Source organism: Mesorhizobium sp. Mes31 (assembly GCF_024519675.1).
GTDB lineage: Bacteria > Pseudomonadota > Alphaproteobacteria > Rhizobiales > Rhizobiaceae > Mesorhizobium.
The window spans coordinates 51,726-100,511 of record NZ_JALJRL010000024.1 but is presented as its reverse complement, the minus strand read 5'-3'; the positions used below and the strand labels follow the sequence as shown (position 1 = coordinate 100,511).

Here is a 48,786-nt window from a genome sequence, read left to right as displayed (position 1 = left end):
CAGAAACTTCTTCAAGGCTGCCGGATATGAGGCCAATTAATCGCGACACGCTTTAGGACGCAGGGCCTAAAGCCGACATCAATCATCATTGACTGAGATCGGCTTCAGCCGCACATTTAGTCTCGCCTGTCTCAGTGAGCTGTTTCACACCGGTGTCTTGCTGGTTGCAGTATTCAATGGCAACCAGGGCTGGAGAGTCATCGACTGGCAGCTGGAACAACCGCAGCTGGGATTATGAGATGGCTAGACTTGCTGTTTCCGACCTGAGGCGAGGAGTTTCAATCCTCCAGGCGAATCCGTCCGATCCCCCGGCTGACGTGCCGGCGCCCGCTGGTTTCGGCCTTCCGTATGGCTTGGCCCGCATTCCGGACGGACGGTTGTTGACAGCCGACCGCAGCCAAAGCCGGATCATCGCCTGCGCCGAAGACGGCACGAATTGGGAAAGTTTCGGGTCGCAGGGTGCCGGGGTCGGCCAGTTTCAAAACCCGATGGGAGTTGCCGTCTCCGACGAGGGACGGATTTTCGTCGCCGATACCGGCAATTTCCGAATAGTCGCCATGGATGCCTTTGACGGAACCGGTTGGCAGACTTACGGCCAGAAAATTGCCGCAGGCTCCGTCGGGCCGGGCAGGTTCGCAGGTCCGGCCTGCATCCAGCACGGACCGGGTGGGCTGGTAGTGGCGGATCCAGCGGCGGCGCGTATCGTGCAGCTTGCTCAGCTCGACGATGCTTATTGGGATGTGAGTTCGCAGGGCACGTTCCGAAATCCCGCCGCGGTCGCCGTGCTGCCCGACGGTACGATCATTGTGGGAGACCTGACCCGCGAAGGACTATCCATCATGGCCTCGCCGTCAGGCGGGATCACGGAGACGATCCTCGGGGATGTCCTGCGCTATCCGGCGGCACTTGCCGTGACAAGCGCGGATTCCTTGGCTGCATTCTTCCTTCCTACGCTTGCGCTCTGCTCTGTTGTTCGCGACGCCTCGGGCTGGAATGTGTCCCTCGATGCCAGGCTCGATCAAGTCGGCATCCGCCGGCCAACCGCCCTCTGCCAGCTGCCTTGAGGACAAGATGAGCGCGTCGATCAGAGTTCTGACCTACAATGTCCAGATGCGGTCGTGGGCCATGGAAGCCGGCGCGCAAGGATCCCTGACGCCATACGAGAACGTCGAGGACCGCGCCAAGCTAATTTCGAAGAGGGTTCTCGGCAGCGAATGGGACTACGACGTCTTGTGCTTCCAGGAAGTATTCGACGAGGACGGACGCGATGCGTTGATCTCGCATCTCAAGGGCAAATACCCGTTCCGCGTCGAGAAGGCGCAAGGTGACTCGGTTTCAACCGTGTGCGCGACGCTTTTGGGTGTTGCCGGCTATGCGGCGACCATTCCCGGCGGCGCCGCGCTGTCGATTGTCGCAGGCGTCATCGGACTGATCCTTATCCCTTTCAGCAAGTTCGAAGACTCGGGTCTGATGATTTTCAGCCGCATTCCGTTCGACGGCATACCGGTCCCAGCCGAGTTGCAGGACATCGTTGGACAGGACAAGATCCCCATCGTCGCGTTCGTGGAATACGAAGACTCGGTTTGGGACGATTCCGCCGCCTCCAAGGGAGTGCTGTACGCCAAGCTCGTGCAGGACGGGAAAGCATTCCATCTGCTGAACAGCCACACACAGGCCGACGCGACCGACAATGTCGAGGCACACAAGGACATACGCCGCAAGCAGCTCAACCAGGCCTTCGATCTCATCAAAACAATGACGGGCAACGTCGAGGATGCGGAGATCCTGATGTGCGGCGACCTCAACATCGACGGTATGAGCCATCCGACCACTGGTTTCCGGCAGGAGTGGACCGAGCGCTTCAACACGCCCGGCGCCCCTTTCACGAAGGTGCTGCACGACTCGTGGATGCACGAACAGTCGCCGGGCGACGTGCGCCTCGGCATGCTGACTTTGCCTGATTGGTTCGACCGGGGAATGACGGTGCACAACCAGCGGCTCGACTACGCGTTGCGCGGTCGTGGCCCACTGAACGGACGGCGGGCGATGCAGCATATGTGCATCGCCTATGACATTGCGACAGACGCGACGAATCCGACGTCCTATGTTAGCGACCATCTTCCGGTCCGCATCGATCTCGACCTTGACCGACCCTTCGCGTCGATCGCCACGTCCGAACAGATCAACATGCCGATCGGAAGCGGCGACAAGATATTCAACGGCTTCCTCGTTGAAGGCCAGATGCACTGGATCTGCATCAAGGATCCCGGCGGCTATGCGATCGACCTTACGCTGGGCGGCCCCGACGTGAGGATGGACATCTTTACCGCCGACAATCTTTCGGTTCCGGTGAAACCATTCAGCATCCAGGACGAAGGCGGGCCGCGCCAGGAAAAGATGACGCGCTTCGCGTTGCCACTTGCTCCGTTCCTCATCCGCGTCGCCCATCCAAGTCGGCGCGGCGAACGACGCTACAGGGTGCGGGTCCATCGCTATGCCGGCACGAGCCGCCTGGACGCCATTCCCCTGCAGCGCAACGTGCCGTTTGTTGCCCAAGCCAAGGTCGGTGCACCGCACTCGCTAAATGACCCGTCCACGCCCGATTTCGATGAGATGGACACGGTCTGGTTCTGCGCGGCGCTCGACACCGAGCCGGATGGCAGCCTGAACGCCAACTCGACCATATCTATAAGCAATTCGGACATGGATGCATTCGGCCTGCTCGTGGTTGCTTCCAAGCCCGGATCGACCGACTTGGCTCTATTGGACAAAGTGGATGCCGGCCCTGCTGTCGTCTCGCAGGTAGGCTATGACCGCCCGCTGAACGGCTATTTTCTGGCGCAACGTCAAGATCCAAGCTTTACTGCAGAGCGCTTCACCATCACGCTGAAGTCGAACGTCAGCTACCTCTACGGCAACCCGAACAACGCCGGCTCCCGCGCCCGGACGATGGCGCGCCTTTTCTGCCGCGACGAGACGGACGGCTTCCTGGGAAGCGAGGCTGGTTCCGATGACATCCAGATCAATGTCAGCGTTGGTGGTCAGCTTCGCGTTCATATCCCAAACGGCGACGAATTGGAGTTCGACGACGATTCGTTCCGCGATCTGCCTCAGATCAACATGGTTCGGTACATCGATTCGGCTGAATTCGAGTTGGTCGAACTGGACGACCTCAGCCCGGCTGACCGGACGTCCATCCAGATACCTTCCTTCGACATGCTGGCCAACACGGATAAAGTTCTGGAGGGAATAGGGGCCAGCCTCACAGTTCAGCTTTCCCTCGTCTTCAACCCGGCTGAAGACGACGATGACGACGATGACGGGGTATATGACCTTCAGATCACCGTATCGTGCGAGCCGCCCCCATAATTGGCGGCGAGTTTCCGTCTTTACCCCATAGACCGTCATCCCGCGGTAATCGCGGAGCGTTCACATCTAGGCGCGATCAAAGTTCAACCGAATGTCGGACTTGAGAAGATTTGCCGCCGGCACCATTGGGGCCGGGTGCAGACCGTCAGCTTCAAGATGCGAATGAGTCCGAGGCGGATGTTGAGGCCCCCGCTTGCATAGTCGCGAATGACCCGAAGCGGTCATCGCGGATGCCAGTTTGGGTGCAGCGTGGCGAAAGAAGAATGGTTCAGTCGAAAAAGCCCGCATCCTCTTCCCTGAGATATTTCCTGGCTGCTTCGGCGTCTATATCGAGGCCCAGCCCCGGGGCTTCCAGCAGGTCCACCATGCTGTCCTTCACGATCTGGGGGGGCAGGCCGATGACGAGGTCCTCCCACCAGGGGTCGGAGGCGCTCGGGTATTCGAAGGCGACGTAGTTGGCGGGCAAGGTGGCGCAGACATTGATCAGCGCGCCGAGGCCGAGCAGGCCGTTCGCGGTGCCATGCGGCGCCATCAGGATCGAGTGCATGTAGGCATGCTCGGCGACCCATTTGAGCTCGGCGATGCCGCCGATATCGGCAGGGTCGGGGCCGATGACGCGCACCGCCTGCGTCTCGATCAGCTCCTTGAAATTGTGCCGCAGGTAGATCTGCTCTCCGGTATGGATTGGCGTCGAGGTGGAGGTGGTCAGCTCCCGATAGGCCTGCGGATTGACCCACGGCACATAATCGCCAGTCAGCATGTCCTCCAGCCACATCAAATTGTACTTCTCGACCGCGCGAGCGAACCTGATCGCATCGGGCAGCATCCAGCCCGGACCGCAGTCGAGCGCTAGGCTGACCTTGTCGCCCAGCACTTCCTTCATCGCGATCACGCAGTCGAGCATGTGATTGAAGCCACGCTCGCTGATCACGCCCTGGTCCATGGCACCGTGATAACCGGCCTTCTTCTGCGTCACGCCGTAGTGGAAGCCGTCGATGGTGTCCTTCATGTTGGAGTGGAACGAGATTCCCTGCTTGACCATGAAGAAGTTCTGCGGCTGCTCCATCATCCATTTGACGTCGGCGGCATAGTCCTCCGGCCGGTCGCCGGCGCGCTTCTGGCGGATCGAGCCATTGTAGACGCGCACCTTGTCGCGCACCTTGCCGCCGAGCAGTTTATAGGCCGGCACGCCCGCGGCCTTGCCGGCAATGTCCCACAGCGCATGCTCGATGGCGGAGACGGCAGCGCCATAGGGCTTGAACGAACCGCGCTGGCGGATCTTGAGCATGACGCGTTCGACGTCGGTCGGGTCCTCGCCGATCAGCGCCTCGCGGAAATGCAGCACAAAGGGCTTGAGGTAGGTCTTGGTGTACTCGACCTCGCCAAGGCCATGGAGGCCCTCGTCGGTGACGATGCGGACGATGGGATGCTTGCCGATGACGGCGCAGCGCAGGTCGGTGATCTTCATGGCGCAGTCCTATTTCACAGACGAGAAAGCTGTCGGCGTGAGCAGCTGGCTGCTGATATTGGCAATGATCTGCCCGTCGCGCTCAGACTCGTCCCGGGCCCTGTGCCATGCCGGATCGGTGACGAAAGCCGCCCATTTCGCCTCACGCTCGGCCAGCGATTCCCAGGCGAGGAAATAGGTGAGGCGATTGCTGTTCTCGCCGATCGCCGTGGTGAAAAACCCGGCTTGGCGGATGCCATGCCTCTCCCAGATGGCCAGCGTTTGGTCGGAAAAGCGCTTTAGCAAAGCCGGCAGCCTGCCCGGCAGGCAGTCATAGATACGCAGTTCGTAGATCATGGTTTCGTCCGTTTCTTTCTTCGCCTCTCCCCTGGGAGAGGTCGACACGAATGGTAGGTCGTTGGCCCTGTGAACCAGGGGCAATGAGGGCGTGGGCTAGAGTGGTTCAGCGTTCGGTAGAATCGCCGAACCACTCTAATTCTTTGTTTTTACGCAATTCCGGACGGAAAACCGTTACACACTTTTCCTGGAATTGCTCTGGGCTAACTCCATGTCCGGTCCCAGCTATATTCATTGTCCCAATGCTCGGTGGATTGCCATATCCCCGTGACACCGGGCTGCAGATGCTGGCTGATCACCTCGTCGACCACATCGTCTATGCCCAGCCCCGGCTTGTCGGGCACGGTGATGAAGCCGTCCTTGACGAGCGGCTTGGGCAGGCCGGTGACGATATCGTCCCACCAGTCGACATCGGCGGAGTGGTATTCGAGCGCCATGAAGTTCTCGGTCGCTGTGGCGACATGCGCGGCGGCCATCGCGGCGATCGGGCTTTCTGCCATGTGGATGGCCATGGCGACGCCGTGGTCCTGCGCCATATCGCCGATCTTCTTGGTCTCGAGGATGCCGCCGCTGGTGAGCAGGTCCGGGTGGATGACCGAGAGGCCGCCGCTCCTGAGCAAAGGCTCGAAAGCTTCCTTGAGGTAGATGTCCTCGCCGGTGCAGATCGGCACCGTGGTGGCGCCCTGCAGCTGTCGGTACTGTTCGGTGTACTGCCACGGGATCACGTCCTCCAGCCAGGCCGGAACGTATTTCTCGATGCGGCGCGACAGGCGTATGCCGTCCTGCAGCGAGATGTGGCCGACATGGTCGATGGCGAGCGGGATCTCATATCCGATGACCTCGCGAACCTCGTGGATATACTGCTCGAGCAGGTCGATCCCCTTTTCGGTGAAATGCAGGCCCGTGAACGGGTGCTGCACGTTCTGCGCATCGTAAGCCAGATTGCGAGCCTTACGCTCCTCGAGCGCGCCGCCACGGCCGCGTGGATTGGCGTGAAACCCTTCGAGCACACCGGCGGGCGCGACCACGGCGCCCGGGACATGGGCGATCTGCATCAAGCCCAGGTCCATCTTGAGGAAGGTGAAACCGCGGCTCATGCGCTCCTTGAGGCGCTTTCCGGTTTCGGTGCCGCTCGGTTTCTCAGCGTCGGTATCGCAATAGACGCGCACCTTGTCGCGAAACTTGCCGCCGAGCATCTGGTAGACAGGGACGCCATAAGCCTTGCCGGCGAGATCCCACAAGGCGATTTCGACCGCCGAGACGCCGCCGCCTTGCCGGCCATGCCCGCCGAACTGCTTGATCCTGCGAAACAGGCGATCGATGTCGCAAGGGTTCTCGCCAAGCAGCCGGCTCTTCAGCATCAGCGCGTAGGTGGCGCTGGCGCCGTCGCGCACCTCGCCAAGCCCGACGATGCCTTGGTTGGTGTAAATCTTGAGCAGCGCCGAGGTGAACGGCGCGCCGACGATCTCGGCTACCCGCATGTCCGTGATGCGAAGCTGGGATGGCTTGGAGTTCGTGTTCACCCGATTGAGCGCTGTGTCGGCTCCACCCGTCTTGGGCATGACTTATCCTCCTTCTGGTGGCTTCCGGTGGCGAGGCTTGTCGCCCGCACTGGCCGGCACAGAGCGTTGCTAGCCCAGTTCAATCTCGTGGGCTTGCAGGTACTCGCGGTTCATCTCAACGCCGAGACCAGGCTTCGACGTCAGCTTGAGGCTGCCGTTCGAAACGTCGAGCGGTGTGTCGATCAAGTGATCGTATTTGCCCAGGTTCCACTCCGACGTTTCGAGTTTGTAGAAGTTGGGAACGGTCATCATCACCTGCGCTCCCGCAACCACGTTGATCGGCCCCGCGGCATCATGCGGCGAGACCGGGATGTAGTAGGCTTCGCACAGGGCGGAAATCTTCTTGAGTTCGGTAATGCCGCCGGTCCAGGTGACGTCAGGCATGATGTAGTCTGCGAGCTTGTTTTCGAGCACCGGCACGAAATCCCACTTCGTGTGGCCGCGTTCGCCCCACGAGATTGCGGCACTGACCTTTTCGCGGACCTGCTTGAGCGCGTTCAGGCTCTCGGGCGGGCAGGGCTCCTCGAACCAGTCGATCTGGCCGGCCTCCTCGAGGCTCCGACAAAGGCGAATGGCGGTGGGAACGTCGAAGCGGCCATGCGCATCGATGAGAATGTCGACATCAGGCCCCGCCGTTTCGCGGATCAGCGCCGTGAGTTCGGCGGCTTCGCGCTCGTCCTTGCGGGTCATGCTGCCATCGAGATAGCCGTCCCGCTGTTCGCGGGACAGGCCATCGGCGGTGCGGCCCTGGTGGGGGAAAGGATCGAACTTGAGCGCGCTGTGCCCGGACTCGACGATGTCCAGGATTTCGCGGACCACAGCCTCGTTGCTGGTAAATTTGGCCTGGTTGGGGTGGGTGTAGAGCGCGATTTTATCGCGTACCGGTCCGCCCAGCAGCTCATAAATCGGCTGGCCGAGGACTTTGCCCCGGATGTCCCAGAGGGCTATATCGATGGCGCTCACGCATTCGACGGCGGCGCCGCGGCTGCCCATATAGGTGAAGCTGCGGAAAATCTTGTGCCACAGATGCTCGATGCGCGCTGGGTCCTCGCCGGTGACGGCGGCACCGATCTGCCGCAGGATCGTGCAGAGCGCGCGGTTGGCGAGCCGGGTGGTGGTGGTGATCTCTCCCCAGCCGCTCACCCCCTCATCGGTCGTCACTTCGACGAACAGGTACTCTCCCCAGTAAGAAGCATCGGATTTGATCAGCCACGGCCGAATGCTCGTGATTTTCATCTCTCAACTACCTTTATCTGATGGTCAGGCTAACGATGTTCCAGCTGGGAAATTCTATCCGGCCCGAGCGGCGTTGCGCGCACGCATCTGCTCGAGAACATGCCGGCCGGAACCCTCGACATGACGGGAAATGAGTTCGGCGGCCTTGTCTGCCTCTCCCGCCTTTACGAGGGCGATGAGTTCGCGGTGCTCGCGCATGATCGCGGCACGCCGTGCCAGCGTGAAACTGAAACGACGGCTCACGGCTCGCAGCACTTCGCGATGCTTCCACCAAAGCTCGGCGGCATGGCGGTTATAGTGCCGCTGGTACATCACCGTGTGGAAGGCGGTATCCAGCTCGCTGTGCCTGAACGTGTCGGCGAAGTTGTTCTCTTCGATCAGCCCCTGGAGACGTTCGAGTTCGGCGATGTCCTCGCTGGTGGCCATGTTCACGAACCATCGCGTCAGGGCCGGCTCGATCAGGACGCCGATCTCGTAGATATCCCGGACAAAATCCTGATCTATGGGCCGGACGCGCGCCCCTCGGTTGGCGACAAAGGTGACAAAGCCTTCTCCCCGCAGCAACTGCAGAGCCTCGCGGACGGGGTTGGTCGAGGTGCCGTGACGCCGGGCGAGATCGGTGACCACGAGCCGTTCGTTGGCGGCGAGCCGTCCCTCGATGATGTCTTCCCTGATCCGTTCATAAAGCGAGGCGCCTTCCTTGGAGGCCCCGATAGGGTCGATCCCCGCCGGCGGCTTGGCTTTAAAATCACTTGTTTCGGCCAAGGCCTGCTCCCCAATTAATACATACTCTGCCCGATATCACACACGGTTTCAGCAAACAATGTACGATCTGACGCGTTGACAGGCAATCCATGATCTGAAAACGTACGAAGTGATCGAAGGGATACATCGAAAAGGAAGCACTGAAAGACGCGTCCCCGCGGTTGAACAAGCAAGGACCGCTCGCCTCGACGCAGAGCGGCATGGGAGAGAACCTGGAGGATACCTATGACGAGGATCACACTCGGCGGTGCCGTCCTGCGCGGCACTGTCTCCGCTGCTTTAATGGTATCGCTGATGTCCGCGTCGGCGCTGGGCGCGGCGCCGGTCGATTTGAGCAAGTGGTCGCCGGAATATGTGCGCTCCATTGCCGGCACACAGGATTTCGATACGGCGGCCGATTGCGGCAAGGTCACCCCGCTCGACTACAAGGGGCGGCTGACCTTCTGGTATCAGGGCGTGTTCGAAGGCGACCCCGACCTCCTGCGCCAGTATTACAAGGAGTTCTTCGAGACCTTCCGCAAGACCTATCCGAACATCCAGCTCGAGGAACAGGCGCTCACCTATAACGACCTTCTCGACAAGTTCCGCACGGCGCTGCTGGGCAATGCCGCGCCGATGGCGGTGCGCCTGCAAATCCTGGGTGGTACCGAGTTCGCCTCGAAGGGCTATCTGCAGCCGCTGAAGCCCGAGGATGTGGGGTATTCGACCGAGGACTTCTGGCCCGGCGCCTTGAAGGCCGTGACCTGGGACGGGGTGAGCTACGGCATTCCGACCAACAACGAGACGATGGCGTTCATCTGGAACGCCGACATCTTCAAGCGCGCGGGCCTCGACCCGGACAAGGCTCCGGCAACCTGGGACGACGTCGTCAAGTATTCCAAGCAGATCCACGACAAGCTCGGCATTGCCGGTTACGGCCTCGTGGCCCGCAAGAATGCCGGCAATACGCCGTACCGCTTCATGCCGCAGCTGTGGGCCTATGGCGGCGGCGTCTTCGACGAAGCCACCGCGAGCCCGACCTACAAGCAGGTCGAGCTCGATAGCCCGCAGAGCAAGGCGGCGCTGCAAGCCTCCTACGACATGTATGTTCGCGACAAGTCGGTTCCGGTTTCGGCACTCACCAACCAGCAGGCCGATAACCAGCCCCTGTTCCTCGCCGGCCAGCTCGGCATGATGATCTCGCACCCGTCCGACTACAACGTCATGCTCGACCTGCAGAAGAAGGCGACGGGCACCGACAAGGACAAGGCGCAGACCGTCATCGACAACATGCGCTACGGCCTCATTCCGACCGGGCCCGACGGCAAGCGCGCCGTCGTCTTCGGCGGCTCGAACATTCACATCCTGAAGCCCGAATATGTCGAGGGCGGCAAGGTGGACGAGCCGGCTGCGAAGGCCATCATCTGCATGTGGACGAGCCCTGAATGGTCGCTGAAGATGGCCTATGCCGGCTCGAACCCGGGCAACCTCAACGGCTTCAAGACCAAGTGGATGAAGGAGCGCCTGGACAACATCAAGTTCCTTGATGTCACGACCTCGATGCTGCCATACGGCATCCCGTTCCCGGCGCTGCCGCAGTCTCCCGAGATCATGAACATCATCATCCCGGACATGCTGCAGAATGCCTTGACCGGAGCGATGACCGTCGATCAGGCAGCGGACGACGCGGCCCAGAAGGTAAAGGACCTGATGGGCGGACTCTAGTCCGAGCCGGACCCACGATCTGACCGGCTGCGCCGATAGTGCGGCCGGTTCGTTCCGAAGAACAAGGGCACGCCACAGTGACGATCGTGACCGGCAAGACCGAGGCTCGCCGAAGATTGAAACCCGGTAAGTCCGGCGTGCTGCGGAAGATCTGGGAGCATCGTGCTGACTACGCGTACGTGCTTCCCGCGATCGCCGTGATGCTCATCGTGATCGCCTATCCGATCTACTACACGATCGAGCTGTCGTTCTTCAGCACGCCGCCCGGCCTGCAGCTCCGCGACAAGACCTTCATCGGCTTCGACAACTACACGGCCATCCTCACCAGCGCGGTGTTCTGGAAGGTCACCTGGAACACCCTGATCTGGACGGTGGGATCCACCTTGATCTCCTTCGTCCTGGGGTTTGCCGCCGCGCTGGCGCTCCACCGCGACTTCTTCGGCCGTGGTGTCCTGCGCGCGATCCTGATCATTCCCTGGGTCATCAGCGCGGTCGCCGCCTCCTATATCTGGAAGTGGATCTACCATTCGGACTTTGGCATCATCGGCGCGGTGCTGGTCGGCCTCGGACTGGCCGACCGGCCGCCGAACTTCATCGACAGCGTCTCAACGGTGCTGCCCTCCCTGATCGTCGTCAACATCTGGCGCGAATTTCCGTTTGCCATGATCATGATGATGGCCGGCCTGCAGACCGTCCCCGACCAGTTGCTGCGCGCCGCCAAGGTCGACGGGGCCAATGCGTGGCAGCGCTTCTGGCACGTCACCTTCCCACATCTGAGCAATGTCTCGACGGTGACGATCCTGCTGCTCGCAGTCGCCAACTTCAATTCCTTCATCATCCCCTGGATCATGACCGGCGGCGGGCCGTCGAACGCATCGCATATCTGGATCACCCACATTTATGAGCTCGCCTTCGGCCGCCAGCGCTGGGGGGTGGCATCTGCCTATTCGGTGCTGCTGTTCGTCATCCTGATGACGCTGGGCTACTTCTACGTCCGTGCGCTGAGCGGCAACGAGCGGAAAGAAGGGGGCGCATGAGCACGATTGCCGAGACAGCCCCTCGAGGCCAGACCCGCCGCCGCATGCGCGTCGACGGATGGCGGTGGGCCGGGCGCATCTTCCTCGTGTTCATGCTGCTTTACACCGCGTTGCCGATGATCTGGATGCTGATCACTTCGATCAAGTCCGGGTTCGCGGCGATGCAATTCCCGCCGCAATGGTGGCCCGACGAGCCTACCCTTGCCAGCTACCAGAAGCTGCTCGATCCGCAGAACAGCGTCGGCCAGGACTTCCTCCGCTTCTTCTGGAACAGCCTTTACGTCTCCACCGTCACGACAATCCTGTCGGTGATCGTGGCTGTCCCCGCGGCCTACGCGTTTTCGCGCTTCACTTTCCCGGGCCGGAACTTCCTGTTCTTCGCCGTGCTGCTGCGCAACATGTTCCCTGCGGTGATCTTTCTGGTGCCGCTCTTCATCCTGATGCGCGCGCTCGGGCTGGTGAACACGCATGGCTCGCTGATCTTGACCTATCTCACCTTCGGCCTGCCGCTGGCGATCTGGCTGCTCAAGGGCTTCTACGACAACATCCCGGTGCAGCTCGAGCAGGCGGCGCGCATCGATGGGGCAACGCGGTTCCAGGCCTTCATCCTGATCGTGATGCCGCTCTCGACGCCGGGAATCATCGCCACGGCGATCTATTCCTTCATCGGCGCGTGGAACGAGTACATCTACGCCTACACCTTCCTCTCCAAGAACGAACAGTTGACGCTGCCGGTCGGCATCCAGCGCTTCTTCTCGGAAAATACGACGGACTTTCCGGGCCTGATGGCGGCCAGCTTCATGATGAGCGTGCCCGTCGTTGTGCTGTTCCTCGTCCTGCAACGATACTTCGTACGCGCCCTTACAGAAGGCGCGGTCAAGCACTAGAGCCGGATGTTTCAGGTCAATTCGACCTGAAATCTGAATCCGGCTCTAAATCAAGGAGATAGAGCATGATGTCGTCCGAAAACCGCTTCACACTTTTTGGCATCATGCTCTAGGGAGTTGCCGATGGCCCACGTGGTCCTCAAAGATCTCGTCAAGACCTATGGCAGCTTCAAAGCTGTCAACAACGTCTCGCTGACGGTCAATGACGGCGAGTTCGTTGCGCTCGTCGGCCCTTCAGGCTGCGGCAAGACAACCACGCTCAATCTCGTCGCGGGGCTGATCCCGATCACATCGGGCGACATCGTCATCGGGGACCGGGTGGTCAACGACCTCGACCCCAAGGACCGGGACATCGCGATGGTGTTCCAGAACTACGCGCTCTATCCGCAGAAATCGGTTTACAAGAACCTGGCGTTCCCGCTGCAGATGCGCAAACTGCCCAGGGACGAGATCGACAGGAAGGTCAAGGAAGCGGCGCGAGTGCTCGACATGACGCAGCTGCTCGAGCGCAAGCCACGCGAACTTTCAGGCGGGCAACAGCAGCGCGTGGCCCTGGGCCGCGCCCTCGTTCGAGATCCGGCGGTATTCCTGATGGACGAACCGCTCTCCAATCTCGACGCGAAGCTGCGCGTGCAGATGCGGTCCGAAATCAAGCGGTTCCATCAGGACCTCAAGGCGACCATCATCTATGTGACGCACGACCAGCTCGAGGCCGTGACCATGGCGGACAGGATGGCCGTGATGAACGGCGGCTATCTGCAGCAATACGATTCGCCGGCGCAGGTTTTCGCCCATCCCGTCAACATGTTCGTCGCGAGCTTCATAGGCAGCCCGGCGATGAGCCTTATTCCGCTGGAGGCATCGACGGCAAACGGCGACACCGTTCTGACGAGCGCGGAAGGCTGGAGCCTCGGGCTGTCGCAACGCAACGCGCGCAAGGTCCAGAAAGCGACCACCAGGAAGGTCGTGCTCGGTGCGCGCCACTCGACGATCAAGCTGCACAAGAGCGCGGTCTCCGGTGCCATTCCGGCCAAGGCCTATACGGTGGAACCAACCGGAGACGTCACCTTCGTGCAGGCGTTCCTTTCCGGCGCCATCGTCAACATCAGCGTGTCCCCCAACATCGCCGTCAAACCCGACGAGCAGATCTGGCTCGAGTTCGACCAGGAGCGGATGCACCTGTTCGACGGCGAAACTGAAATGGCTCTAGAGGCCAACTGAGACAGGGTGGATGCGTTTGGGACGTGGGCGTGGATGACGACGAAGCTCAAGATCACCGCGATCAAGCCCTATCCAGTGTGGGTAGGAACGCGCAACCAGATGCTGGTCAAGGTCGAGACCGACCAGGGCATCTTCGGCTGGGGGGAGAGCGGCTTGAGCGGCCGCGAGAGGGCCGTGGCCGGCGCGGTCGAGCACTATCGCGAATTTCTCATCGGCCGCGACCCGATGCAGATTGGCCGGATCTGGCAGGAGCTCTATCGCAGCCAGTACTTCGAAGGCGGGCGGGTTCTGCAGGCGGCGATTTCGGCCATCGACATCGCGCTGCACGACATCAAGGCCAAGGCGCTGGGGGTGCCGGTCTACGAACTGCTGGGCGGCAAGCAGCGCGACCGCGTCCCCACCTTCGCCTCGACCGGTGACGAGGCCGAGGGCGATGTTGCCATCGAACGAGCCCGCGAGCTGCACGAACAGGGGTGGCAGGCGATCCGCTTCTTTCCCTTTGGGCAAAACAGCAGGGACATCTTCGAGCCGCGCGAGTCGATCGGCGCCACCGCGAGGATGCTGAACAAAGCACGCGAGGAGCTGGGCGACGACGTGGTCCTCGGCCTCGACTATCATCATCGGCTGTCGGTGGCGGAGGCGGCGAGCTTCTGCAACAAACTCGGCCGCGGCGTGCTTGATTTCCTCGAGGAGCCGATACGCGACGAGACACCGGAGGCCTACGAATCCCTGCGGACGATGACCGACATTCCCTTTGCCATCGGCGAGGAATTTGCCAGCAAGTGGCAGTTCCTGCCCTACATCGAGCGCGGCATCCATCAGTTCAACCGGCTCGATGTCTGCAATGTCGGCGGGCTCACCGAGGCGATGAAGGTCGCCGGCTGGAGCGAGGCGCACTATGTCGACCTGATGCCGCACAATCCGCTTGGTCCAGTGTGCACGGCCGCGACCGTGCATCTCGCCGCCGCGGTACCCAACTTCGCATGGCTGGAGACCAGGGTGCCCGAAACAAAGCTGGGCTTCGACAATTCCGACTTCTTCCCCGTGCAACCACGGCTCGACGGGACCGATTATCCGGTCGGTGATCTGCCGGGGCTCGGCGTCGAGGTCAACGAGGCTGCGATCCAGGCGCAGAGCTTGCGTTTCTGGGAAGCGCCTCACCTCAAGCGCCGCGACGGTTCTGTCACGAACTGGTAGTTCCCTTTCAACCGGAGTCCGATAATGACGCATACTCCCGACATCACCCGGCCGCCCAAGGACCTGATCGACGCGCTAAGGGAGATCGGCGCCGCGACGGTTGCCGGCACCCTTGGCCACATGGGGTTCCGCAATCCGCATATGGTCGGTCCGGTGGCGCAGAACCACGGGAAGTCTATCGTCGGGCCGGCGCTGACGCTGCAGTTCCTGCCGCAGCGGCCGGACCTCTTTAGCGAGGGAGAATATGCCGATCCGGAGACGCAGCTGCACCGACACGTGCTCTACCACGCGCGGGAGGGCGATGTGGTCGTGGTCGACGCGCGCGGCGACATGAGTTCGGGCGTCTTCGGCGATATGATGTCGACCTATTTCAAGGGCAAGGGCGGCGCGGGCATCGTGATCGACGGGTGCATGCGCGACCGGCCCAATGTCGAAAAGCTCGATCTGCCCCTGTGGCTGCGCGGCTGGACGCCCAACTACCATGTGCAAACCAGCATCTATCCGAACGCCGTCAACGTTCCGATTGCCTGCGGCGGTGTCACGGTGATCCCCGGCGACATCATCGTCGCCGACGATGACGGGGTGGTGGTGCTTCCCGTCGCGATGGCCGCCAAGGTGATCGAAGAATCCCGGAAGCACCACGATTGGGAAGAATTCTCGCGAATGAAGCTCATGCAGGGCGCGCCGTTGCAACGCTATTATCCGCTGCATGACGATGCCCGCGGAGAGTACGAGGAGTGGCGCAAGACAAACCGCTTGGACAACCCAGGCTAGCGCACCCCGCCGCAACTGCAAGCCTGTTGGACAGGATCAGATCAAGTCGTTGAGACTTGGCGCGTGTCGGCGAAGAAAGTCGATCACCGTGCTGACCCGCTCCGGCGTCAATCGCCGGTCCAGGCGCAGGAAGTTCATCGTGACGTCGGCATCGCGCCAATCGCGCAACACTTCAACGGCCCGTCCCGCCCGAAGATCGGCGGCGGCGAGCCAGAGCGGCGCGCAAGAAATTCCCGCACCGTGCACGACGGCGTTCCAAACCGAGGCTCCATCGTCGAAGACGGCCGAGACCTCTGGCGCGAACTGGATTACTTTGCCACCGGGTTGACGAAACCGCCAGGGACGCACCTGGCCATTGCGCTGGTTGCGGAACCCGATCAGCCGGTGGCCCGCGAGGTCGTCCGTTTGCGCCGGCGGCTCGCGCCCCTCAAGATATTCCGGCGAGGCGCAGACGACCCATGGAAACCTGAACCAAGCCGACTGTACATGACCGGGCACGCGGACCAAAGAGCCGCTGCGGATCGCAAGATCGACCCCGTCCCGGGCGAGGTCGGCCAATTCATTGCTCGCCCGAAGATCAAGCCGAATAGAAGGATGCCGGCGGCCGAACTCGGCGAGCAGCGGCGTCAGCACCTCGCGCATCAAGGCGACCGGTGACGTCACCCGTACCCAGCCGATCGCGCTGTCTTGGGTCTGGGCGCCTGCAGAACGGCTGAACGCGTCGGCGGCACGCACCACTTCGCGAGCCTGCGCGATCAGTTCCTGTCCGTCCTGGGTGAGCGATATGGCGTGGGTCGAACGATGCAGGAGTCTCACGCCCGACGTCTGTTCGAGGCGGACGATCGCCTTCGAGATGCTGGCGGCTGACATCCCCAATTGCCGGCCGGCTTCAGCCAGTGAACCGGCATCCACCGCGGCGACGAAGCATCGGAGCTGAGGAAGAGTAATGTCGGTTTCAGTGATTGCCATGACGCAGCATTACCACCCAGCGCGTGATCTTGGATATCCGCCGCAACCCTTGCGACAGGTCGACGATGACGCATTGTCCCACAAGGGCAACATAGTCTTGCGCGTTGGGCTTCTTCGCGGGCTCCGTAGGGCATCCTATTCTCGGGCCATGAAACTTTCGATCCAAATCGCGCGGCGGCCATGACGTCAATGATTGGAAGCGGTCAGCACAATGCCGGTGGGCTCACCCGCCGCGCTTTCGTCGCCGCCTCGAACCTGGCGGCCGGTTGGACTGCCACCGGACGAACCACGCCCTTCCTGTCATCAGCAAAGTTGAAAAATATGTCAGATCCACGCGTCAGCACCTATGATACCTACCTTTCCGCCTGGTCCGCGATTTCCGATGAAGAGCGCACGAAGCGGCTCCGCGAAAGCCTGTCGACCGACATCGTGTTCGCCAATCCGCTGCAGACGAGGCACGGCATCACCGAGGTGATTGAACATCTGGAAGTGTTTCAGAAGCGGACGCCGGGCGGATCCTTCCGCATGAACAACATGGTTGGCTGGGACGATCATGCGCTTGCCGAGTGGCAACTGGTCGACGGCGCCGGAAATCCCGGCTTTTCGGGCTACGACGTTATCGCGTTCGACGGACAAGGCCTTATCACGACGATCCTGTTGTTCGGAAATCTCGAAGCGCAGAAGCTTGCGTGGCGCCGTCGCCATCCGGCGGAGCTGGCCGTAACCGAATAGGTGCATCGCGACACAGCATCTGTCGTGGAGAAAACCATGGCTCAGCTTCCGATGAAATTTGTCGATGTCTTCGGCTCGCAGCTGGCATATGCCGATTCCGGCGAGGGCCCTGTCGAGATGATCCAGCACGGCAATCCCACCTCGTCCTAACTGTGGCGCAACGTCATTCCGCACGTCGCGCCCCACGATCGAAGCGCCCAATTGTCGATCCGGGAATGTCGGCTAAGGGGAGCCGCGAGCGTCGACCTCAATGGCAGGAATGAGGCGCGTTGCCGCCCGGCGGCCTTGGGTCGACTGCAGACCGTCAGCTCTGGACTGCGAATCTTCAGGAGCGGATAGTTGGCGTGGGCATCGTCGCGCCTGACCCCTTCGGCATGGACGGCGGCCAACGGATTACGCGGTCCGCGACATCTATCGCTCCGTGAAAGCGCGAGCGAAGGAATCGAGCATCGGCCGTGCGAGATACTCGAAGAACGTCCGGTCGTCAGTGTTGATGAACGCCTCGACCGGCATGCCAGGGTAAAGCTGCTCCGCCTTCACGCCGGGCGGCAGGTCGGGGGCAATCTTCAGCTTGGCGCGGAAATAGGGCTCATGCGTAGACCCGTCGATAAGCCGGTCCGCGGAAACCTGTGTCACCGTGGCTGAAATCTCAGGGGTGAGCCGCATGTTCAACGCAGACAATCGCAGTTTTGCCGGCTGGCCGACACGAACCTGATCGATGTCCTTCGTCCGCAGCCGTGCATCGACGATCAGGCCGGATGCCGTGGGCAGGATCTCCATGATCTTTTCGCCGGGGGCAATCACGCTTCCCCTGGAATTGTAGCTGGACGACACCACGATGCCCGCTGCCGGTGCCTTGATGGTCTTGCGCCGCAGCACCGCCTCGGATGCCCGCATCTGTTCTTCAATGTCGGCCAGCGAAGAACGCACATCGTCCAGCTTCGTCAGGGCCTCCTCCACGCGTTGCGTGGTCAGGCGCTCGATCTGTTCCTGGGCTTCGGCGATCTGGGTCATGGCCCCCGCAAGATTTGCCTCCAGCGCCCCTGCCTGCCCGACCAGATCGGCCTCGCTGCGCAAAAGCTGCGAATATTCGCTGCGATTGGTGAGGCCCTTGTCCAGCAGGCCGGTCTTGATGCCGAGCTCCTTCTTCACGATTTCGGCCTGTTGCTGGATGGCGAGTTTCTGGGCCTGCAATCCCACGACCGACTGGCGATGCATGGCAACCCGTTGCGTGAGGATGGATTGTTCCGATCGAAAGCGGGCGAGCCTGGCGTTGAATTCCTTCTGCTGTTCTCGAACCAGAATCTCGAAATCGTGCTGGAACGGTGCTGGCGCAGTCTCCGTGATTGGCGCAAGCCGGTCCAATCCGTCGCGTTCCGCCTCCAGCCGCGAGGCGCTCGCCTCGAGCGCGATCGACTGTCGCGTCAGCCGGTTGAGTTCGGCTTGCGCGGCTGTTGGATCCAGCAGGATCAGATCCTGGGCCTGCTGCACGCGATCCCCTTCATGGACCAGCAACTCCTGGATGATGCCGCCCTCGGGGTGCTGGATGAGGATATTGCCACCCGTCGCCGAGATCGTGCCTTGCGTGATCACCGCACCGGACAGGGGCGCGCTGATCGCCCAATAGCCGAAGCAGCCCGCCAATAGTGCTATTGCGGCGTATCCGGCGAATGCCACCCGTCGGATGTCGGTGCGTGGTCGGCCTTCCCAGGCCAGGCTCTGCGCCGCCATCCTCACGATCCAAAGCGGACGTTATTGGAGGTGCCGCGGATCGTCGTGGCGAACGACCCTGTCACCACCGGGTTGCGCTGTGGGGGAAGGCCCTTGCCGGCGGTCGACTGCCGCAACACGTCGGAGCTTGGACCGAAGGCTTCGACCACTCCACCGCGCAGAAGCATCACGCGGTCGCAGGCGGCGGCGATCGAAGGGCGGTGCGTTATCACGATTGTCGTGACGCCCGCCGCCTTGGCGGCGGAAAGCACCGCTTCGAGCGCCGCTTCGCCGCTGCCGTCGAGATGGGTACTGGGCTCGTCCAGAACGAGAATGCGCGGATTGCCGTAGAAGGCGCGCGCCAGCCCGATCCGCTGGCGCTCGCCACCCGACAGCGTCGTGCCGGATGGACCGATGGTGGCCTGGTAGCCGTCGCGCTGCGCCAGGATCAACTCATGCGCCTCGGCGTGCCTGGCGGCTTCGACGATCGCGGGGTCGTCGGCATCGGGGTCGAAGCGGGCGACATTCTGCGCGATCGATCCGGGAAAAAGCTCCACTTCCTGCGCGAGGTAGCCGAGGTGCTTGCCGAGCTGGTTTTCGTCCCAGGTCCTGAGGTCGGCGCCGTCGATCCTGACCGAGCCACCGGTCGGCTGGAGCGCGCCGACAAGCAATTTCGCCAGCGTGGATTTGCCGGCGCCGCTGGGGCCGATGATTGCCACCGCCTCGCCGGCGCCGATCGCAAAATTCAGCCGCTTGAGGATGGGTTCCGTGCCGAAGGAGGCATTCGGCGCGATGAAGAAAAGGTCCTGCGCGGTGATCGCGCCGGAGGGGTGCGGCAATGTCAGCTTCCGCGCTTCCGCCGGACGGGCCGCAAGCGCGGTCTCCAGCCGCTTCCACGAGCGCCTGGCGTCGACGATCTGCCGCCAGGATCCGATCAGCTGGTCGAGCGGCTGCAGCGCGCGCGACGACACCAGCGAGGACGCGAAGATCATGCCGGCCGTCATCTGCCCCTGCAGCACCAGCCATGCGCCGGCGCCCAGTATTGCCAGCTGCAGCATCATGCGCAGCGCCCGCGACACCGCGCTGAAGATGGCGTTGGCGCTCGATGAACGGTCATGCAGGATGAGCGCTTGCGCGACATGCCTGCCCCATGCCTCGGCGGCGGCTTGCACCATGCCCATGGCGCGCAGCGTGTCGGCATTGCGGGCAAAGGCCTGCTCCGCCTGGCTCGCGGCGGCCGAGCGTTCCGCCGACAGGGCATCGTTCCTGCCGATGGCAAGCTGATTGGCCACGACCAGAAGAAACAAGAGCACCGCGCCGGCGAGCGTCAGCCAGAACAGCACCGGATGGATGAGATAGAGCAGGGCGAGAAAGACAGGAGCAAAGGGCAGGTCGAACAGCACCGCCACGCCGCGCGACCTGATGAAGGCGCAGACCGCGGCAAGGTCGCGCAGCGGCGACAGGCCGCCGCCGGCATATTTGGCGCCAAGCGAGGCAGCGAATGTCGTCGCCCCCAGTTTCTGATCGACCGTGGCGGCGACGCGCTGCGTGTAAATGGCGCGGACCGCGTCCAGCAAACCGAGGAAGGCGAGCGCGACAACCGCCATGGCCGACAGATAAAGCAGCGTCTCGACGCTGGAGGATGGCAGCACGCGATCATACACCTGCAGCAGATAGAGCGGGATCACCAACAGCAGGATGTTGATCAGCAGCGAGAAGACGCCGATATCGGCAATGGCGCGCATGAACACCGACCGCAGGCCCTGCTGCCTCGTCGCATCCCTCAACGGCGCATGATCCCTCGACATCGCACTGGTCGCCTAGACCGTGTGCTCGCTTGTTATGCTCAGATGGCTCTGCTGCACATCGTCCAGCGTGTAGGCGCGGATATAGTCGATCTTCATTTGTGCCGGCGTCGCCAGATGATCGGGAGGCGCGCCGGCGAAACCGCCGACCGCGAGATCGACCAGCATGTACATCGGACTATGCATGTCCGACGGCGTCGCGGCTTCGGCGACCTTGACGCCATCATAAGTCCAGATCAGCTGGTCCGGCGTCCACAGTAGGCCGTAGGTGTGGAAGCCATCGGTGTTCGAAACATTCACCGTGGACGAAATCTTGGTGTGCTGTCCCGTCTCGTTGGTGTGCGCCGTCATGACAAGTGTGTTCGGGTCCTGGCCGCGCATTTCGAGCACGTCCAGCTCCGGCGGCCACGAGCCGTCTTCCGGCAGCAGCCAGAAGGCCGGCCATGCTCCGGCCGTTTCGGGCAGGTCGGCGCGCATTTCGAAATAGCCATAGGTCTGCGAGAAGGAGTCGTGGGTCGTCAGGATCCCGGACGTGTATTCGTAATTGTTGATGAGCGGCTTGATGTCGTCCGGGGCCTGCGCCGCAGTGATGGTGAGAACGCCGTTTGCCACGCTGAACGGATGGACCGAACTCGTCGGGCCGTAATTGGCGTCGATGTACCATTGCAGCTCGCCGTTCTGGGGCAGCGTGCTGCCGTTCGGAGCGCCCCACCAGAAGTTGGAATCCCAGGTGCCGCTGTGGCCGTTCCAGAGGCTCAGCGTGCTGAAGTAGTCGGCGAAGGACACCGTCATGCCCGTCTTGTCGATCGGCAGTTCGAACTGGGCGGGCTGAAACTTGTCGATCGTGGTGTTGTTGAACACCAGCACCTCGCTGGAGCCGAGGTTGAGCTGCACATTCGCTCCCACCTGGACCATGTTGGCCTGTACGGCCTCGAACGAGGTGAGGGCATAGCCATTGAGGCGCACCGTGTCCGTCGCGCCGAAATCGAAGATCAGGTCGCTTCCGTTGCCCTTCGAGACGATGAAGACGTCGGCGCCGTCGCCGCCGATCAGGACATCGTTGCCCTTGCCGCCATCCAGCGTCTGGCTGCCGGCGCCGCCCGTGATGATGTTGTCCAGAACATTGCCGAACGCGTAGCGGCCATCGCCGGTGACGACGAGGTTTTCGAAATTGGCGGGCAGCTTGTAGCTCATCCAGGTGTCGATCGTGTCGACACCTGCCCCAGGATCCTCGACCGCCTTGTTGATCGTGGAATAGAGATGATAGTAGTCGTCGCCCGCGCCACCATACATTGTGACATTGACACTGCTGTCTCCCCAGAAGGAGTCGTTGCCGGGCGTGCCGTGCAGTTCCGGTCCGGACCCGGTTGCCGAGAACCAATGGGTGGAAGCACCGGTGTAGGGAAGAGGGATGCCTTTGGCGTTCGTGACGGTGCTCATCAGAAATCCTTCCTCGTGGTGCCTGGCCTGCTCAAATCATTCGATAAGAGTCGCGGCGACCGCTTCCCGAGCAACGTTGCAACGAACAATATCGTTCCAAGGGAATCGTCACCAAATCCACCATAACATCGACCATTCGGAAGACATACCCTGAATAAGTAGCAAATAGTCGATGCCAGGGCCGACAGTATGACCTGATGATCAGGAAGATATTGATTAAAATTTTGCATATGTGCCAAAAATATAGGCAGATTTGCTTTGATGAAGCTGATTAATATTAGTTCGTGCTAACATTTTGGGGCGCGAATCTGAGGACTGGGGCTGCGGGGTACAGCTAGACCAGGCCAGTCGGGAGCCGTCCTGCGGCCCGACGAGATGCAGGGCGTGTTCGGTGGAGCAGGGGAGTTTGGCGGTGTGAGGCAAGGGGCAGGGCGGGTCAGAAGCCGGGGAGCGGGGACAGCAACGAGCCAAGAGCCGGCATCCGTCTGCGTCCGCTATACGCCATGGCGGGCGCCCGGCCGCTTCGCAAAGCGCAAGGGTGATCCGTACCGGACGTCGCGACGTAGAATGCGGGTAATTCATGCGGAGAACTGGCCCATGAAAAGAAAGACCGTATTCGTGACGTCCATGCTCGTTTGCTCGATCGCGCATGCGGACGCTCTGTCCGATGCCCGTGGCGTCTGGTTGAGGGACGACGGCAATGCCCGCGTCAGAATTGCCCCATGCGGACAGAAGCTGTGCGCAACCAATTTGTGGATCGGTGACACCAGCAAAGGCGAAGACGTTGGCGACAAACTGATCATGACGCTGAAGCCGAACTCCGACAGCACGTTGAAGGGGACCGCATATGACCCCAAGCGAAAGCTGACCTTTTCGATGACGCTGCGGGTCGCCAGCAAGGGGTTGACGACGCGCGGCTGTGTGGCCAGCGGCTTGGTCTGCAAGAATACCAGCTGGACGCCGGCAAAGTGATCCAGGCCCCATGATGAACGGCAGATCAGGTTCGGCGCCGACGATCGTGCTCTTCCGGCGCGACCTGCGCATGAGCGATAACGCCGCGCTCGCGGCAGCGGTCGACCTCGGGTCGGTCTTGGCGCTCTACATTCAGGATGAGGAGAACGAGAATGTCAGGCCGATGGGTGCGGCAAGCCGCTGGTGGCTGCACCATTCACTGGATGCGCTTGGCCAGAAGCTGCAGGCTTCCGGCGCAAGACTTATTTTCACGCGGGGCCGAACACGCGATGTGGTCGCCAGGGCCATCGCGGCGAGCGGGGCCAAGCGTGTGCACTGGAACCGCCGCTACGAGCCGGCCGAGGCGGCAGTGGACGCGGCCCTGAAAACCGACCTTCGCGAAGCCGGCCTGATTGCGCAAAGCTTCGAAGGCGCGCTGCTCCACGAACCGTCCCTGCTCAAGACTGGCTCGGGCGGCTACTACAAGGTCTACACGCCGTTTTGGAAGGCGCTGAACGGCGGGGCCGATCGACGCGATCCGATCGATGCCCCAAAATCAATCAAGGGTTGGAACGGCAAGTTTGAAAGCCTGTCACTGAACGATCTCGCCCTGCTCCCTAAAAAGCCAGACTGGGCAGGCGGACTTGCCGGTCGATGGACCCCCGGCGAAGACGGCGCTTGGCAAAGACTGCAGGCGTTCGAAAAAGACGATCTGCCCGACTACGAACACCAGCGCGATATGCCTGCCCTTCAGGGTACCTCGCGCCTCTCGCCACATCTGGCGTTCGGCGAGATCACGCCCTTTCAGATATTCGCCGCGCTGCACCAGTCGCACGAGGCAGGAGCAGCGAAGTTCCGAAAGGAGATCGCCTGGCGGGAATTCTCCTACCATCTCCTGTTCCACAATCGAGATCTGCGCGAGCGCAGCTTCCGTCCGGAATTCGAGGGCTTCTCGTGGCAGCACGACGCACCGGCGCTCAAGGCCTGGCACGACGGGAGGACCGGATATCCGATCGTCGATGCCGGCATGCGCGAACTTTGGCAGACCGGATGGATGCACAACCGCGTGCGCATGATCGCCGCCTCCTTCCTCATCAAGGATCTGATGATTGACTGGCGCGACGGCGAGAAGTGGTTCTGGGACACTCTGGTAGATGCGGACCCGGCGAACAATCCCGCGAGCTGGCAGTGGGTGGCCGGCTCGGGAGCCGACGCCGCGCCCTACTTCCGTATTTTCAATCCCGTCCTTCAGGGGGAGAAATTCGACCCGCATGGCGACTATGTGCGCCGCTACGTGCCCGAAATTGCCGCGCTGCCGGACCGCTATGTCCATCGGCCATGGGATGCACCCAAGTCCTTGCTGGAAGAAAAACAAATCGAGTTGGGCAGGGACTATCCGAAACCAATCGTCGATCACGGCGCTGCCCGGGACCGGGCGCTGGCCGCCTACCATTCCGTCAGGGGCAAGGCCGACACCAAAGAAAACAGGGAGCCTTCATGACCCGCTATCTCGTCGCTTATGTTTCCAGCCTCCTCATATTCCTGGCTATCGATGCGATCTGGTTGACGACGATGTCGCAGCGCCTCTATCGCCGATATCTCGGTGACATATTGGTGGAAACATTCAGCCCTGTTCCGGCTGCTCTTTTCTACCTGATCTATGTCGCCGGCATCATCATCTTCGCAACGGCACCCGCCTTTGCAACCGGCAGGTGGACCACGGCCGCCATCTATGGCGCGCTCTACGGGTTTTTCGCTTACGCCACCTACGACCTGACAAACCAGGCAACCATACGCGGTTGGCCCGTGGCAATTACGATCGCCGACATATGCTGGGGTTCGCTGCTCAGTGCCACGACGGCGGTGCTGGGCTTTCTTGTTACCCGCTATTTCCTGCGCGGTGCCTGACGTCGCTTTTCCGAAGCAGCGACAACGCCGGAGAGCAGAAGGCCGATGAACACGATCAGCGTCGCGGCGCTCAGTGCATTGAGCCCGACCATCGCGGCGTTGTCAGCGGCACTATAGGCAGCCAGCGGCAGACCGTAGAAACGGTCGGGAATGAAGTATACGCCGGCGCTAAACGCTATGATCGCGAGGCCAGCCGCACGCTCGGACGGCCTGAACAAAGCCGCGCCTATCAATGCGCAGGGAATGAGAAATATCTCCACGCCCGAGCCTGTCCCGAAGGCTTTGGTACTGATGATTCCGTTTGCGATACCTGTCATCGGCAGCATGAGGCGCCCAATCATCGGGTGGCGCCTTGCGACAGCCGGAACCGCCAGGAAGAAAGGGGTCGACAGGAAGGTGAGAAAGGACGGCGCGATCTTGTCCGCGCCAACGACAGCCCAGAGATAGAGCGGATAGAAAGGTTGGTTCCACGCAACCACGATTGCAATCCAGTTGGCGGCAACGGTCAATGGATCGCTGTGCGCGGCATAGGCGTTCAACCAGCGCCACAGGCGTGCGAGGCTTTTCATCGGTTTAGCGTGCCGGCCGCAGCAGATAATGGCTGACGCCCCATTCCTCGCCGTCCGCATGGCCGAACAGGCCCTCTGTCGCGAGATAGAACAGCCGCCAGCGCCGCCGCCACAGCCCTGCATCACCGCGGTAAACCTTGCCCAGGATGTGGTCGATCTTATCGCGGTTCGCATCGAACCGCTCAAGCCAGTGACGCGCGGTCCGCGCGTAGTGTGTGCCGCTCCAGCGCCATTCACGCTCGATCGAGAAACAATCGGCGAAGTGGGCCATCAGGCCATGGCTCGGCATGATCCCACCGGTGAAGAAATGTTGCGCAATCCAGTCGGCGTCGCTGCGATGGTCAAAGCGATAGGGGCTATGTCGATGGCTGAAGACATGGACGAACAGCCTGCCCTCGGGTTCGAGCCAGGTCCTGACGCGGGCAAGCAGCTCACGCCAGTTGGACATATGCTCGAACATCTCGACCGACACCACGCGGTCGAAACTTGCATCCGGCACGAATTCATTGATGTCGGCGGTGATCACTTCGATGTTTCGCAGGCCGCGCGCTGTCGCCTCGGACTGGATATGCAGGCGCTGCGGCGACGAATTCGATACCGCCACGATGCGTGCGGAGGGAAAGCGCTCCGCCATGAACAGCGTCAGCGAGCCCCAGCCGCAACCCAGTTCAAGAATGGATTGTCCGTCTTGAAGTGCGGCATGCTCGACGGTCTGCGCAAGGGCAGCCGCTTCCGCTTCGGCCAGTGTTTCACCGCCGGTGTCGTAAAGGCAGCAGGAATATTTTCGACGAGGACCGAGTGTCAGAGCGAAGAAATCGGGCGGCAGCTCGTAATGCTGCTCGTTGGCTGCAGAGGTGTGCTCCGCGATGGCGTGACTTGCCATGTTCCGTGCAAAGCGCATTTCATCGACCGATGGCGCTGTTGCCAGACGCCGTCGCGTCCTGCCAACAAGAACGTCGATGGCATAACGAGTGGCGGAATCCGGCAGCGGCGCGCGCTCGACGGCGCGAATTGCGGACCCGATCAGGCTCACGTTCATCTCCCCTGGTTGAGGGCGGCGGCCCTTGGCAATCCTGGCCAGAACGCGTTGACGCGCGCCTGGTAGTGACGAAATTGCGCGCCCCGCGAGCGAAGCATATGGGCCTCCAGCGGCGGAATGCCCGATACATGGACGAGCAGCCAATACATCAGGACAGGCCCCCCTAACGCCGCCCATCCCCAGGGATAGGCGCCCGAAGTATCAATCGCGATGACCGCGTAGGCGAGCCATCCCAGCCACTCAAAGAAGTAGTTGGGATGGCGTGACAGTCCCCAAAGGCCCACATCGCAGACCTTGCCCCTGTTGGCAGGATCAGCCCGGAAGGCCGTCAGTTGCCGGTCGGCTATTGCCTCTCCACCCACCGCCACCAGCATAAGCACGATACCAGCCCAGTCATTGGAGCGTAGCGCCGGACCGGGATTGTGGGCAGCCGCCATGATCGACAGCACGAGCAGGAAGGCGGCTGCGGCTTGGATCTGCAGGAACCAGAACAGCCTGGCGCGGAAGTCGGTGCCCCACTCACGTTTGAGCTGGCCATAGCGCGGATCGTCCTGGCCTCCGCCGGCTGTCCTCATGGCGATGTGGAAGCCGAGCCTGAGCGACCAGGCAAGCGCAAGAACCGCCACCAGCCACTGTCGTGGGAGTATTTCGTTATCGGAATAAGGGAGCAAGGCTGCAATGGCGCCGACGAGGCCGACGCAAAAAGACCAGATCGTATCGATCCATCCTGACCTGCCGCTACGGACTGCCACCAGGCACGCCACCGCCATCGCCGCTGACAGGCCGACGGCAATTATCAACAGGGCGAAAACGATGCTCATCAAAGCGCTCAGCCGCCGATGAGAGGCTGGACCAGCCGGCCGAAGAAGCCGCGAAGCCGCATACGACCTTCGAGCGCGGCAAGGCATATGCATTCCCCCGTCTCGTCAACGACCGGCTGGTGCTGGATCTCGTCGTCGGCTTCATCGAGGTCTCCGGGCCCGTAACGGCCACGCGCATCGGAAAACGAGCCCTTCAAGACCTGGGTGTATTCGCAGCCGGAATGCGTATGCTCCGGCAGCCTGCGACCCGCGGCAACCTTCAACAGCATGACATTTGCACTGGCATCTTCGGGGATGGTCACGCGACTCCAGCGCACCCCGGGTCCGATCCAGCGCCACGGGCCGATACCGCACCCGTCCAACGCCTCGGGCAGACGGATGCCGACATCGGCACGCGTCGGCCTCGAGCGCTGCGCTGCCTTACCGCTGCTATCGCTATCCACCTCGATCCTCGCCACCAGGCGGTCCAGGGCGTCCTCGCCCATCTCTTCCGGCTCGATTCCATCCAGCAGGGCGCCGCCCACGGCTTCGAACTCGGAAATCCGCGCGGCGCAAGCCGTGCAGCCGCCGACATGCACGGCCACGACGATGCGCGGTCCGCTCTCCAGCGAGCCGCTTGCGAAGCGGAACAACGTCTCGTCGCTCGGATGATGCTTCATCATTTGAGGTCGTCCAGGATGAGGCGCAGACGGCCGAGGGCCAGCCGAACGCGCGATTTTACAGTGCCGAGTGGGATACCGAGCTCGCTCGCTATCTCCGATTGGGGCTTGTCGCCGAAGAAGGATAGCCGCAGGATCTGGGCTTGTTCGCTGGATAACAGGGCGATCGCCGAACGCACGCGGTCTTCGCGCTCTGCGGTCATTACCGCCGCTTCCCCCGAGACCGGACCATCCACCTCATCTGAAGGATCGAAGGCCCTGGCTACAGCCGCGGGGCGGCTTTCCCGGCGCAGCCGGTCGATCCGCACGTTGCGGGCGATCGTGAATATCCAGGTCGAGACACCCGCTCGCCGTTCATCAAAGTAGGAGGCCTTCTTCCAGACAAGCAGCATGGTTTCCTGAGCAACATCCTCGGCCGCCGAAGCCGTCATCCCGGATCGCATCATAAAGGCCTTCAATCGCGGCGCGTAGAAACCGAAAAGCGCAGCGAAGGCCGCGCGATCCCGCCCTTTGGCGACCGCACAAAGCAGGCGTATCGCCTCCTCCGGATATAGGGTCCCTGCATCTGCGCGCATGGTCATCGCCAATCCGATCTTCGTGGAATCGAAGGCCAGCGAAACCGTATCAGCAATGAACCAATTTCCCGATGCATTCATGGACCCTGTTACGCACGGCCACGACGTTCGGATCACCACCGTGCGGTAATCCGCCAGCACTGTGATCCACACTGCGCGCAGCCACGTACAAGCTGAAGTTAGGGGAGGAGCGCCGCCCCTTCCACTCGAAACTGGATGGCGCGCATCATGGCAGGCGGCACGCACTTGGTCACAGATCAGCGCAAGCATATAGCGGTCGTCGGCAGCGGCATCTCCGGACTGTCAGCCGCATGGCTGCTCTCGGAACGCCACAACGTATCCCTGTTCGAGGCAGGTTCCCGCCTCGGTGGCCACAGCAACACAGTCGAGGCCAGCGGCATCCAAGTCGACACCGGTTTCATTGTCTACAATGAAGTTACCTACCCTAATCTGACGGCCCTGTTTGCCCACATCGGCGTGCGCAGCAAGCCTTCCGAGATGTCGTTCGCGGTTTCGCTGGACGGTGGACGCCTGGAGTATTCCGGGACCGGGTTGGGCGGGCTGCTGGCCCAGCCAGGCAATGTCGGACGTCCTCGGTTCTGGCGAATGCTTCGGGAACTGCTCCGGTTCTATCGCGAGGCACCTTACGATATCTCCCGTATCGGCGAATGCAGCCTCGCCGAATATCTCGATGCCAAGGGTTATGGCGACGCGTTCCGTGAGGACCATCTCTATCCTATGGCGGCGGCGATTTGGTCGACCCCGGCGGCGGAGGTTGGCAACTACCCGGCCGCAGCCTTTATCCGGTTCTGCAAAAATCATGGCTTGCTCAAGCTCGCGGGCCGGCCGATGTGGCGGACCGTCGATGGCGGTAGCCGCAAATATGTCGAGCGTCTGGCCGAGCTCTTCACCGGGCGGATATTCCTCGGACGTGGCGTCCGGTCCATTGCCCGGCACTCGGGAGCGGCATGGCTCACGGATGTCGCGGGCGTCGAGCAACGCTTCGACCAAGTCGTTGTCGCAACGCACGCCAATCAGGCACTGCGCCTGCTGGCCGACGCGAGCCACGAGGAAGAACAACTGCTGGGCAGTTTCGGCTACAGCCGCAACGAGGCCGTGCTGCATTCCGATCCGCGTCTCATGCCGCGCAGAAAACGCGCCTGGTCGAGTTGGAACTACCTGGCCGAGACGCAAGGTGAAACCCGCAAGTTGTCCGTGACGTACTGGATGAACAGGTTACAGTCGCTGCCGGACCGGCAGCCGCTGTTTGTGACGCTCAACCCTGCCGTGGAGCCTGAGGCCCGGACTGTGAGACATCGCGAAATCTACGAGCATCCGGCATTCGACGCAGCCGCAATGCGCGCGCAGCGGGCGCTTTGGTCACTGCAAGGGGTCCGCAACACCTGGTTCTGCGGCGCCTATTTCGGCGCCGGCTTCCACGAGGATGGGCTGCAGTCCGGCCTTGCCGTAGCCGAGGCGCTGGGGGGTGTGCGCCGCCCTTGGGACGTGCCGGATGAATCAGGCCGGATCCACATTTCGGCCGCGGTCAGCCGGCCCGACCTCGTGGCTGCCTGATGCGGGAACCGCAATCAGATCTGTACGCAGGCAAGGTCATGCACCAGCGGCTGAAGCCGCGTCGGCACAGGCTATCCTATCGCATGTTCCTTTTGCTGCTCGACCTCGACGAGATCGACGCTCTTGCAGCAAGGCTGCGGCTGTTCTCGCGTAACCGGTTCAATTTGTTTGGCTTCGTTGACCGCGATCACGGCGACAACTCGGATGGATCGCTTCGTGCCTATGTCGAACGGCAGTTGAACGCCGCGGGGATCGAGGCGGATGGCGGGCCGATCCGGCTTTTGTCGATGCCGAGGATGCTCGGATATGCCTTCAATCCGCTGAGCGTTTATTTCTGCCATCGTCGGCAGGGCGATCTCAGCGCCATCCTTTACGAAGTCAGCAACACTTTCGGCCAGCGTCACAGCTACCTGATCCCCGTCACTGACAGCGGGCGGGAGGGTTTGATCGAGCAGCACTGCGACAAACACTTCTATGTGTCACCGTTCATCGCCATGGGCATGCGCTACCGCTTCCGGGTCAGTCCACCGGGCGACGAAGTGTCAATTCACATTACTGCCAGCGATGACCAAGGACCCCTCATCGTCGCCAGTTTCTCCGGCAAGCGGCGTCCGCTCACCGACGCTACGCTGGCGCGCGCCTTCCTCGCCTATCCGCTGCTGACAATAAAAGTCATCGCCGCTATCCATTGGGAGGCACTCCTTCTATGGGCAAAGGGTATGCGGCTCTATGAGCGCCCGCAGCCGCCGCGCGAGCCAGTCACTCATGTCGCTGTGGACAAGAACTCACAGGGGGAACCGGGTCAGATGTCATTGGATACTGAACCAGGGCACCAAAACCGGACCCTGGCAAACGGCATCCTCTGATCCAAATCAGCCGTCCCAGCCGCCCTACCGCTCCTCCACAATCCGCAAATACGCCGCCGTCACGAACAGCACGATCAGCCCGAACAGGATCCGCCTTGCTCCCTCCGGCATTTGCAGGATGGTCAGCAGGGTCGTCAGCACGGTGAGGATCAGGGCGCCGATGATGGTGCCGGTGTAGCCGCCGCGGCCGCCGAAGATCGAGGTGCCGCCGATCACGGCGGCGGCCACCGAGGGCAGCACCAGCGGTTCGGCGAGCGACAGGGAGGGGGCCTTGATCAGGCCGATATAGAGCAGGCCGGTGAGGCCGGCGAGCAGGCTGGAGATGATGTAGAGGGCCGATATCACCTGCCAGTAGCGCACGCCGGACAGGCGCGTGGCGCGCTCATTGTCGCCGACGGCGTAGAGCAGGCGGCCGAAGCCGGTGCGGCTCAAGGTGAAGACGATGAGGGCGGCCAGCGGCACGAACAGCAGCAGCGCGTTGGGCACGCCCCAGGTCAGGCCGGTGCCGAGCCAGGCGAGGAAGTCGGGGATCTTGGCGCCAGACGCGATCACCGTGCGCTGGTAGACCTGCAGGCAGCCGGTGCCGATCAGGCTGGTGCCCAGCGTCATGATCAGCGGGTGGACGCGGAAGACGCCGACGCCGATGCCGTTGACGAGGCCGATCAGCACCGCCGGCATCATCGCCAGCAGGAAGGCCACCGCCGGGTCCTGGTTGACGACTTGCGTGGCCATGATGAAGGCGCTCATCGTCGCCACCGTGCCGACTGACAGGTCGATGCCGCCAGTCAGCATGGTCATGGTCTGGCAGCCGGCGAGGATCGCCAGCGGAATGGCGAACTTGATGGTGTTGGCGATCCAGCGCTCGTTGACGATGCCGGGGCGCAGGATCTGCAGGATCACCACCAGGATGACGAGCAGGATGATCAGCGGGACCAGCGGCCGGTCGGCCATGAAGCGTTTTACGCGGCGGCCGAGGGGGACGGGTTGGATCGCGGTGGTGCTCATGGGACGGCTCGTGGTGGGGGTGGCGCGATGCATCTCTCCCTTCTCCCCCTGTGGGAGAAAGTGGATCGGCGCGTAGCGCCGAGACGGATGAGGGGTATTGGACGGAATGAGGCGGTAGTGCTCTCTGGAACACCCCTCATCCGACCTCGCTTCGCGAGGCCACCTTCCCCCACAAGGGGGGAAGGAAGAAGGGCGCGCCGATGCTCTCCCATCATTGCCGCCCCCGCATCGTAATAAAGGCGCCGAACATCACCACGGCGACCATTATCAGGCCTTCGATGATGGCGGTGACGTTGGGGTCGATGGCGAGCAGCGTCAGGTCCGTGCGCACCAGCCGCAGCACGAAGACGGCGACGATGGGGCCGAGCAGGCCGCCCTTGCCGCCGCCGAGCGCCACGCCGCCCAGCACCACCGCCGCGACGCTGGCGAGCAGATAGGGGCCTGGGATGGGGGCGCCGATGCCGGTGCTCATGGTCAGCGCCAGGCCGCCAAAGGCGGCGAACAGGCCCGACAGCGCATAGGCGATGATGCGGGTGCGCGCGACGGGCACGCCGCTGCGGAACGCCGCCAGCTCGCTCGAGCCGATGGCGTAGATGGAAAGGCCGAGCTTTGAGCGCCTGAGCGGGATCCAGATGATGCAGAGGCAGACGACGAGCAGCAGCAGCGCCTTGGGCAGCCAAGCATCGATGCTGTCGGGCAGGCCGGGTATCGGCACGGTGCCCGAGATCAGCGCCTTCAGCCACTCGGCGGCCGCACCGCCTGGCGCGTCGAGCACCAGCAGGGCGGCGCCCTGCAGCACGAACAGAGTGGCGAGCGTGACGACGATGTCGGGCACGCGGGTGACGACGATCAGCAGGCCGTTGACGGCGCCGAGCACCAAACCCATGGCCAGCACGAAAGGCACCACGAACAGCGCGTATTCTTCCGACGCGCCATTCATCATCGAGGCGGCGGTGACGCTGGTCAGCGCCATCATCGCGGCAACCGACAGGTCGATGCCGCCGGCGATGACGACGACGGTCTGCGCGGCTACCGCAAAGGCGTAAGGCAGCACGGCGCGCACCAGCGAGCCGAAATCGCCGCTGCCATAGGCCGGCTGGATCAGCGTGGTGATGATGAACAGGACGACGAAGAGAGCGAACAGGCCGATGACCCAACCCTGGCGGCGCAGGAAATGGCTCATGGCGTCGTCCCCGGCGAATCCGAGGTTTCCGGGGAAGAAGAGTGGGGATCGGCCAAAATGCCGATATCCGCCTTGGCGCCGCGCGGCAGGCCGTAGGCGGCGCGCATCAGCGCCGGCTCGTCGGCCTCCTCGACCGGAAAGATATCGACGACGCGGCCGCCGAAGATGACGATGACGCGGTCGCAGACGCGCTGCACTTCTTCCAGCTCGGAGGTGTAGAACAGCACCGACTTGCCGTTGCCGGCAAGCTCGCGCAGCAGCTTGTAGATCTCCTGCTTGGTGCCGACATCGATGCCGCGCGTCGGGTCGAAGCACAGGATGGTGCGGGCGTCGGCCGCGATCCAGCGGGCGATGGTCACCTTCTGCTGGTTGCCGCCGGACAGGCGCTGCACTTCCCCTTGCGCGCGGGTGTCGATCCGCAGCCGCTCGATGGCGCTGACCACTTTTGCGCGTTCCTGGCGCATGTTGATCGGCCCCCAGTTGCGCAGCGCGGCACTGAAGGGCAGGGCGATGTTCTCGCGCACCGAGCGCTGCATGGCCAGCGCCTCGGCGCGGTCGCCCGGCACATAGGCGAGGCCGGCGCGGATGGCGTCGATCGGATGCGTGAATTTCACCGGCTGGCCGTCGACCTCGATGGCGCCGCCCGATGGCCGGATCGAGCCGGCAAGGGCGGCGAACAATTCGTCCTGGCCCTGGCCTTCGAGCGCGACGACGCCGGCGACTTCACCGTCAGCCAGATCGAAGGAGACGTCGTTGAGCTTGGTGCCGACGCGCAGATTGCGCACGCCGAGGCGCGGGCGGCTGGCTGCCGTCGCGGCGGCCTGGCTGGCGCTGCGCGCGGCGACATGGGTCTTGACGATGCGGGCGCCGAGCATCAGCTCGACGATCTTTTCCTCCACACCGGGCACGATGTCGACGACGCCGACGGTCTCGCCGTCGCGCAGCACGGTGGCGCGGTCGCACAGCGCCGAGATCTCGACGAAGCGGTGGGAAATGAAGATCACGGCGCGGCCGCTGTCGCCTTGGCGGCGCACCACCTCCAGCACCTTTTCGGCGAGGTTGGCGGGCAGGGCCGCCGTCATCTCGTCAAGCAGCAGCACGTCGGGCTCGACGGCCAGCGCGCGGGCGAGGTCAAGCACGCGCAGCACGGCCAGCGGGATGTCGCGCGCGGTGTCGCGGATGTCGAGATCGGGAATGCCGAGTTCGCGCACCCAGGCGCGGAACGGCTCGACCGGCGTGCCGGTGAGGCGCAGGTTGGACAGCACGTCGAGATCGGGGATCAGCGACGGCTCCTGGTAGACGGGCAGCAGCCCGGCGCGGCGGGCGGCGGCAGGCGAGCGCACGTCGCGGGCCTCGCCACGGATCAGGATGCGCCCGGCGGAGGCCGGAACCGCGCCGGTCAGGATTTTCACCAGCGTCGACTTGCCGGCGCCATTGGCGCCCATCAGCGCGTGCACCTCGCCCGGCAGGACGGAGAGCGATGCGTTGCGCAAGGCTGCAACCGCGCCGTAATTCTTGGCGACGCCTGACGCGTCGAGGAGGGGGGTGCTGGTCAAATCGTGTGGGTCTCGTTCCAAGCTGTTCAAATGTTATGGAGCCAATCGCTTTGATGAGTTGGCGGCCTACAGCTGACGATGCCAGCCGCAGCTGCGGCCCTTCCTTCTCCCCTTGTGGGAGAAGGTGGCCTCGCGAAGCGAGGTCGGATGAGGGGTGTTCCAGAAAACACCGACGCCCCATTCCGTCCAGCACCCCTCATCCGTCTCGGCGCTGCGCGCCGATCCACCTTCTCCCACAAGGGGAGAAGGCAGAAGCGCGGCTCGTCACCCTACTTACTCGCCCGGGCCCTTGCAGGCCACGATCTGGTCCTTGGTATACGTCGTCCAGTCCGGGATGGAGATCGAGACCGGCCATTCGGGGCTCAGCGACGGGTCTGCGGCTGCCTTCAGCTTGGCCTTGCCTTCCTCGGTGGCGTTTTCCCACAGCTGCGGCTCGACCAGCACGGTCTGCTGTGCCGGCTTCTTGCCGTCGAGGATCTGCAGCGCCAGCGTCACGCCGGCACCGCCGATCGAGCCGGGGTTGGTGACCGCCGCGCCGACGAGGCCCTTGACCGAGCTGAGCTGGCCGACGAAGCCGGCATTGTCGGCGCCGACGATCGGCACCAGCGGCGCCTGCGATTCGACCAGCGCGTCGACGATGACGTTGTCGATGCCGGAGGTCCAGATGCCGTTGATCGGCGTTCCCGTCGACAGGAAGGAGAGGATCTGCTGCTTGGCCTGGTCCTGCTGCCAGCCGGTGAAGACCTCCTGCGCCACCTTCACGTCAGGGAATTCGGCCAGCGCCTTCTTGAAGCCCTTGTCGCGGTCGCTGTCGGCGGACGCGCCGGCGGCCCCACGCATGTAGAACACTTCGCCCTTGCCGCCCATCTGCTGGAACAGCCACTTGGCGCCGAGATAGGCGTATTGTTCCTGGTTGTTGGAGATGATGTAAGCCGACGGTTCGGTGACCGCCTGGTCGACGGCGACGACGACGATGCCGGCCTTGGTGGCTTCCTCGAGGCCAGCCTTGATGCCGGCCGGATCGGCCGGGTTGACGACGATGGCGTCGACCTTGGCGCTGATCAAATTGCGGATGTCTTCGAGCTGGCCGGCGGCATCCGTGTTGCGGTGGGCGATGTTGAGCTTGGCGACCTCGCCGGAGGCGAGCGCCTGCGCCTTCATGGCGCAGACCATCTCCTCGCGCCAGCCATTGCCCTGCACGGTGTTGGAGATGCCGATCGTGTATTTGCCCGCGGCCGACGAGGCGCCCACCGAGGCCAGGAAGGCCGCGCCGGCAAGTAGCGGGACCATGGTCAGGTATTTCTTCATTTCAGTCTTCCTCCACATTGTTTTTCAGTTTCAGTTCCAAGTCGTTCAAGCGCGTCGCTTAGAAAGAGAGTCAGGCGCCGTGCTTCAAGTCGTTGTCCTCCCATGTCGTCGGCGACATGCTTTTTCCTCACCCATGTCGTTGTCCCAAAACCGCAACGCACTTTTGGGCGACATGCCTATCCGCCGTCACTTGACGAAAGGCCGCAACACGTCGCGGGCGAGCAGGAATCCCCGCTTCACCTGATCGTCGCTGCCTTCGAACCGCCGGTCCTCGTGCTCGATGATGACGGGGCCGTCATAGCCGGCCCGGTAGAGGTCGGAGAAGAAGCCGTTCCAGTCGACATCGCCGAGCCCGGGCATGCGCGGCACCTGCCAGCCTATGCCGGCCGACAGGATTCCGCGCTCGTAGAGTCCATCATGATCAATCATCAGGTCCTTGGCGTGGACATGCAGCATGTAGGGGCCGAATTCCCGGATGAAGCGGGCCTGGTCGATCATCTGCCAGACCAGATGCGAGGGGTCGAAATTCATGCCGACTTCGCCGCCCCAGGCTTCGAGGATGCGGCGCCAGACCAGCGGCGAATAGGCGATGTTGTGGCCGCCCGGCCACTCGTCATGGCTGAAGATCATCGGGCAGTTCTCGAAGGCGAGCTTGACGCCATGGTCGCGCGCATGGGCGACGATTTCGGGCCAGACCTCGAGCGCCTCCTGCCAGTTGACGTCGACGGTTTTCGAGGCATCGCCGCCGCAGAAGGTGTTGACGACAGGCACGCCCATATTGGCGGCCAGCACGATCACCTTCTTCAGATGGCCGATCACCGCCTCGCGGTGGGCGGCGTCCGGGTGCAGCGGATTGGGATAGTAGCCGAGGCCCGAGACCGACAGGCCCTTCTCCGCCAGCGAGGCGACGATCTCCTTCGCCTGCGCGGCGGAAGTGGAAGTGGCGTCGATATGACTGGTGCCGGCATAGCGGCGGCTGGCGCCGGAGGATTTCGGCCAGCAGGCGATTTCCAGCGCCTCGAAGCCGGCAGCACTTGCCCAACTGGCGACCTCGCCCAGCGGCGTCTGCGCGAATGGCGCGGTGAGCACTCCAAGTTTCATCGTGCCTCCCCTTGTCGTGAATTCACGGCCGATACCGATAATGCCGATTGTGCGGGCAGCTTCAACCGTGCGGCCTCGCCGTGTTGCAGACTGTGCCTGACGGCTGCCATCGGATCGTTCGAAAGCAGCCCGTCGAGCGCCGACGTGACCGCCGTGCGGAACGCCTCGTTCGCGGCAAGGCCGGGGTCGAAAATGGTGTCGAGGGCAAGGATGCCGGCGGCCAGTGCCTTGGCGTCGTGGCCGGTCGCGTCGGCGATGCCAGCGACCTTGCCGGCGTAGGGGTCCGACACCGGCCAGCGTTTGCCGAACCGTGCCGAGGCCTGGATCAGATAGGCCATCCAGCCGGCGACCGGCACCGACAGCAGCGCGATGCTTTCGCCTTGGCTCAAGCGGTCGCGGATCGGATTGAGCAGGCGCTGCACGATCTTCTGCGAACCGTCGGTGGCAATCTGGTGGTTGCGGTGGCGGATCGCGGTGTTGCGCAAACGGTCGAGGCTCTGCTCGACATAGGCATGAGGCAGGATGCCGGGCACCGGCGTCAGCGTCGGCAACGTCTCTTCGACAAGCATGCGGCGGACGAAATCCGCCAGCAGCGGATCGGCTATGGCATCGAATGTGTGTTCCAGCCCGGCCAGCACGCCGAGCGTGGCGAGCGTCGTCTGGGCGCCATTGAGCACCCGCATCTTGAGATGTTCGTAAGGCGTGACATCATCCACGAAACTGGCGCCGACCAGGTCCCAGCGCGGCATGCGGCCGGCGAATTTCTGCTCGATGACCCATTGCCGGAACGGCTCGCCGCCGACGACGGCGGCATCGCGGTAGCCGAAACGCTGCTCGACGCTGTCGAGGTCGGCCTGCGTGACCGCCGGCGCGATGCGGTCGACCATGGCCGAAGGGAAGGCGGCGTTGGCCGATATCCAGTCGGCAAGGCCATTGCCGCGCCGTTTGGCAAAGGCCTGCACGACATTGGCGAGGATAACGCCGTTGGCCGGGATGTTGTCGCAGGACAGCAGCGTCAGCGGCCGGCCATGCGCGGCCCGGCGCAACTCCAGCGCCTTCGCGAGGATGCCGGGCACGCTGCGCGGCGTCTCGGGGCTGGCGAGATCATGAACGATGTCGGGATGGTCGAGATCGAGTTCGCCGCTCGACGGGATGTGGCAATAGCCCTTCTCGGTCACCGTCATCGTCACCAGTTCGATCTCGGGTGAGGAGAGCACGTCGAGCGCGGGGGCGGCACTGGACTGGCTGTCGACCACCTTGACGATGCTGCCGATGACGCGTGCCTCCATGCGTTGGTCTTCGCGGATCAGCCGCGTGTAGAGCCCGCCCTGCCGGCCAAGCGTGTCGGCGAGGCTGGGTGGCCGGATGTTGATGCCGACCACGCCCCAGCGGTCGAACCGGAGCGAGAGCAGATCGTCGGTGTATTCGGCCTGGTGGCAGCGGTGGAAGGCGCCGACGCCGAGATGCGCCATGCCGGGCGTGAGCGCCGTGCGATTGTAGGATGGCTTCTGGACAGCGGCAGGCAAACGGTCGAGCAATGCCGGCCCGAGGGTTTCCAGCGATGCGGAAGCACCGATCACCGGTTCGCCCCGATCACCGACTGCTCCTGGTCGATCACGGCGCCGGTCATCGGGCCGGCTGCGTCGGACAGCAGGAAGACGGCGAGGTTGGCGACGTCGCCTGGCGTCAGCAGCCGGCCGAAAGGCTGCGCGGCGTTTGCCGCATCAAGCCAGCCGGGGCCATGGCCCAGCGTCTCGGCCTGCATGACGCGTTCGGCCGGCGTGTCGGTCCAGCCGACATTGATGCCGTTGACGCGGATGCGGTCGAAGCGGTGGGCGTTGGCAGCGTTCCTGGTCAGCGTCGCCAGCGCGCCCTTGGTGGCGGAATAGACGGCAAGCTCGGGCGAGCCGCAATGGGCGTTGATCGACAGGATGTTGACGATCGCGCCGGGCTCCCCACGCTTCCTCATGTCGGCGATGGCAGCCTGCATGAGGAAGAACGGCGCGCGCGCGTTGACGGCGAACAGCGACGCCCAGTCGTCGAGGCTGGCATCGAGGAAGGAGGCGCGGTCGGTCAGGCCGGCGGCGTTGACGAGACCGTCGATGCGGCCGAAGCGCTCGATGCAGGCTTGCGCCAGCAGGGCGGGGGCTTCCGGATCGGACAGGTCGGCGGCGGCGAAGACGGCCGGCGTACCGAGCCGCGAAAGCTCGGCCGCCACCGCATCGCCGCGCGTCTTCTCGCGGCCGGTGACCAGCAGGCCTGCGGCGCCGGCGCGCGCCAGCGTCTCGGCAATGGCGCGGCCGATGCCTTGGGTCGCGCCGGTGACCAGCACGACCTTGCCTTGGAGATGAAGCTCCATTCCTCCTCCCGGAACAAAGTTTCTATTTTTCTAAATATGGAACGACAATTCCCGATAGTCAATTGTGCCAGCGGCGCCTCATGCGCCGCGGCGCGCGACGACGCCATGGACCAGCGCCATGCCGACCGCCAGCGACGCGGCCAGCGAACGGAAGCCGGCAAAGTCGGACTCCACCACCTCCAGCCAGCTGTCCGACAGCTTGATCAGCGGACTGAAGGTGCTGTCGGTGAGGGTGACGATGCGGGCATTGCGTTCATGCGCCACCGCGACGAGGTCGGGCGTGATCGAATTGTAGGGGCTGAAGGAGACCGCCAGCACGGCATCCTGCCTGCCGATGCAGCCGACCTGGTCGAGCGCGGTGGAGCCGACATTGTCGACCAGCACGTTGCGCACGCCTTGCTGCGAGAGCGTCAGCGAGAGATAGGTGGTGACCGGAAAGGCGCGCTTGGAGCCGATGACATAGATCAGGTCGGCGGCCGCCAGCAGCACCACCATCTTCTCGAAACTCTCGACGTCGAAGCCGCTCTCGATACGGCCAAGCGAGGCCTGCGAGGCGCCGACCATGCCGTGCAGGAAATGCAGGTCGGCATTGGGCTCGGCCGCCGTCCGTTCCTGGCCGCGCCCTTCCGGCCACGACCCCTTGACGTGGTCCTTGAACAGGCCCTGGAAATCGGAAAAGCCGGAATAACCGAAGATCTGGGCAAAACGCACCAGCGTCGACGGCTGCACGCCGGCCTGTTCGGCCACCTGGGCGATGGTGCCGAGCGCGACGTCGCTTGGATGCTGCCACAGGAAGATCGCCACCTGGCGCAGCCGCTTGGGAAAATGCACGGTGCCGGACGACAGCACCGCGCGCAGTTCCTCATAGGTTTGCGGCTTGATGTAGCCGAGGGCGGCAAGCGAGCGTCCTCGTTTGCGGGTCGCCGCCTCGTCGGCAGCCGACCGTCCCGATGATTTGCGCGCCCCACTCATGATTTCAGGCTAGCGCGATACGATTGTTTTACAATATGAAAATTGGAAATCTTGTTCGAAAGTGGTGGTGGCCCTAGGGTCGCGGTCACACAAATGATCTGCCGGGAGGAGTTTGACAATGGTCTATGCAACATCGGACGGATCGGCGGGCAAGCGCCTGAGGGTCGGCATGGTCGGCGGCGGGCGCAACGCTTTCATCGGCGCCGTGCACCGGCTGGCCATGCGCCTCGACGACCAGATCGCGCTGGTGGCCGGCGCGCTGTCCTCGGATCCGGAAAACGCCGCCGCCTCGGCCGCCGAGATCGGCATCGCGCCGGAGCGCAGCTATGCCGACTATCGCGCGATGGCGCGGGCGGAAGCAGCACGGCCGGACGGTATCGAAGCCGTCGTCATCGTCACGCCCAACCATCTGCACGCACCGATCGCCACCGCCTTCCTCGAGGCCGGCATCGACGTGATCTGCGACAAGCCGCTGTCGACGACACTGGCCGACGCGGAGGCACTGGTGGCACTGGCGCGGGCGAGAAAGCGCCGCTTCGTCGTCACCCTCAACAACACCGGCTACGCCATGGTCCGCCAGGCGCGCGAGATGGTGGCGGCGGGCGAGCTTGGGCGCATCGTGTCCGTGCACGGCGCCTATATCCAGGACTGGCTGACCAGGCCGATCGACGCCGAGGGCCAGAAGCAGGCGGAATGGCGCACCGATCCGGCAAGGGCAGGGCAGTCGGCGGTGCTGGCCGATATCGGCGTGCATGCCTTCAACCTGGCGAGCTTCATCTCGGGCTGCGAGGCCGAGGCGGTATCGGCCGACCTGTTCACCGCCGTGCCGGGACGCCGGCTCGACGATAACGCGCATGTGATGATGCGCTGGACGGGCGGGGCACGCGGCACGATCCTGGCCAGCCAGACTTCGCCCGGCCACTACAACGATCTCTCGGTGCGCATCTATGGCGACAAGGCAGGGCTCGAATGGTCGGGCGCGCGGCCGGAGGAACTGCGCTTCTCCCGCTATGGCGAGGAAACCGGCACGCTGGTGCGCGGCGGCCATGGCTCGACTGAGGAAAGCCGGCGCGTGTCGCGCATGCCGGCGGCGCACCCCGAGGGCTATATCGAGGCCTTCGCCAATTTCTACCGCGACGCCGCCGACATCATCCGCGCCCATCGCTCGGGCGGCGTGGTCGATCCGGCTCGCGCGGCGCAGGTGCCCGATGTCGTCGACGGCGCGCGCGGCGTGAAGTTCGTCGCGGCGGCGGTGGATTCGAATGTGGGGGGCGGGGCGTGGACGCCGGCGCGGTTTGCCGGATAACGTTACGATCCAGCCCTCACAGCGCCGACTGTCCCCTCAAATCCTTTGGCGTGGGCTTGCGCCGGGTGACTGCGATGCTATGTCAGGTGCACCTGCATTGCTCCTCAGCCGCCAGGCTGGCAATCTGATGCCATCTTCTGTTGGCGGCACCGAAAGCTAGGTGAGGCGTCTCGGATGCAACTCGGTCTTATTGGCTACTACAGCGACTTCGTGGTCTATCCGCTGGTGATCGCCGTGCTGGCGGTGGCCGGGCTGATCGAGGCCGGTGAAGAGAGTGCGCCGGGCTGGATGGGCACGGTCCTCGCCTGTCTTGGCCTGTGGACGTTGATCGAGTACGTCCTGCACAGGTTCGTCCTTCATCACATTCCCTACATCAGGGACTTGCATGACCGGCACCATGTCGAGGAACGCAGTTCGGTGGGGACGCCGACCTGGCTCAGCCTGGGGGTGCATGCGCTGGTGGCGTTTTTCCCGGTATGGATGGTGTCGGATTTCGCTACCGCGAGCGCAGTGAGTTGCGGGCTGATGCTGGGCTACCTCTGGTACATCAGCATCCACCACATGATCCATCACTGGCATCCCACCCATCCGAGCTATCTGTACACGCTCAAGCGCCGCCACGCGGTGCACCACCATGTCGACGAAACGGCCAATTTCGGCGTGACGTCAGCCCTGTGGGATCGGGTTTTCGGCACGGTGCGGCTCTGAAGCCCAGGCGCGGATCTCAGCCCCAGCCGTTCAACGCCGCTTCCCTCGCAGGACGGGAGACTTGCCGCCGCGAGGCCCGCTCTGGACCGGCGTATTGTGCTGGTTTTCGTCGGACAGTTTTCGCCAGCGGGCGAGGCGCTCGGGATCGAGCGTACCAGCCTTAAGGGCAGCCTGCACCGCGCAGCCCGGTTCATGGACGTGGGTGCAGTCGCGGAACTTGCACAGCGGGGCAAGCTCGGTGATTTCGGCGAACAGCGTGTCGATGCCATAGGCAACGTCGCTGACATGCAGCGTGCGCATTCCCGGCGTGTCGATCACCCAGCCGCCGCCGGCAATGGCGTGCAGCGATCGCGCCGTGGTGGTGTGGCGTCCCTTGGCGTCATGTTCGCGAATGCCCGCGGTCTGTTGCGGCAATTGCTGCGCCGATCCTGCCAGCGTGTTCACCAGCGTCGATTTGCCGACGCCGGAGGAACCGACCAGCGCGACCGTCTGTCCCGGGCCGCACCAGGCGGCCAGCGCGGCCGCGGCATCCGATGTGCGCGGATTCAGCGTTACGACGGGCAATCCGCGCTGCAGCGCGCTCGCCTGCTTCTGGTACGCCTCGGCGTCTTCAGCGGTATCGGCCTTGGTCAGCAGGATCACCGGTGTCGTTCCAGCCTCGTTGGCCAGCGCCAGATAGCGTTCGAGCCGGGCGATGTTGAAGTCGGCGTTGCAGGAGGTGACGATGAACAGCGTGTCGACATTGGCCGCGGCAAGCTGCGGCACCCTGCCGCCCTGGGTGCGGCGCTCCAGCACCGTCTTGCGGGTCAGGCGGCGGCGCAGCAGATGGCTATGCGGTTCGACCAGCACCCAGTCGCCGACGGCATAGTCGCCGGTGTTGGCTTGCGGTGGCAGTGTCAGGCCCGTTTGCCCTGACTGAGACAGGCCGCTCAGGCGGTCACGATGCACCATGGCAATGCGTGCCGGGACGAGGTTCGCCTCATCCGGATCGAGCTGATCGCCGAAAAAATCCGACCATCCAAGGCTTGCAAGGGAAGGTGACGGGGTGTCGGGCTTCACGGCTTTGACCCAGGGTAGGACGTCGCAGACATCGGACAGTATCCCCAGCGAAATGAAAGAGGACGCGGACCTCTCCAGACGGGCGATCCACCCGAGAGGCTGTATGGGCGGCATGGCGGGATTTGGCAAGCATTGCTGGCGTGAAGGGTCGGGCATGGATAGTGAGGCGCGTGGCCGGAGACGTGGCGCTTCACAAGATATGGCGAGGAACGTCGGTTCGCGGCAGCCATGGCTCGTCCGGGGAAAGCCGGCGGGTGTCGCGGCCTGAATTCCTGGTGCGTTCCTCCGCTCACAATTCCTTCTCCGCCAGTTCCCTGAACTCGTCGGGCACCGAGCGCGCCGCCTCCAGCGCCACCGTGCCGTAGCCGACCGCCTGTTTGCCGAAGCGCTCGCGGATCTTGTCGATGGCGCGGTCGGCGCCGAAGCGCGCCAGGCCCTTGCGCGTGCCGGGCCGGCGCTTCTCGTCGGCGAGGCCGAGCGGCAGTTCGAGCTGCAGCTCGGCGCTTTCCTCGAGATGCGACACCGAGATCGCCAGCAGCGAGATCGTTTTCTCCTGGCGGTGGTCGGCGAGCACGCCGCGCACCAGATCGCCGGCGATCTCGGCCAGCATCGCTGTCGCCGAGATCGGCTGGTCGAGCGTGATCGAGCGGGTAACGGCGCTGAGATCGGCGAAGCGCACGCGCACCGTCACCGTGCGGCCCGGCCGCGCCTTGGCGCGCAGCCGGCTGGCGACGCGGTCGGCCAGATGCAGCAGGGTGGGCACGTAGACGTCGGCGACGGCGGGTTTGCGGCCGAGCGCCGACTGGGCGCCCGCGGAGCGCGCCCGGCGCTTCGTCTCCAGCTTTCGCGGGTCGCGGTTCCACGACAGCGCGGCGAGCTTTTCGCCGGCCGCCGGACCGAGCAGCCGCGTCAGCGCGCCGCTGTGCGTCCTGGCCAGCTGGCCGATGGTCTCGACGCCGATGTCGGCCAGCCGTGCCCTCGTCGCCGGTCCGACGCCCCACATCAGCCCGACCGGCAAATCGTGGAGGAAGGCGATCTCGCTGCCGGGGTCGACGACCACCAGCCCGTCGGGCTTGGCCACCTGCGAGGCGATCTTGGCCAGATGCTTGGTACGCGCCACGCCAATCGAGATCGGCAGGCCGAGTTCGGCGCGGACGCGGCGCCGGACGGTCGCGGCAATCTCCTGCGGAGAGCCGAACAGATGCGTGCAGCCGGCGACATCGGCGAAGGCCTCGTCGATGGAAATGCGCTCGACCAGCGGCGTGAAATCGTCGAGCACCTTGATCGCCGCGTCGCCCAGCCGCTGGTAGTCGCCGAAATTGCCGCCGACGAAGATCAGTTGCGGGCAGAGTTCGCGGGCCTTACGGCCCGGCATGCCGCCGCGCACGCCGAAGGCGCGCGCCTCGTAGGAGGCCGCGAGCACGACGCCGCCGCCCACCGCGATCGGTTTGCCGCGCAGCGACGGATCGAGCAACTGCTCGACCGAGGCATAGAAGGCGTCGAGATCGGCATGCAGGATGGTGGCTGTCGTTTCCATGCCGACCATTCGCTCGCGGCGCACCGGCCGCATATCCGGAGTTGCTTATGAATAGGAACAAATAGAGAACAAAGATAGCTCGCTGTCAAGCAGGTGAGACCGGCGTTCGCGGGCTCGGCGCTTCATTTCTTCTGCGAGGGGAGACAGGGCGCGGCGCCTCAGCCTGTCGCCTGGCCGATATGCTCGGTCCGCAACGCCATTTTCATGCGATCGAGCGCTGCCTCGCCGCCCGCCGCCAGGTCGTCGGCGATCCGGGAGAGTTTGTCGTCGGCCTTGCGGTGCTTGCTGCCCCAAGCGCCGAGCGTCGCCAGCACGGGCAGGAGGTCGATGCCGGCCTCGGTCAGCCGGTAGACGGTCTTCAACCCATGCGTCGGGTCGTCGCTTCTGGTGAGGATGCCTTCGTCCTGGAGGGTCTGCAGCCGTTCGGCCAGCGTGCGCGACGAGATGCCCTCGTCGGACTGCAGGAATTCGCGAAAATGCTTTTTCCCGGCGAAGACCAGGTCGCGGATGATGAGCAGCGTCCAGCGGTCGCCGAGCAGTTCGAGCGACAGGTTGATCGGGCAGCCGGATCTTTCGCGCGTCGACATCTCTATGGTTCCATTTTTAAATCACTTTACTATTGACATCATTTTTGCCTTGCGTCAATGGTTCCAAAAGTAAACCAATTGCCCTTTGAGCCCGACAAGCAAGGAGACAACGATGAAAAAGCTGATCCTGCAGATGCAGATGTCGGTCGACGGTTTTGTCGGCGCCAATGACGACCATCCCTGGCAGCTCTGGGAATGGGGCGACGACATCAGCTGGGACGACGCGCTGAAGCGCGACTTCAACACCGTCTTCGCCGGCATCGATACGATCCTGATCAGCCGCAAGATGGCGGAGGAGGGCTATCTCGGCCATTGGGGCAATGCGGCGAAGAAATATCCGGCCGATCCATTCTACGCCTTCGCCCAGCGCATCGTGGAGGCCCAGAAGGTGGTGCTAAGCGACAGGCTGAAAACCTCGCGCTGGGAGCGCACGGTGGTGGTCAGCGGCGACCTGCCGCGCGAAGTCGAGGCGCTGAAGGCCGGCGAGGGCGGTGACATGGCCGTCTTCGGCGGCGCCGGCTTTGCGTCGGGGCTGATCGCGGCCGGGCTGGTCGACGAGTTCCAGCTGTTCATCAACCCGGCGGTGCTGGGCGCGGGACGCCGCATCTTCGAGCAGGGCGGTTTCCAGAAACTGCTCCTGCTCGGCTCGAAGGCCTATGCCTGCGGCATGGTGGTCAACCGCTACGCGCCGGCGGGGGGATTGGGGGCACGGCGGAGGTTTCAATCAAAAAAGCTGTTTGGGGAGAATCCTTTGCCCTCGTCTCTTCGTCTTCAAGGTGCGGTCGCCGCTGTGGCGGCCGTCTCAATCCCAGACGGAGAGAAGACGATGATCCTGGTGACGGGCGCCACGGGCCTGAACGGCAAAGCGATCGTGCGCGAGTTCGCGCGGCAGAAACATGAGGTGAGGGCGCTGGTGCGCGACCCGAAGCGGGCGTCCATGGTGGGGCTCGGCGGACTTGCCGGCGTCGAACTGGTCGAGGGCGACATGCGCCGGGCGCAAACGCTGGGCGCGGCGCTCGAAGGTGTCGACCGCGTGCTGATGATTTCGACCGCCGCCGAAGACATGACGGAGACGCAATGCCGTTTCGTCGATGCCTGCCGGCAGGCCGGTGTCGCGCATGTGGTGAAGTTCTCCGGTGCCGAATCCAACATCGGCTACGACGCGACGAGGTTCCGCTTCACGCGCATGCATGAGGAGGTCGAACGCTATCTGGAGGGAGCCGGCATGGCCTGGACGCATCTGCGCCCCAGCCAGTTCATGCAGGTCTACCTGCGCGACGCGCCGACCATTGCCGCCGAGGGGGCTTTCTACCTCGCGCTTGGCGACACCGAACTGTCGCCCGTCGATGTCGAGGATATCGCCAAGGTGGCCTTCCGGCTGCTGCGCGATGGCGGCCATCAAGGCGAGAGCCTCGACATGACCGGACCGGAGGCGCTGACCATGGCCGATATCGCGGCGCGCATATCGCAGGCGATCGGCAAGCCGGTCCGCTATGTCGATGTCAGCCCCGGACAGCGGCGGCGCAACCTTTTGGCCGCCGGCATTCCGGCCGGTTTCGCCGATGCGCTGGACGAGCAACTGGCCGAGCGGCTGCGGCGGCCGAAATCGCGGGTGCATCTGGCGACGCACGACCTGTTCGGCGTGCGGCCGACGCCTTTCGTCGAATTTGCCCAACGCCACGCGGCCATGTTCAGGGGCGAGGCTTAGCCGAGCTTCGGAAAAGCATCGGCGGCCGCGTATCCTTTTTGCCCGCCCGTCCGTCTCTGCTTCTCGAAGGTCGCAGTCGGCGATCCGCAACCCCGGGAGACCATCATGGCGAGCACTGAGAGCGAGGCAAACAGGAACCACTACGCGGCGATCGCAGCCAATGCGGGCAAGCTGACCAGCCCGCAGGCGATCATCGACTACAACGACACGCATTGGACGGCGCTGACCGGCGAGCCGGGCGGTGTCGACTATAGCGAGGTGGATGCCGGCGGCGTGCCGGCGCTGTGGATCGTGCCGAAGTGCGCCGACGCGCGGCGCGTGCTGTTCTACGCCCATGGCGGCGGCTTCATCGGCGGTTCGATCTACACGCACCGCAAGCTGGTCGGCCATCTGGCCAAGGCCGTCGGTTGCCGGGCACTGGCCTACGAATATCCGCTGGCGCATCAGGCCAAGCACCCGGCGCAGCTCGAGGCGGCGATGGCCGCCTGGAACTGGCTCATCGATCAGGGCGTCGACACAAGATCGATCGCGCTTGCCGGCGATTCCTGCGGAGCTGTGCTGACCTATGGCGTGCTGCAGCGGCTGCGTTCGCAAGGCCGGCCGTTGCCAGCCGCCACACTGATCATCTCCGGCTGGTTCGACATGGCGCTGACCGGCGCCAGCTACGAGACCAACCGGAAGAAGGATCCAGCCTTCGCCAGGGAGGCCGTCGACTGGCTGGTGACCAACTTCATCGGCGACCGCGACCGGCTCGATCCGGAGGTCAGCGCGCTCTACGCCGACTTGAGCGGCTTTCCGCCTGTGTTCCTGCAGGCCGGTGCCGACGAGGCGCTGGTCGACGAGAGCCGCATGTTCGCCGAGCGCGCGCGGCAGGCGGGCGTCGAGACGCGCCTCGATATCTTCGACGGGATGCTGCACTCCTTCCAGATGATGGCCGGCCGGGCGCCGGAGGCCGATGACGCGATCGGCCGCTTCGCGGCCTGGGCGCGGCCGAGGCTGGGTCTGCCGGATGCCGTCAACATGGCGGCCGGCGAAAGGGCGGCGTGACCGTGCGCTGGCTGAGCCGGGCGAGCTTCGCGCTTGTGGATGTGCCGCGCTTGCGCGATGCTGCGGTGACGTTAGAGCAGTTCACCGTTTCACAGAAACGACGAACTGCTCTAACTCTTTGTTTTGACGCAATTCCGAACGGAAAACCGCTACACACTTTTCCTGGAATTGCTCT

The 48,786-nt window shown here is 63.6% G+C and carries 44 protein-coding genes (1 of these 44 cut by a window edge); 19 read left to right on the top strand and 25 right to left on the bottom strand.

Translation table 11 applies throughout. The features are described from left to right. The first annotated feature begins 239 nt into the window (after positions 1-239). A complete protein-coding gene (locus NR193_RS29205; RefSeq protein WP_256754158.1) occupies positions 240-1,064 on the top strand; it encodes an NHL repeat-containing protein in 825 nt (274 codons plus the stop codon). Between the two features lie 7 nt (positions 1,065-1,071). Next, positions 1,072-3,369, top strand: a complete 2,298-nt coding sequence (locus NR193_RS29200) for an endonuclease/exonuclease/phosphatase family protein (protein WP_256754157.1) — start codon at positions 1,072-1,074, stop codon at positions 3,367-3,369. A gap of 268 nt (positions 3,370-3,637) precedes the next feature. Here NR193_RS29200 and NR193_RS29195 read toward each other — a convergent pair whose 3' ends face one another. The 5 genes from NR193_RS29195 to NR193_RS29175 all read right to left on the bottom strand — a co-directional run bounded on the left by NR193_RS29195 (position 3,638) and on the right by NR193_RS29175 (position 8,736). Beyond that, complete coding sequence (locus NR193_RS29195; RefSeq protein ID WP_256754156.1) at positions 3,638-4,837, bottom strand: mandelate racemase/muconate lactonizing enzyme family protein; 1,200 nt, start codon at positions 4,835-4,837, stop codon at positions 3,638-3,640. Positions 4,838-4,846: 9 nt separating this feature from the next. Then, positions 4,847-5,173, bottom strand: a complete 327-nt coding sequence (locus tag NR193_RS29190; protein WP_095486584.1) for an NIPSNAP family protein — start codon at positions 5,171-5,173, stop codon at positions 4,847-4,849. 203 nt (positions 5,174-5,376) lie between these two features. Next, entirely contained in the window at positions 5,377-6,735 is a 1,359-nt protein-coding gene (locus tag NR193_RS29185; protein WP_256754155.1) for a mandelate racemase/muconate lactonizing enzyme family protein, read from the bottom strand. A gap of 69 nt (positions 6,736-6,804) precedes the next feature. Continuing rightward, the gene (locus tag NR193_RS29180; RefSeq protein WP_256754154.1) at positions 6,805-7,971 is read right to left on the bottom strand and encodes a mandelate racemase/muconate lactonizing enzyme family protein; all 1,167 of its coding nucleotides are present in this window, start codon (positions 7,969-7,971) and stop codon (positions 6,805-6,807) included. Positions 7,972-8,025: 54 nt separating this feature from the next. Further along, the gene (locus NR193_RS29175; RefSeq protein ID WP_256754153.1) at positions 8,026-8,736 is read right to left on the bottom strand and encodes a GntR family transcriptional regulator; all 711 of its coding nucleotides are present in this window, start codon (positions 8,734-8,736) and stop codon (positions 8,026-8,028) included. 225 nt (positions 8,737-8,961) lie between these two features. Between NR193_RS29175 and NR193_RS29170 the strand changes: the two genes are divergently transcribed. The 6 genes from NR193_RS29170 to NR193_RS29145 all read left to right on the top strand — a co-directional run bounded on the left by NR193_RS29170 (position 8,962) and on the right by NR193_RS29145 (position 15,556). Beyond that, positions 8,962-10,440 carry a sugar ABC transporter substrate-binding protein gene (locus tag NR193_RS29170; protein WP_256754152.1) on the top strand — a complete coding sequence of 493 codons (1,479 nt, stop codon included), beginning with the start codon at positions 8,962-8,964 and terminating at the stop codon, positions 10,438-10,440. Between the two features lie 77 nt (positions 10,441-10,517). After that, entirely contained in the window at positions 10,518-11,477 is a 960-nt protein-coding gene (locus NR193_RS29165) for a carbohydrate ABC transporter permease (protein WP_256754151.1), read from the top strand. Then, positions 11,474-12,364, top strand: coding sequence for a carbohydrate ABC transporter permease (locus tag NR193_RS29160; protein WP_091581481.1), 891 nt, complete (start codon positions 11,474-11,476; stop codon positions 12,362-12,364). The genes NR193_RS29165 and NR193_RS29160 overlap by 4 nt, the downstream gene beginning before the upstream one ends. Before the next feature lie 123 nt (positions 12,365-12,487). Next, positions 12,488-13,585, top strand: a complete 1,098-nt coding sequence (locus tag NR193_RS29155; protein WP_256754150.1) for an ABC transporter ATP-binding protein — start codon at positions 12,488-12,490, stop codon at positions 13,583-13,585. A 33-nt stretch (positions 13,586-13,618) separates the two neighbouring features. Further along, on the top strand, positions 13,619-14,782 hold the full coding sequence (locus NR193_RS29150) for a mandelate racemase/muconate lactonizing enzyme family protein (RefSeq protein WP_256754149.1): 1,164 nt from the start codon (positions 13,619-13,621) through the stop codon (positions 14,780-14,782). A 24-nt stretch (positions 14,783-14,806) separates the two neighbouring features. Continuing rightward, a complete protein-coding gene (locus NR193_RS29145) occupies positions 14,807-15,556 on the top strand; it encodes a ribonuclease activity regulator RraA (protein ID WP_256754148.1) in 750 nt (249 codons plus the stop codon). 36 nt (positions 15,557-15,592) lie between these two features. Here NR193_RS29145 and NR193_RS29140 read toward each other — a convergent pair whose 3' ends face one another. Next, complete coding sequence (locus tag NR193_RS29140) at positions 15,593-16,525, bottom strand: LysR family transcriptional regulator (protein WP_256754147.1); 933 nt, start codon at positions 16,523-16,525, stop codon at positions 15,593-15,595. A gap of 321 nt (positions 16,526-16,846) precedes the next feature. On the opposite strand from NR193_RS29140, the gene NR193_RS29135 reads away from it, so the two are divergent. After that, entirely contained in the window at positions 16,847-17,257 is a 411-nt protein-coding gene (locus NR193_RS29135; protein WP_256754146.1) for a nuclear transport factor 2 family protein, read from the top strand. Between the two features lie 411 nt (positions 17,258-17,668). Here the strand turns inward: NR193_RS29135 and NR193_RS29130 are convergent, their stop codons facing one another. From NR193_RS29130 to NR193_RS29120, 3 genes are read right to left on the bottom strand one after another with little or no spacing between them, the layout of a single operon-like run. Then, entirely contained in the window at positions 17,669-18,988 is a 1,320-nt protein-coding gene (locus tag NR193_RS29130) for an HlyD family type I secretion periplasmic adaptor subunit (protein ID WP_256754145.1), read from the bottom strand. A 2-nt stretch (positions 18,989-18,990) separates the two neighbouring features. Next, a complete protein-coding gene (locus NR193_RS29125; RefSeq protein ID WP_256754144.1) occupies positions 18,991-20,775 on the bottom strand; it encodes a type I secretion system permease/ATPase in 1,785 nt (594 codons plus the stop codon). Positions 20,776-20,787: 12 nt separating this feature from the next. After that, entirely contained in the window at positions 20,788-22,212 is a 1,425-nt protein-coding gene (locus NR193_RS29120; protein WP_306280638.1) for a family 16 glycosylhydrolase, read from the bottom strand. Positions 22,213-22,809: 597 nt separating this feature from the next. Here NR193_RS29120 and NR193_RS29115 point away from each other — a divergent pair. The 3 genes from NR193_RS29115 to NR193_RS29105 are packed head-to-tail and all read left to right on the top strand — an operon-like array spanning position 22,810 to position 25,071. After that, positions 22,810-23,184 carry a DUF2147 domain-containing protein gene (locus NR193_RS29115; protein ID WP_256754143.1) on the top strand — a complete coding sequence of 125 codons (375 nt, stop codon included), beginning with the start codon at positions 22,810-22,812 and terminating at the stop codon, positions 23,182-23,184. 13 nt (positions 23,185-23,197) lie between these two features. Continuing rightward, positions 23,198-24,664 (top strand): cryptochrome/photolyase family protein, encoded by a 1,467-nt coding sequence (locus NR193_RS29110; RefSeq protein WP_375162749.1) that lies wholly within the window; start codon positions 23,198-23,200, stop codon positions 24,662-24,664. Continuing rightward, positions 24,661-25,071, top strand: a complete 411-nt coding sequence (locus tag NR193_RS29105; protein ID WP_256754141.1) for a DUF2177 family protein — start codon at positions 24,661-24,663, stop codon at positions 25,069-25,071. Before NR193_RS29110 ends, NR193_RS29105 begins: the two co-directional genes overlap by 4 nt. On the opposite strand, the gene NR193_RS29100 is transcribed toward NR193_RS29105, so the two are convergent. From NR193_RS29100 to NR193_RS29080, 5 genes are read right to left on the bottom strand one after another with little or no spacing between them, the layout of a single operon-like run. After that, a complete protein-coding gene (locus NR193_RS29100; protein ID WP_256754140.1) occupies positions 25,050-25,640 on the bottom strand; it encodes a hypothetical protein in 591 nt (196 codons plus the stop codon). The genes NR193_RS29105 and NR193_RS29100 overlap by 22 nt on opposite strands. A 4-nt stretch (positions 25,641-25,644) precedes the next feature. Next, entirely contained in the window at positions 25,645-26,673 is a 1,029-nt protein-coding gene (locus NR193_RS29095) for a cyclopropane-fatty-acyl-phospholipid synthase family protein (protein ID WP_256754139.1), read from the bottom strand. A gap of 2 nt (positions 26,674-26,675) precedes the next feature. After that, positions 26,676-27,500: a DUF1295 domain-containing protein gene (locus tag NR193_RS29090; RefSeq protein WP_256754138.1), complete on the bottom strand. Its 825-nt coding sequence runs from the start codon at positions 27,498-27,500 to the stop codon at positions 26,676-26,678. 8 nt (positions 27,501-27,508) lie between these two features. Further along, on the bottom strand, positions 27,509-28,162 hold the full coding sequence (locus NR193_RS29085) for a ChrR family anti-sigma-E factor (RefSeq protein ID WP_256754137.1): 654 nt from the start codon (positions 28,160-28,162) through the stop codon (positions 27,509-27,511). Then, entirely contained in the window at positions 28,159-28,815 is a 657-nt protein-coding gene (locus NR193_RS29080; RefSeq protein WP_306280636.1) for a sigma-70 family RNA polymerase sigma factor, read from the bottom strand. Before NR193_RS29080 ends, NR193_RS29085 begins: the two co-directional genes overlap by 4 nt. A gap of 135 nt (positions 28,816-28,950) precedes the next feature. Between NR193_RS29080 and NR193_RS29075 the strand changes: the two genes are divergently transcribed. Both NR193_RS29075 and NR193_RS29070 read left to right on the top strand, forming a co-directional pair. After that, entirely contained in the window at positions 28,951-30,309 is a 1,359-nt protein-coding gene (locus tag NR193_RS29075; RefSeq protein WP_256754136.1) for an NAD(P)/FAD-dependent oxidoreductase, read from the top strand. Next, positions 30,309-31,175: a DUF1365 domain-containing protein gene (locus NR193_RS29070; protein WP_256754135.1), complete on the top strand. Its 867-nt coding sequence runs from the start codon at positions 30,309-30,311 to the stop codon at positions 31,173-31,175. Before NR193_RS29075 ends, NR193_RS29070 begins: the two co-directional genes overlap by 1 nt. 24 nt (positions 31,176-31,199) lie before the next feature. Here the strand turns inward: NR193_RS29070 and NR193_RS29065 are convergent, their stop codons facing one another. The 8 genes from NR193_RS29065 to NR193_RS29030 form a co-directional block, all read right to left on the bottom strand. Beyond that, entirely contained in the window at positions 31,200-32,180 is a 981-nt protein-coding gene (locus tag NR193_RS29065) for an ABC transporter permease (protein WP_256754134.1), read from the bottom strand. Between the two features lie 211 nt (positions 32,181-32,391). After that, positions 32,392-33,363 (bottom strand): ABC transporter permease, encoded by a 972-nt coding sequence (locus NR193_RS29060; protein WP_256754133.1) that lies wholly within the window; start codon positions 33,361-33,363, stop codon positions 32,392-32,394. Next, positions 33,360-34,919, bottom strand: a complete 1,560-nt coding sequence (locus NR193_RS29055; protein WP_256754132.1) for a sugar ABC transporter ATP-binding protein — start codon at positions 34,917-34,919, stop codon at positions 33,360-33,362. Before NR193_RS29055 ends, NR193_RS29060 begins: the two co-directional genes overlap by 4 nt. A gap of 273 nt (positions 34,920-35,192) precedes the next feature. After that, positions 35,193-36,227: an ABC transporter substrate-binding protein gene (locus NR193_RS29050; protein ID WP_256754131.1), complete on the bottom strand. Its 1,035-nt coding sequence runs from the start codon at positions 36,225-36,227 to the stop codon at positions 35,193-35,195. Positions 36,228-36,413: 186 nt separating this feature from the next. Next, a complete protein-coding gene (locus NR193_RS29045; protein WP_256754130.1) occupies positions 36,414-37,328 on the bottom strand; it encodes a sugar phosphate isomerase/epimerase in 915 nt (304 codons plus the stop codon). Further along, complete coding sequence (locus NR193_RS29040; RefSeq protein WP_256754129.1) at positions 37,325-38,908, bottom strand: mannitol dehydrogenase family protein; 1,584 nt, start codon at positions 38,906-38,908, stop codon at positions 37,325-37,327. The genes NR193_RS29045 and NR193_RS29040 overlap by 4 nt, the downstream gene beginning before the upstream one ends. Next, positions 38,905-39,687: an SDR family oxidoreductase gene (locus NR193_RS29035; protein WP_256754128.1), complete on the bottom strand. Its 783-nt coding sequence runs from the start codon at positions 39,685-39,687 to the stop codon at positions 38,905-38,907. Before NR193_RS29035 ends, NR193_RS29040 begins: the two co-directional genes overlap by 4 nt. A 78-nt stretch (positions 39,688-39,765) precedes the next feature. After that, positions 39,766-40,659, bottom strand: a complete 894-nt coding sequence (locus tag NR193_RS29030; protein WP_256754127.1) for a MurR/RpiR family transcriptional regulator — start codon at positions 40,657-40,659, stop codon at positions 39,766-39,768. Positions 40,660-40,777: 118 nt separating this feature from the next. On the opposite strand from NR193_RS29030, the gene NR193_RS29025 reads away from it, so the two are divergent. Continuing rightward, complete coding sequence (locus NR193_RS29025; protein ID WP_256754126.1) at positions 40,778-41,965, top strand: Gfo/Idh/MocA family protein; 1,188 nt, start codon at positions 40,778-40,780, stop codon at positions 41,963-41,965. Positions 41,966-42,139: 174 nt separating this feature from the next. Then, complete coding sequence (locus NR193_RS29020; protein ID WP_256754125.1) at positions 42,140-42,673, top strand: sterol desaturase family protein; 534 nt, start codon at positions 42,140-42,142, stop codon at positions 42,671-42,673. 30 nt (positions 42,674-42,703) lie between these two features. Here NR193_RS29020 and rsgA read toward each other — a convergent pair whose 3' ends face one another. The 3 genes from rsgA to NR193_RS29005 form a co-directional block, all read right to left on the bottom strand. Further along, positions 42,704-43,732 carry a ribosome small subunit-dependent GTPase A gene (rsgA, locus tag NR193_RS29015; protein WP_256754124.1) on the bottom strand — a complete coding sequence of 343 codons (1,029 nt, stop codon included), beginning with the start codon at positions 43,730-43,732 and terminating at the stop codon, positions 42,704-42,706. A gap of 289 nt (positions 43,733-44,021) precedes the next feature. Next, a complete protein-coding gene (gene dinB / locus NR193_RS29010) occupies positions 44,022-45,269 on the bottom strand; it encodes a DNA polymerase IV (RefSeq protein ID WP_256754123.1) in 1,248 nt (415 codons plus the stop codon). Between the two features lie 158 nt (positions 45,270-45,427). Beyond that, positions 45,428-45,856, bottom strand: a complete 429-nt coding sequence (locus NR193_RS29005; RefSeq protein ID WP_256754122.1) for a helix-turn-helix domain-containing protein — start codon at positions 45,854-45,856, stop codon at positions 45,428-45,430. Between the two features lie 112 nt (positions 45,857-45,968). On the opposite strand from NR193_RS29005, the gene NR193_RS29000 reads away from it, so the two are divergent. From NR193_RS29000 to NR193_RS28990, 3 genes are all read left to right on the top strand, one after another. Continuing rightward, positions 45,969-47,564, top strand: coding sequence for a dihydrofolate reductase family protein (locus NR193_RS29000; RefSeq protein ID WP_256754121.1), 1,596 nt, complete (start codon positions 45,969-45,971; stop codon positions 47,562-47,564). 105 nt (positions 47,565-47,669) lie between these two features. Further along, on the top strand, positions 47,670-48,611 hold the full coding sequence (locus NR193_RS28995) for an alpha/beta hydrolase (RefSeq protein WP_256754120.1): 942 nt from the start codon (positions 47,670-47,672) through the stop codon (positions 48,609-48,611). Continuing rightward, on the top strand, positions 48,608-48,786 hold the 5' portion of the coding sequence (locus tag NR193_RS28990) for a hypothetical protein (protein ID WP_256754119.1). It continues 16 nt past the right edge of the window; only the first 179 of its 195 coding nucleotides appear in the window; the start codon lies at positions 48,608-48,610; the stop codon falls past the right edge of the window. The genes NR193_RS28995 and NR193_RS28990 overlap by 4 nt, the downstream gene beginning before the upstream one ends.

Bases quoted from the DNA above. Each gene is read 5' to 3' on its own strand.
- NR193_RS29205 (WP_256754158.1), top strand. From the start codon at position 240: ATGGCTAGACTTGCTGTTTCCGACCTGAGGCGAGGAGTTTCAATCCTC.
- NR193_RS29200 (WP_256754157.1), top strand. From the start codon at position 1,072: ATGAGCGCGTCGATCAGAGTTCTGACCTACAATGTCCAGATGCGGTCG.
- NR193_RS29195 (WP_256754156.1), bottom strand. From the start codon at position 4,837: ATGAAGATCACCGACCTGCGCTGCGCCGTCATCGGCAAGCATCCCATC.
- NR193_RS29190 (WP_095486584.1), bottom strand. From the start codon at position 5,173: ATGATCTACGAACTGCGTATCTATGACTGCCTGCCGGGCAGGCTGCCG.
- NR193_RS29185 (WP_256754155.1), bottom strand. From the start codon at position 6,735: ATGCCCAAGACGGGTGGAGCCGACACAGCGCTCAATCGGGTGAACACG.
- NR193_RS29180 (WP_256754154.1), bottom strand. From the start codon at position 7,971: ATGAAAATCACGAGCATTCGGCCGTGGCTGATCAAATCCGATGCTTCT.
- NR193_RS29170 (WP_256754152.1), top strand. From the start codon at position 8,962: ATGACGAGGATCACACTCGGCGGTGCCGTCCTGCGCGGCACTGTCTCC.
- NR193_RS29160 (WP_091581481.1), top strand. From the start codon at position 11,474: ATGAGCACGATTGCCGAGACAGCCCCTCGAGGCCAGACCCGCCGCCGC.
- NR193_RS29155 (WP_256754150.1), top strand. From the start codon at position 12,488: ATGGCCCACGTGGTCCTCAAAGATCTCGTCAAGACCTATGGCAGCTTC.
- NR193_RS29150 (WP_256754149.1), top strand. From the start codon at position 13,619: ATGACGACGAAGCTCAAGATCACCGCGATCAAGCCCTATCCAGTGTGG.
- NR193_RS29145 (WP_256754148.1), top strand. From the start codon at position 14,807: ATGACGCATACTCCCGACATCACCCGGCCGCCCAAGGACCTGATCGAC.
- NR193_RS29140 (WP_256754147.1), bottom strand. From the start codon at position 16,525: ATGGCAATCACTGAAACCGACATTACTCTTCCTCAGCTCCGATGCTTC.
- NR193_RS29135 (WP_256754146.1), top strand. From the start codon at position 16,847: ATGTCAGATCCACGCGTCAGCACCTATGATACCTACCTTTCCGCCTGG.
- NR193_RS29130 (WP_256754145.1), bottom strand. From the start codon at position 18,988: ATGGCGGCGCAGAGCCTGGCCTGGGAAGGCCGACCACGCACCGACATC.
- NR193_RS29125 (WP_256754144.1), bottom strand. From the start codon at position 20,775: ATGTCGAGGGATCATGCGCCGTTGAGGGATGCGACGAGGCAGCAGGGC.
- NR193_RS29120 (WP_306280638.1), bottom strand. From the start codon at position 22,212: ATGAGCACCGTCACGAACGCCAAAGGCATCCCTCTTCCCTACACCGGT.
- NR193_RS29115 (WP_256754143.1), top strand. From the start codon at position 22,810: ATGAAAAGAAAGACCGTATTCGTGACGTCCATGCTCGTTTGCTCGATC.
- NR193_RS29110 (WP_375162749.1), top strand. From the start codon at position 23,198: ATGAACGGCAGATCAGGTTCGGCGCCGACGATCGTGCTCTTCCGGCGC.
- NR193_RS29105 (WP_256754141.1), top strand. From the start codon at position 24,661: ATGACCCGCTATCTCGTCGCTTATGTTTCCAGCCTCCTCATATTCCTG.
- NR193_RS29100 (WP_256754140.1), bottom strand. From the start codon at position 25,640: ATGAAAAGCCTCGCACGCCTGTGGCGCTGGTTGAACGCCTATGCCGCG.
- NR193_RS29090 (WP_256754138.1), bottom strand. From the start codon at position 27,500: ATGAGCATCGTTTTCGCCCTGTTGATAATTGCCGTCGGCCTGTCAGCG.
- NR193_RS29085 (WP_256754137.1), bottom strand. From the start codon at position 28,162: ATGATGAAGCATCATCCGAGCGACGAGACGTTGTTCCGCTTCGCAAGC.
- NR193_RS29080 (WP_306280636.1), bottom strand. From the start codon at position 28,815: ATGAATGCATCGGGAAATTGGTTCATTGCTGATACGGTTTCGCTGGCC.
- NR193_RS29075 (WP_256754136.1), top strand. From the start codon at position 28,951: ATGGCGCGCATCATGGCAGGCGGCACGCACTTGGTCACAGATCAGCGC.
- NR193_RS29070 (WP_256754135.1), top strand. From the start codon at position 30,309: ATGCGGGAACCGCAATCAGATCTGTACGCAGGCAAGGTCATGCACCAG.
- NR193_RS29065 (WP_256754134.1), bottom strand. From the start codon at position 32,180: ATGAGCACCACCGCGATCCAACCCGTCCCCCTCGGCCGCCGCGTAAAA.
- NR193_RS29060 (WP_256754133.1), bottom strand. From the start codon at position 33,363: ATGAGCCATTTCCTGCGCCGCCAGGGTTGGGTCATCGGCCTGTTCGCT.
- NR193_RS29050 (WP_256754131.1), bottom strand. From the start codon at position 36,227: ATGAAGAAATACCTGACCATGGTCCCGCTACTTGCCGGCGCGGCCTTC.
- NR193_RS29045 (WP_256754130.1), bottom strand. From the start codon at position 37,328: ATGAAACTTGGAGTGCTCACCGCGCCATTCGCGCAGACGCCGCTGGGC.
- NR193_RS29035 (WP_256754128.1), bottom strand. From the start codon at position 39,687: ATGGAGCTTCATCTCCAAGGCAAGGTCGTGCTGGTCACCGGCGCGACC.
- NR193_RS29030 (WP_256754127.1), bottom strand. From the start codon at position 40,659: ATGAGTGGGGCGCGCAAATCATCGGGACGGTCGGCTGCCGACGAGGCG.
- NR193_RS29025 (WP_256754126.1), top strand. From the start codon at position 40,778: ATGGTCTATGCAACATCGGACGGATCGGCGGGCAAGCGCCTGAGGGTC.
- NR193_RS29020 (WP_256754125.1), top strand. From the start codon at position 42,140: ATGCAACTCGGTCTTATTGGCTACTACAGCGACTTCGTGGTCTATCCG.
- dinB (WP_256754123.1), bottom strand. From the start codon at position 45,269: ATGGAAACGACAGCCACCATCCTGCATGCCGATCTCGACGCCTTCTAT.
- NR193_RS29005 (WP_256754122.1), bottom strand. From the start codon at position 45,856: ATGTCGACGCGCGAAAGATCCGGCTGCCCGATCAACCTGTCGCTCGAA.
- NR193_RS29000 (WP_256754121.1), top strand. From the start codon at position 45,969: ATGAAAAAGCTGATCCTGCAGATGCAGATGTCGGTCGACGGTTTTGTC.
- NR193_RS28995 (WP_256754120.1), top strand. From the start codon at position 47,670: ATGGCGAGCACTGAGAGCGAGGCAAACAGGAACCACTACGCGGCGATC.